The organism is Paenibacillus albiflavus (assembly GCF_004344915.1).
In the GTDB taxonomy this organism is placed as follows: Bacteria; Bacillota; Bacilli; order Paenibacillales; family NBRC-103111; genus Paenibacillus_AM; species Paenibacillus_AM albiflavus.
The window spans coordinates 1-57,671 of sequence record NZ_SKFG01000010.1 but is presented as its reverse complement, the minus strand read 5'-3'; the positions used below and the strand labels follow the sequence as shown (position 1 = coordinate 57,671).

48 protein-coding genes and 1 other annotated feature (1 of these 49 running past the window's edge) are annotated in these 57,671 nt (G+C 44.7%); of the genes, 45 read left to right on the top strand and 3 right to left on the bottom strand.

All coding sequences use genetic code 11. The features are described from left to right. From E0485_RS11310 to leuS, 12 genes are all read left to right on the top strand, one after another. Positions 1-344 carry the end of a DUF58 domain-containing protein gene (locus E0485_RS11310; RefSeq protein ID WP_165921153.1) on the top strand. 916 nt of this gene lie to the left of the window's left edge, so 344 of the gene's 1,260 nt are visible here — the last part of the coding sequence; the start codon falls outside the window, past its left edge; it ends in the stop codon at positions 342-344. Continuing rightward, positions 337-2,586 carry a transglutaminase domain-containing protein gene (locus tag E0485_RS11305; protein WP_132418153.1) on the top strand — a complete coding sequence of 750 codons (2,250 nt, stop codon included), beginning with the start codon at positions 337-339 and terminating at the stop codon, positions 2,584-2,586. Before E0485_RS11310 ends, E0485_RS11305 begins: the two co-directional genes overlap by 8 nt. A gap of 230 nt (positions 2,587-2,816) precedes the next feature. Beyond that, on the top strand, positions 2,817-3,323 hold the full coding sequence (locus E0485_RS11300; RefSeq protein ID WP_132418152.1) for a YqeG family HAD IIIA-type phosphatase: 507 nt from the start codon (positions 2,817-2,819) through the stop codon (positions 3,321-3,323). 21 nt (positions 3,324-3,344) lie between these two features. After that, complete coding sequence (gene yqeH / locus E0485_RS11295; RefSeq protein ID WP_132418151.1) at positions 3,345-4,463, top strand: ribosome biogenesis GTPase YqeH; 1,119 nt, start codon at positions 3,345-3,347, stop codon at positions 4,461-4,463. Between the two features lie 37 nt (positions 4,464-4,500). Continuing rightward, positions 4,501-5,376 carry a shikimate dehydrogenase gene (locus E0485_RS11290; RefSeq protein WP_132418150.1) on the top strand — a complete coding sequence of 292 codons (876 nt, stop codon included), beginning with the start codon at positions 4,501-4,503 and terminating at the stop codon, positions 5,374-5,376. A 226-nt stretch (positions 5,377-5,602) separates the two neighbouring features. Then, positions 5,603-5,893: a ribosome assembly RNA-binding protein YhbY gene (yhbY, locus tag E0485_RS11285; protein ID WP_132418149.1), complete on the top strand. Its 291-nt coding sequence runs from the start codon at positions 5,603-5,605 to the stop codon at positions 5,891-5,893. 80 nt (positions 5,894-5,973) lie between these two features. Beyond that, positions 5,974-6,561 carry a nicotinate-nucleotide adenylyltransferase gene (locus tag E0485_RS11280; RefSeq protein WP_132418148.1) on the top strand — a complete coding sequence of 196 codons (588 nt, stop codon included), beginning with the start codon at positions 5,974-5,976 and terminating at the stop codon, positions 6,559-6,561. Further along, complete coding sequence (gene yqeK / locus E0485_RS11275; protein WP_132418147.1) at positions 6,551-7,138, top strand: bis(5'-nucleosyl)-tetraphosphatase (symmetrical) YqeK; 588 nt, start codon at positions 6,551-6,553, stop codon at positions 7,136-7,138. The genes E0485_RS11280 and yqeK overlap by 11 nt, the downstream gene beginning before the upstream one ends. Beyond that, positions 7,135-7,482: a ribosome silencing factor gene (rsfS, locus tag E0485_RS11270; RefSeq protein WP_132418146.1), complete on the top strand. Its 348-nt coding sequence runs from the start codon at positions 7,135-7,137 to the stop codon at positions 7,480-7,482. Before yqeK ends, rsfS begins: the two co-directional genes overlap by 4 nt. A gap of 314 nt (positions 7,483-7,796) precedes the next feature. Beyond that, positions 7,797-8,669, top strand: a complete 873-nt coding sequence (locus tag E0485_RS11265) for a CvfB family protein (protein ID WP_235857548.1) — start codon at positions 7,797-7,799, stop codon at positions 8,667-8,669. A 30-nt stretch (positions 8,670-8,699) separates the two neighbouring features. Beyond that, positions 8,700-9,455, top strand: a complete 756-nt coding sequence (locus E0485_RS11260) for a class I SAM-dependent DNA methyltransferase (protein ID WP_132418145.1) — start codon at positions 8,700-8,702, stop codon at positions 9,453-9,455. Positions 9,456-9,504: 49 nt separating this feature from the next. Further along, positions 9,505-9,736 (top strand) — a binding site (T-box leader). 74 nt (positions 9,737-9,810) lie between these two features. Beyond that, the gene (gene leuS / locus E0485_RS11255; protein WP_132418144.1) at positions 9,811-12,255 is read left to right on the top strand and encodes a leucine--tRNA ligase; all 2,445 of its coding nucleotides are present in this window, start codon (positions 9,811-9,813) and stop codon (positions 12,253-12,255) included. Position 12,256: 1 nt separating this feature from the next. Here leuS and comER read toward each other — a convergent pair whose 3' ends face one another. Continuing rightward, positions 12,257-13,072 (bottom strand): late competence protein ComER, encoded by an 816-nt coding sequence (gene comER, locus E0485_RS11250; RefSeq protein ID WP_132418357.1) that lies wholly within the window; start codon positions 13,070-13,072, stop codon positions 12,257-12,259. A gap of 96 nt (positions 13,073-13,168) precedes the next feature. On the opposite strand from comER, the gene E0485_RS11245 reads away from it, so the two are divergent. From E0485_RS11245 to serS, 7 genes are all read left to right on the top strand, one after another. Beyond that, positions 13,169-13,777, top strand: a complete 609-nt coding sequence (locus tag E0485_RS11245; RefSeq protein ID WP_165921152.1) for a ComEA family DNA-binding protein — start codon at positions 13,169-13,171, stop codon at positions 13,775-13,777. Between the two features lie 292 nt (positions 13,778-14,069). Then, positions 14,070-14,585 carry a deoxycytidylate deaminase gene (locus tag E0485_RS11240; RefSeq protein ID WP_132418142.1) on the top strand — a complete coding sequence of 172 codons (516 nt, stop codon included), beginning with the start codon at positions 14,070-14,072 and terminating at the stop codon, positions 14,583-14,585. A gap of 125 nt (positions 14,586-14,710) precedes the next feature. Then, positions 14,711-17,224: a DNA internalization-related competence protein ComEC/Rec2 gene (locus tag E0485_RS11235; protein WP_132418141.1), complete on the top strand. Its 2,514-nt coding sequence runs from the start codon at positions 14,711-14,713 to the stop codon at positions 17,222-17,224. 150 nt (positions 17,225-17,374) lie between these two features. Continuing rightward, positions 17,375-17,920, top strand: coding sequence for an RNA polymerase sigma factor (locus E0485_RS11230; protein ID WP_132418140.1), 546 nt, complete (start codon positions 17,375-17,377; stop codon positions 17,918-17,920). Next, positions 17,920-19,041 carry an anti-sigma factor family protein gene (locus tag E0485_RS11225; protein WP_132418139.1) on the top strand — a complete coding sequence of 374 codons (1,122 nt, stop codon included), beginning with the start codon at positions 17,920-17,922 and terminating at the stop codon, positions 19,039-19,041. The genes E0485_RS11230 and E0485_RS11225 overlap by 1 nt, the downstream gene beginning before the upstream one ends. Before the next feature lie 255 nt (positions 19,042-19,296). Then, on the top strand, positions 19,297-20,328 hold the full coding sequence (holA, locus tag E0485_RS11220; RefSeq protein ID WP_132418138.1) for a DNA polymerase III subunit delta: 1,032 nt from the start codon (positions 19,297-19,299) through the stop codon (positions 20,326-20,328). 333 nt (positions 20,329-20,661) lie between these two features. After that, the gene (gene serS / locus E0485_RS11215) at positions 20,662-21,939 is read left to right on the top strand and encodes a serine--tRNA ligase (RefSeq protein WP_132418137.1); all 1,278 of its coding nucleotides are present in this window, start codon (positions 20,662-20,664) and stop codon (positions 21,937-21,939) included. Positions 21,940-22,021: 82 nt separating this feature from the next. Here serS and rpsT read toward each other — a convergent pair whose 3' ends face one another. Further along, on the bottom strand, positions 22,022-22,288 hold the full coding sequence (rpsT, locus tag E0485_RS11210) for a 30S ribosomal protein S20 (protein WP_132418136.1): 267 nt from the start codon (positions 22,286-22,288) through the stop codon (positions 22,022-22,024). A gap of 195 nt (positions 22,289-22,483) precedes the next feature. On the opposite strand from rpsT, the gene gpr reads away from it, so the two are divergent. The 20 genes from gpr to E0485_RS11110 all read left to right on the top strand — a co-directional run bounded on the left by gpr (position 22,484) and on the right by E0485_RS11110 (position 42,171). Next, positions 22,484-23,479: a GPR endopeptidase gene (gene gpr / locus E0485_RS11205; protein WP_132418135.1), complete on the top strand. Its 996-nt coding sequence runs from the start codon at positions 22,484-22,486 to the stop codon at positions 23,477-23,479. Positions 23,480-23,617: 138 nt separating this feature from the next. Next, the gene (spoIIP, locus tag E0485_RS11200) at positions 23,618-24,829 is read left to right on the top strand and encodes a stage II sporulation protein P (RefSeq protein ID WP_132418134.1); all 1,212 of its coding nucleotides are present in this window, start codon (positions 23,618-23,620) and stop codon (positions 24,827-24,829) included. Between the two features lie 54 nt (positions 24,830-24,883). Continuing rightward, a complete protein-coding gene (locus tag E0485_RS11195; RefSeq protein WP_132418133.1) occupies positions 24,884-25,264 on the top strand; it encodes a hypothetical protein in 381 nt (126 codons plus the stop codon). 81 nt (positions 25,265-25,345) lie between these two features. Beyond that, positions 25,346-27,160, top strand: coding sequence for a translation elongation factor 4 (gene lepA, locus E0485_RS11190; RefSeq protein ID WP_132418132.1), 1,815 nt, complete (start codon positions 25,346-25,348; stop codon positions 27,158-27,160). Between the two features lie 116 nt (positions 27,161-27,276). Then, a complete protein-coding gene (locus tag E0485_RS11185; RefSeq protein WP_132418131.1) occupies positions 27,277-27,942 on the top strand; it encodes a PDDEXK family nuclease in 666 nt (221 codons plus the stop codon). Between the two features lie 427 nt (positions 27,943-28,369). Next, the gene (locus tag E0485_RS11180) at positions 28,370-28,564 is read left to right on the top strand and encodes a YwbE family protein (RefSeq protein WP_132418130.1); all 195 of its coding nucleotides are present in this window, start codon (positions 28,370-28,372) and stop codon (positions 28,562-28,564) included. Continuing rightward, positions 28,561-29,712, top strand: coding sequence for a radical SAM family heme chaperone HemW (hemW, locus tag E0485_RS11175; protein WP_132418129.1), 1,152 nt, complete (start codon positions 28,561-28,563; stop codon positions 29,710-29,712). The genes E0485_RS11180 and hemW overlap by 4 nt, the downstream gene beginning before the upstream one ends. A 188-nt stretch (positions 29,713-29,900) precedes the next feature. Continuing rightward, on the top strand, positions 29,901-30,383 hold the full coding sequence (locus E0485_RS11170) for an N-acetyltransferase (protein ID WP_132418128.1): 483 nt from the start codon (positions 29,901-29,903) through the stop codon (positions 30,381-30,383). A gap of 139 nt (positions 30,384-30,522) precedes the next feature. After that, a complete protein-coding gene (gene hrcA, locus E0485_RS11165; RefSeq protein WP_132418127.1) occupies positions 30,523-31,551 on the top strand; it encodes a heat-inducible transcriptional repressor HrcA in 1,029 nt (342 codons plus the stop codon). 85 nt (positions 31,552-31,636) lie between these two features. After that, positions 31,637-32,209, top strand: coding sequence for a nucleotide exchange factor GrpE (gene grpE, locus E0485_RS11160; protein WP_235857533.1), 573 nt, complete (start codon positions 31,637-31,639; stop codon positions 32,207-32,209). A 77-nt stretch (positions 32,210-32,286) separates the two neighbouring features. Next, positions 32,287-34,128, top strand: a complete 1,842-nt coding sequence (gene dnaK, locus E0485_RS11155; protein ID WP_132418126.1) for a molecular chaperone DnaK — start codon at positions 32,287-32,289, stop codon at positions 34,126-34,128. Positions 34,129-34,245: 117 nt separating this feature from the next. Further along, positions 34,246-35,364, top strand: a complete 1,119-nt coding sequence (gene dnaJ / locus E0485_RS11150) for a molecular chaperone DnaJ (RefSeq protein ID WP_132418125.1) — start codon at positions 34,246-34,248, stop codon at positions 35,362-35,364. Between the two features lie 61 nt (positions 35,365-35,425). Further along, the gene (locus tag E0485_RS11145) at positions 35,426-35,596 is read left to right on the top strand and encodes a YfhD family protein (protein WP_132418355.1); all 171 of its coding nucleotides are present in this window, start codon (positions 35,426-35,428) and stop codon (positions 35,594-35,596) included. A 150-nt stretch (positions 35,597-35,746) separates the two neighbouring features. Then, the gene (locus E0485_RS11140; RefSeq protein ID WP_132418124.1) at positions 35,747-36,448 is read left to right on the top strand and encodes an ABC transporter ATP-binding protein; all 702 of its coding nucleotides are present in this window, start codon (positions 35,747-35,749) and stop codon (positions 36,446-36,448) included. 3 nt (positions 36,449-36,451) lie between these two features. Further along, positions 36,452-37,666, top strand: a complete 1,215-nt coding sequence (locus tag E0485_RS11135) for an ABC transporter permease (RefSeq protein WP_132418123.1) — start codon at positions 36,452-36,454, stop codon at positions 37,664-37,666. 92 nt (positions 37,667-37,758) lie between these two features. Next, on the top strand, positions 37,759-38,727 hold the full coding sequence (prmA, locus tag E0485_RS11130; protein ID WP_132418122.1) for a 50S ribosomal protein L11 methyltransferase: 969 nt from the start codon (positions 37,759-37,761) through the stop codon (positions 38,725-38,727). Between the two features lie 11 nt (positions 38,728-38,738). Further along, the gene (locus tag E0485_RS11125; RefSeq protein ID WP_328591306.1) at positions 38,739-39,410 is read left to right on the top strand and encodes a site-2 protease family protein; all 672 of its coding nucleotides are present in this window, start codon (positions 38,739-38,741) and stop codon (positions 39,408-39,410) included. A gap of 111 nt (positions 39,411-39,521) precedes the next feature. After that, a complete protein-coding gene (locus E0485_RS11120) occupies positions 39,522-40,280 on the top strand; it encodes a 16S rRNA (uracil(1498)-N(3))-methyltransferase (protein WP_132418121.1) in 759 nt (252 codons plus the stop codon). Next, positions 40,273-41,616 (top strand): tRNA (N(6)-L-threonylcarbamoyladenosine(37)-C(2))-methylthiotransferase MtaB, encoded by a 1,344-nt coding sequence (gene mtaB / locus E0485_RS11115; protein WP_132418120.1) that lies wholly within the window; start codon positions 40,273-40,275, stop codon positions 41,614-41,616. Before E0485_RS11120 ends, mtaB begins: the two co-directional genes overlap by 8 nt. Positions 41,617-41,739: 123 nt before the next feature. Further along, positions 41,740-42,171, top strand: coding sequence for an NUDIX hydrolase (locus E0485_RS11110; protein WP_132418119.1), 432 nt, complete (start codon positions 41,740-41,742; stop codon positions 42,169-42,171). 14 nt (positions 42,172-42,185) lie between these two features. Here the strand turns inward: E0485_RS11110 and E0485_RS11105 are convergent, their stop codons facing one another. After that, a complete protein-coding gene (locus tag E0485_RS11105; protein ID WP_132418118.1) occupies positions 42,186-43,166 on the bottom strand; it encodes a Na/Pi cotransporter family protein in 981 nt (326 codons plus the stop codon). 94 nt (positions 43,167-43,260) lie between these two features. Between E0485_RS11105 and E0485_RS11100 the strand changes: the two genes are divergently transcribed. The 6 genes from E0485_RS11100 to E0485_RS11075 all read left to right on the top strand — a co-directional run. After that, entirely contained in the window at positions 43,261-44,631 is a 1,371-nt protein-coding gene (locus E0485_RS11100; RefSeq protein ID WP_132418117.1) for a class I SAM-dependent rRNA methyltransferase, read from the top strand. A 207-nt stretch (positions 44,632-44,838) separates the two neighbouring features. Further along, complete coding sequence (locus E0485_RS11095) at positions 44,839-45,921, top strand: S-layer homology domain-containing protein (protein ID WP_132418116.1); 1,083 nt, start codon at positions 44,839-44,841, stop codon at positions 45,919-45,921. 283 nt (positions 45,922-46,204) lie between these two features. Next, a complete protein-coding gene (addB, locus tag E0485_RS11090) occupies positions 46,205-49,780 on the top strand; it encodes a helicase-exonuclease AddAB subunit AddB (protein WP_132418115.1) in 3,576 nt (1,191 codons plus the stop codon). Positions 49,781-49,795: 15 nt separating this feature from the next. Further along, positions 49,796-53,725 (top strand): helicase-exonuclease AddAB subunit AddA, encoded by a 3,930-nt coding sequence (gene addA, locus E0485_RS11085; protein ID WP_132418114.1) that lies wholly within the window; start codon positions 49,796-49,798, stop codon positions 53,723-53,725. A gap of 21 nt (positions 53,726-53,746) precedes the next feature. Beyond that, complete coding sequence (locus tag E0485_RS11080; RefSeq protein ID WP_132418113.1) at positions 53,747-54,979, top strand: exonuclease SbcCD subunit D; 1,233 nt, start codon at positions 53,747-53,749, stop codon at positions 54,977-54,979. Beyond that, positions 54,976-57,671, top strand: a 2,696-nt coding sequence (locus E0485_RS11075; RefSeq protein WP_132418112.1) for an AAA family ATPase, incomplete at its 3' end; no start/stop codon positions are given. The genes E0485_RS11080 and E0485_RS11075, both read left to right, overlap by 4 nt.

Sequence of the window (57,671 nt, the reverse complement as noted above, 5' to 3'; positions counted from 1 at the left end):
ATTTTGAAGAAATGATGACGCATTTAGTAGATGTTGAGCCAGATGGCCTATATTCTTTGGAGCATTCATTGACCGCTTTAGGTAATCAATTTATTGGCGGGAGTTTCTTCATCTTTATTTCACCCAAAGCTGGTGCTGAAATGGCGAAGTGTATCAGCTGGGTCAAAAGAAATGGAATGAAGGGCTGTCATATGCTCGTAGAGCCTCAAGGTTCATCTACGGTACTTAAAGCTAAAAATCAAGAATGGATTGAATACCTTTATGCTGAGGGCATGATGGGTTATGCAATTTCGGAGTTATCCAAGCTTCCAATGATACTGGAAGGGGCGAAAATGCATGGCTAACAAACGCCAAGGACCGATTACCTGGTTCATCACGCAAGAGTTTCTACAGCGCGCTATGGCAATATGCATGGGAATCTTCTTGCTGCAGTATGTAAACTGGATGATGAAAGAAGCGGTTGTATGGGAAGAAACGACAGCAAACCTTATAAAGTACACGTTATTTGGAATTGGAGCAACCTATTTTATACCTAAAATTCCGATTGTACTTCGCGGAGCCATCCAAGTCGTCGTTATCATCGTAATAACAGGCATCTATCTAGACTACAAATTTATTCCTATAACGGCTTGGAAGTGGTCGGAGTTCCTTCCGTTTATTGATGGCAATATGCTGCAATTAATGCCCTATCTTTGGTTTACTTTAGGTGCAGGACTTGTATATGTGATCAGCATATGGGGAATGTCGAAGAAATTATGGATGTACATTGGTATTATGGGCAGCATTATTGCCTTCTGCATACGCGACTCCTTCTCGAATTTATCGTTGTGGAAAGAAATAGCGGTTGTGCTATTCTGCAGTACAATGATCGTCATTATAACGAATTTGGTTCGGATTCAAAAACATTCACCAGATGCGTGGCGCAAGCTGTCTCAGCGTCCATTTCCGATTCTGATTCCAGTCGTATTAATCGCTGTCATTTTCTATTCAATCGTACAATATACACCTTCTATTCGCCCGATCCTGACAGACCCTTATACAGCTTGGAAAAATTATAATGGCGAGCAGGTTATGAAGTTTACGACGAATGAGGGTGGTTCCTTGCCTGCTAATCCAGACAATCATGCAGAATCTGGCTATAGTCGTAGTGATGAATCGCTAGGTGGAGGTTTTAAATATAATTATCGGACTGTCATGAAGGTAACATCTAGCCAGCGCAGTTATTGGCGGGGGGAAACCAGAAGTGTTTATACAGGTTCAGGCTGGGAGAAAGATCCGAAAGAGCAAGATAATCGGATAGCCGTCAAACCATGGGAAGCAATTCAGCCGGATCCAAGAGTAGATACATCCAAAGCTAGTATAAATTCGATTCCCTATACAGTTACGATGTTGTCCGATGAAGCCTATCCCGTATTATTTGGCCCGAATCGAATTCAGCAGCTGCAAGAAATTACCGGCAAGGACGGTCAGAACAATCCAAGTATAATAAGCAAAATAACCTGGACACCGAACGATGCCGTTATGAATTTTAAAGGAAACTCAAGCTATCCAACCACTTATACGATGGTCTCTCAAGTTCCCGTCATTGATGTGAATGAGCTGCGAAAAGTGAAAATCGAGGATGTTTCTGCTGAGTTATGGCAGGATTATTTGCAAATACCAGAAACAATGCCGGTTCGTATTAAGGAGTTAGCTCAGAAGATAACACAAAACTCTGCTACACCATATGACAAGGTAAAGAATATTGAAAGATTCCTAGCGGGTAATTTTGTTTATAATACGGAGCCAGCTAAAGGAACTAGCGAGGATTTTGTGGATCAGTTTCTATTTGAGGTGAAAGAAGGCTATTGCGATTACTATTCCACTGCAATGGTCATGCTTACTCGATCAATTGGTATGCCGGCCAGATGGGTTAAAGGCTTTGCAACAGGCACTTCTCTCCTTGAGGAGATGTTGGAGAAAGGTGGATACCGCGGAGCTGCTCCACGATTAAGCAATTCAGCCGATGAATTTACGGTACGAAATGCAGATGCACATTCATGGGCGGAAGTGTATTTCCCTGGATGGGGATGGGTGCCATTCGAACCGACGTCTGGATTTACAATGCCAACTGTATTAGTTAATAATGTGAATGAACCTATTCCAACACCACCAGTCGCAAATGTGGATGCACCAGTGGATGCGACAGATGCTGGATGGAACTGGAGAATGTGGACATTTATTTTCGGGATTGTCCTTCTTGTTGGATTAGTAACGTTTCTTGTAATCAAGTTTATGCCATGGAGAAATGCAATGAATCTGGTTAGACGTACACGTTATTCAGGCAACTATAATCAGATGGTTGTTCATGATGTGTACCGATTATTGCAATATGCAAAACGTAAAGGCTTTGAACGGGAAAGCAATGAAACGACGCTTCGCGAAACATTGACTCGCTGGATGCAGACAAGTGTATGGTTGGAACGAGAACTAACCACGCTTCTTATTTTGTATGAACGCGCTCATTACAGTGGCACTATGTTAACAGAAGCAGAGTGGTTTGAAGCACTTAGAACGATTCGAAAGTTACGAATTGCCATGAAATAGAAAAAGAGAAGCCTTTGAGATCACGATGCTTGTGATTTCAGAGGCTTCTTAGCTAATCAGAAAGTATAAGTCTTCACATACTTCCTCAGATTAACCTTATGAAACGCTCCCGTCCCCAACGGCGTAGCCGTTTCCTCTTGGCTTAAGTTGTGTAGAATTTATTAAGTATGGTATAGTTCCCTATAGAATAGGTGAATGTAATCGGAACTTAATTAATTGGAGTTGAAACAATGCTAAAGCGATTTGAGCCGAAACTGTCGGTTCGGACAGTATATGACATTGATTTAGTCAAATTATGGGAACAAGGATACCGTGGAATCATTACGGATCTTGATAATACACTCGTCGGGGCGAAAGAGCCTTTAGCTACCCCAGAGCTAATAAGCTGGCTGGAGAGTGTTAAAGAAATGGGATTCCGTGTTGTGATTGTATCGAATAACAATCATGGAAGAGTTTCTGCATTTGCCGATCCGCTACATATTCCTTTCATTCATGCTGCTCGTAAACCAACAAGAACGCCATTTAATAAAGCGCTAACTGTCTTGAAGACAGCACCAAACAACACGATAGTTATTGGTGACCAGTTGATGACAGATGTTCTAGGTGGTAATCGAATGGGTTTATATACGATTCTTGTTCGTCCGATTGCAATCAAGGATGAAGGGATTGCGACGAAAATGATCAATCGTCCACTAGAGAAGCTAACACTTAAGCTATCTAGAAATAAACGACAATAAGAAACTACCACAGGAGGGTCTATGCATACAGAAGAAGAAATTATGCATTGTGCGGGATGCGGTGTGAAATTACAGGTGGATGATTCAGGCAAGCTCGGGTTCGTGCCTACAGAGGCATTTCTTAAAGAACCAATCATCTGTCAGCGCTGCTTCCGTATTAAACATTATAATGAAGCAAGTTCAATTACTTTGAACCAGGATGATTTCCTCAAGCTGCTTAGTCACGTAGGTAATACGAAAGCACTTGTTGTTAACATCGTGGATTTATTTGATTTTGAAGGTAGTATGATTTCAAGCTTGCAGCGGTTCGTAGGTAATAACCCTGTGATCCTCGTTGTTAACAAAATTGATTTGCTGCCAAAGGTAACAAATTATAATAAGATTATCAATTGGGTTCAGAAGCAAGCCAAACAATGGGGACTTAAAACGGTTGATGTTGTTCTTTGCTCGGCGAAGAAGAATATGGGCTTTGAACGTGTGATCAATAGTATTGCAGAGCATCGCGGACACCATGATGTATATGTTGTCGGGGCGACGAATGTAGGTAAATCAACGTTAATTAATCGATTAATTTCGGATTTCAGTGATTTGGAAGCTGAATTAACAACATCGCATTATCCAGGAACTACCCTTGATATCGTCAAAATTCCGCTTGATGACGGCAAGTCCATTATTGATACGCCAGGAATCGTATATAATCATCGTCTTACGGAGTTAGTTACTCGTAAAGATTTACCGAAGATCATGCCAAGCAATGCTATTAAACCGATGGTTTATCAGCTTAATGATGGACAAACCTTGTTCTTCGGTGCAATGGCACGTATGGATTTTAATCGTGGAGAGCGCCAGTCCTTTACATGTTATACATCGAATGCGATCAAAATTCATCGGACGAAGCTGGAGAAGGCGGATGAGCTTTATGCTGAGCATAAAGGCACACTTCTTGCACCGCCAGTACTGGATGATATCGATAAACTGCCTCCGTTTGCGAAGCATTCCTTCACGATCCCAAGGGGTAAGCAGCAGGATGTTGTGATCTCAGGTCTTGGCTGGATTAAGGTTAACAGTAACGCAGGAGCAGAAATAACGATTCACGCTCCTAAGGGTATTAAGGTTGTTGTCAGAGATAGCTTGATTTAAGAGTGTTAACTCTGCAGAGTTACATGGGGGAATCTGAATGGGTAAGCAGCTGAACCAGCAAGGGATCAATAGCGATACCGTCCTGTATGGGGTGCTGGGTGATCCGATTCGTCATTCCCGTTCGCCAATCATGATTGGGAGAGCATTTCGGGAGATGGGAATCAATGCCGCATATGCGGCATTTCGTGTTGAGCCGCAGGATTTGTCTGCGGCGGTGCAAGGCATTCGCGCACTCGGGCTTGGCGGCGCGAATGTAACGATACCGCATAAGATCGAAGTTATGCGGTATTTGGATGAGATCGATGAGGGAGCCCGCGTCGCTGGTGCTGTGAACACCATTGTGAACAAGGGCGGTCGCCTCATCGGCTATAACACCGACGGGATCGGGTATGTCCGATCCCTGAAGAACGAGACGGGCGCGAGCCTTGCAGGCGCCCGAGTGTTGATGCTCGGCGCGGGCGGTGCCGCGCGCGGAGTCGCTTATGCGCTTGCCCGCGAGGGCGTCTCGCGCATCTACATCGCCAACCGCACGCTAGAACGTGCGGTTGAACTCGCCGATCTGATCGGCGAGTATACATCCGCGGTAGGACTCAGAACTGCGGATGTCGGGGACATTATGCGAGAGGTAGACATCGTCGTGAACACGACTTCCGTCGGCATGTCGCCTAATGTGGACGAAACCCCACTGCCTGCGGAGCTTCTCCATAATCGTTTGATTGTCAGCGATCTAATCTATAATCCGCAGGAAACAAGACTGCTTCGCGAGGCCGCACTCGCAGGCGCAACAGCACATGGCGGTCTTGGCATGTTCATTTACCAAGGCGCATATGCTTTTGAGTTATGGACAGGGCAGCCTGCCCCAACCGACGCAATGCGCGAGGTCGTGCTGGAGTCATTTAATCAAACAATTTAATGATTAGCCTTTGAGAAACGAGCTTAAAAAGCGAAAGGAACGGAATCGTTCTGGAGAAGCGATAGCGGTCGCCTTTGTAGCCGAATTTCCACCTTTAAATGGTTAAACTAATCAGGAAATTTGGATACAACAGCGATCGGAAGAATGATCCGTACCTGCAGCGGATTGTAGCTCAGATCAACAGCTAATCATTCTAAAACAGAAAGCAGAATAGAGGGAACTTAAGATGTTAACAGGCAAGCAAAAAAGATTTTTACGCGCAGAAGCGCATCATTTAACGCCCATTTTTCAAGTAGGTAAAGGCGGCGTAAATGATCATTTAATTCAACACGTCGTTGAAGCAATTGAGACTCGTGAATTGATCAAAGTATCGATTCTAAACAACAATTCCGATGATCGCGACGAAGTTGCTGCTGCAATTGCTGAAGGAGCGGGAGCGGAGCTTGTTCAAGTAATTGGCAAAACCATTGTATTGTATAAGGAATCCAAAGACCACAAACGGATTGAATTGCCGTAAATAGCGATATTTTCACAGCGCGCAAAAAGGATCTACGGACAAACTAAGCTACACAAGGGGACAGCAGAAGGTGGTGACTTATGCGGATTGGAATCATGGGCGGGACATTTGATCCGATTCATTTGGGTCATTTAATCGCGGCAGAAAGCGTTCGGACGAGTTGTGAGCTTGACGAGGTATGGTTTATGCCAACCTTTGTGCCCCCACATAAATCGAATGCACCAAAGGCAACGCCAGAAGAACGTCTCGAAATGGTGCGGCTGGCAGTGGAGGACAATCCGTTTTTTCACCCATTTGATTACGAGTTACGTAAAGGCGGCGTCTCCTACAGTATAGAAACGATGACGGAATTAAGGGTGAAGTATCCAGATCACGAATTTTATTACATTATCGGCGGAGATATGGTGCAGTTTTTGCCTAAATGGGTTCGGATTGAAGAAATGGTGCAATTCGTCCAGTTCATAGGCCTAAATAGACCTGGATATACAGTTGATTTATCGGAGCTTCCTCCTTTAATCGCTAAGGCTGTAACGATGACTGAAATGCCATCTTTTCATATTTCATCAACTTATATACGTGAAAGATGTCTGGAAGGACTGTCGATTCGGTATTGTGTGCCAAAGGCTGTAGAAGCTTATATCAGGGAGAGAAAGCTATATGAATCATAAGGACATGGTAATCAAGGTACAGCAGCAGATGCCAGCCAAACGCTGGAATCATACGCTCGGTGTCATGCAAACAGCTGAGAAGCTCGCTTTGCGATTTGGCGCGGATGTGAATAAAGCTCTGATTGCAGCTACGCTGCATGACATGTGCAAGCATTGGCCGGTCGAGCAGCAGGCTGAAGCGATTCGTGAGAGCGGAGAATGGCTTGATATTCTGGACTATGATAAGCAGTTGTGGCATGCGCATGCTGGTGCGTATGTAGCCGCTAGAGACTGTGAAGTTACAGATCCAGAAATTCTGGATGCCATTCGCTACCATACATCTGGACGTGAACATATGACACTGCTTGATAAAGTGGTCTGCTTGGCGGATTATATTGAACCCGGACGTGATTTTCCCGGCGTTGTTCACATGCGTGAGCTTGCGGAACACAGCTTGGAGGAAGCGTTGATTGCTGGATTTGATGGAACAATTCAATTTTTAATAGAGAAAAAGCAAATTATTTATCCATTAACCGTATTAACACGCAATGATCTTATAAAGGAAATCAAGCTAAAACAGCAGGAGGTAATAGAATGAGCCTTACACCAAATGCCATTATGAAATTAATTGTTGATGCAGTTCAAGATAAGAAAGCTTACGATGTCGTAACACTTGATGTATCTGAGGTTTCATTAATTGCTGATTATTTTATTATTTGTCATGGTAATTCAGAAACACAAGTGCAAGCAATCGCGGCAGAAGCGCGTAAACGAGCACATGAGCATCAAGTTCACGTTAGAGGTCTTGAAGGAACAGATACACTTCGCTGGGTGCTGCTTGATTTAGGCGATGTTGTGCTGCATGTTTTCCATCGGGATGATCGGGAATACTACAATATTGAGCGGATTTGGTCTGATGCCAAATTAGTGGAGCATATATGAGAAAAGACAATGATAATTCACAAGGGTTCAGTGATCGCCATATGAAAGATCGGAGACCTGATGGCTTTGGTCCTTCAAGAAACGGGAATGGCAGTCGTGATCGCGATAGATCAGGTACATCCAGTCCTAGATCATTAAATGCAGAGTTCAAAAGCAATCGTAATCGCTCTTATGACAATTCAGAAAGATCGAATTCAAGATCGAATTCCGATTCGTATGGTAGAAGGGATAGCTATGATCGTCGTAATCAAGAGCGTGATCGTGATCGTGATCGGAATGAGCAATCGGCTGAAAACAGCTTTCAAGCTGGTACGATCATTACGCTTGAAGTCGCACGTGAAGTGCCGCCTAATGGCTATTTCTTAAGCAATGGTGTGCAGGATGTGCTGCTGCATTATAGCGAAGTGGTTGGTACAATCAAGCCAGGCGATCATGTCGATGTGTTTATTTATCATGATACGTATGATAGGATGATGGCGACAATGAAGCAACCGCTGTTACAGCTTGGTGATCTTGCAAAGCTGGAAGTCGTTGATATTCATCCACGACTTGGTGTTTTCCTCGAAATGGGACTAGGGCGTAACTTATTACTCCCTATTCGCGAGCTGCCTGAGAAAAAGGAGCTTCGTCCTGAGATCGGCGATCATGTATTTGTTACAATGAATACAGACAAGTCAGGTCGATTGATCGCTCGTGCTGCACGTGAAGAGGAACTTTCTGCACGTTGTATTCGCGCACCTGAGTCTTGGAAAAATAATTGGGTTGAAGCTACAGTATACAAACCACTGCAAATGGGTACTTTTGTCGTATGCGATGCTGGTGTCATTGGTTTTGGGATAATCGGGCTTATTCCAGCTGCAGAACGCGTAAAGCCGCTTCGCTTGGGAGAACGGGTTAAAGTGAGAATTGCGTTCGTTCGAGAAGAGGATGGACGTGTGAATTTAGCGATGAGACAACTTAAGCAGGTCGGAAGAGTTGAAGATGCAGATATTATTCTGAAGCTGTTGCAAGAACGTCCTGACGGAGGAATGCCTTATTCGGATTCAACGCCTGCCGATATTATTCAAACTCGATTCGGGCTAAGTAAATCTGCCTTTAAACGTGCGCTTGGCAAGCTGATGAAAGAAGGGTTAATCGAGCAGCGTGAGAATTGGACTTATTTAGTGAATAAAACGAAGCAAGAATAGTTCAGTTAATTTATAAGGTGGAGAGAGCCCGTGGCATACGAACAATTTGCCTATGCTTATGATCGGCTGATGTCCGAAATGCCTTATTCAGATTGGGTCAAGTGGACTGAAGACCGTTATCGCGATTATGGTCTAGCTCCTAAAACAGCAATTGATTTGGGCTGTGGCACAGGTGCAATAACGATTCCTTTGGCTAAGTCTGGTATGAAAGTGTATGGGTTAGACCTATCTGACGATATGCTAGCCATTGCACACGACAAGTCAGAAGGAGTAAAGCTGCCAGCAGGGGCTAGTCTCATGTGGATGCAAGGTGATCTGCGCAATTGGGAGCTGCCGGAGTCAGTCGATCTAGTTGTTTCATTCTGTGATTGCATGAATTACCTTCTGGAAGAAGCAGATATTGAAGCAGCATTTGAACAAGTCTATCACGGACTTGCAAGGAATGGATTATTTCTGTTTGATGTTCATGCGCCAGCAGTATTTCGAAGCTATGCGGAAGAACAGCCTTTTGTCTTGGATGAAGAGGATGTTTCTTATATATGGACTAGTGAGCTGGATGAGGAACGGATGGAGATTGAGCATAACCTCTCGATTTTTGTGCAGCAAACAAATGGCGCATATCACAAAATTGAAGAACAACATGTTCAGCGAGCTTATGAGATTGCCTGGCTGCATGATCTACTTGTACAAGTAGGGTTCTCAGAAATCAGGATAATGGCTGATTTTACGAACGAGTCGCCGAATGATGAATCGATGCGAATCTTTTTTGCAGCACGTAAAATGTAGGCTTGACAGGTTGCATGAGGATTACATATAATCATAAGAAATTGTATTATAATGGGCTGTGATGAGGAATAGTAGCAGGTAATCGTATTTATTAGAGAGTTGGCGGTTGGTGCAAGCCAATAGACGATCCATGTGAACTCGCCTTGGAGCTTGAGGGTGAATGCTGTAACAGCATAGCCTGATCGTTTATCCCGCGTTAAGGGAGTCAAAGTGAACACTGGCAAAGCATGCCTTGTGTTAACTAGGGTGGTACCACGGGAATCTAACCTCTCGTCCCTAGCGATAAGCTAGCGGGCGGGAGGTTTTTTGGTTTTTAATTGCGAATGAAATGACTGCTTGTAGGAGGAATAAAAACATGAACAGAGAACAGCATGGCTATAATCCGATTGAATCGGAACCCAAATGGCAAAAACATTGGGATGACAATAAGACATTTAAAGTATTGGATGACGACAGCAAACCAAAATTTTATGCGCTAGATATGTTTCCATATCCATCTGGAGCAGGACTTCACGTAGGTCATCCAGAGGGTTATACAGCAAATGATATCATTTCACGATACAAGCGTATGCGTGGATATAACGTACTTCATCCAATGGGTTGGGATGCGTTTGGTTTGCCTGCAGAGCAGTACGCGATTCAAACTGGTGGGCATCCGCGCGATATTACGGTTAAGAATGTGAATACATTCCGTCGCCAAGTGAAATCGCTTGGTTTCTCCTATGACTGGGATCGTGAGATTTCAACGACTGATCCTGAATATTACAAATGGACACAATGGATTTTTATCCAGTTGTATAATAAAGGACTTGCGTTTGTAGATGAAGTGCCTGTGAACTGGTGTCCAGCATTAGGTACTGTACTTGCGAATGAGGAAGTTATCGATGGTCTTAGTGAACGCGGTGGGCACCCAGTTATTCGTAAACCTATGCGTCAATGGGTACTCAAAATTACGGCGTATGCTGAGCGTTTGCTTGAGGACCTTGAAGAGTTGGATTGGCCTGAAAGCATTAAGGATATGCAGCGCAATTGGATCGGTAAATCCAAGGGTGCAGAAGTCAGATTTGCAATTGATGGATTTGCTGGAGATGAGCTAGTTGTATTCACAACAAGGCCAGATACCTTATTCGGTGCTACCTACTGTGTACTTGCTCCTGAGCACGAGCTTGTTGCTAAGATCACAACAACGGAGCAAGCAGAAGCAGTTAAGCAGTATCAAGAGAAAGCTTCTCATAAGAGCGATCTTGAGCGTACTGACCTTGCTAAGGAGAAAACAGGGGTATTCACTGGCGCATATGCCGTTAACCCTGTGAATGGTGCAAAGATGCCGATCTGGATTGCAGATTATGTGCTTGCAGGTTATGGTACAGGTGCAATTATGGCTGTCCCAGGTCATGATGAGCGAGACTGGGAATTTGCAAAGCAATTTGGTATCGAGATCATCGAAGTTGTTCAAGGCGGAGACGTTACGAAGGAAGCTTACGCTGGAGATGGCGAGCATGTGAACTCGGGTCTGCTTAACGGTCTTCATAATGAAGAAGCGATCGCGAAGATGATTCAGTGGTTAGAACAAGAAGGTATAGGTATGGGTAAAGTTACCTACCGCTTACGTGATTGGTTATTCTCTCGTCAACGCTATTGGGGTGAGCCTATTCCTATTCTTCATCTAGAAGATGGCACCATGAAGCCAGTGCCTGTGGATCAACTGCCGCTGATTTTACCAGAAGTTGATTCCATTACGCCATCAGGAACAGGTGAATCACCGCTTGCGAACGTATCTGAGTGGGTGAATACCATTGATCCTGAGACAGGAATGAAAGCACGCCGTGAGACAAACACAATGCCTCAGTGGGCAGGAAGCTGCTGGTACTACCTGCGCTATATCGATCCACATAACGATGAAGCATTATGCTCACCTGAGCTGCAGAAGAAATGGTTGCCAGTTGACCTTTACATTGGTGGGGTAGAGCATGCAGTGCTTCACTTGCTATATGCACGTTTCTGGCACAAAGTGCTTTATGATCTAGGGGTTGTTGCAACCAAAGAACCGTTCCACAGGCTAGTTAATCAAGGGATGATCCTTGGTGAGAACATGGAGAAAATGAGTAAATCCCGCGGCAACGTTGTTAACCCAGACGATATTGTGAATGAATATGGTGGAGATACGCTTCGTCTATATGAAATGTTCATGGGTCCTCTTGAAGCAACGAAGCCTTGGAATACCAATGGTGTAGAAGGAGCTTATCGCTTCTTGGCTCGTATCTGGCGTCTATTTGTGGATGAGTCCACAGGCAAGCTTAATGCCAAGATTGTGAATGATGAGCATGCAGGCGGAGAGGCGTTCAAGCGTGTATGGCACCGTACGATCAAAAAAATAACCGAAGACATTGAAACTCTACGGTTTAACACAGCGATTTCTCAAATGATGATTTTTGTTAATGAAGCCTATAAGACTGAGCAGCTACCAATCCAGGCGATGAGACATTTTGTTCAGATGCTATCTCCAATTGTTCCTCATATTGCTGAAGAGCTATGGGAGAAACTTGGCGGTACAGAGTCGATTACTTATGAAGCTTGGCCTACGTATGAAGAAGCGTACACCGTTGACAACGAAGTAGAGATCGTCGTTCAAGTTAATGGTAAAATCATTGAACGTGTCATGATCGCTGCGGATACGAATGAAGAAGCTATGCAAGAGCTTGCTCATAACTTGGATAAAGTGAAAGAAGCAACTGCTGGCAAAACAGTTCGTAAAGTGATTGTTGTCAAAGGCAAGCTCGTTAACATCGTAGCAAATTAATTTAAAATAAGGATTTCACCTTAGCTAATTCTTCCTCGTATTTAGCGTGAGTGGTATGAACGAGCTCGATGAACATTCCGTCCAGCTCGTTCTCCATCATGCTTAATCCTTCAGCTGTAATACCTCCAGGTACAGACACTTTTTGCTGTAGTGTGGTCGGATCCATTCCGCCAGAAGTAAGCAGCATACCCGTTCCATATAGCATTTCAGATGCAAGTTCAGTCGCTAGCTCTCTTGAAATACCTGTTTTCAGAATGGCAGCATCAATAAATTTTTGCAGGAAAAAAGCCATAAACGCTGGCCCACAGCTCGATATATCTGAACATATTCTCGTATATGCCTCATCTACTCTTAACGGCTTGGAAATATAAGCAAGCAAGTCTTCAATTACTCGCACATCCTCTTCCAGCATTCGTTCACTATACATACACAAGGTCGCACCACTTCGTACATAGTTCGTTATACTTGGGATTACTTTTGCAATTTTACATGGCAGCCATTCTTCCAGATGTTCAATCAATACGGCTGATGTAATGGAGACGATAATTTGGGAATCGAGTGAGATTGTCCGAATCTCGTCGATTACATTTTTATATTCCTTCGGTTTTACACATAGAAAGATAAGATCACATTTAAGCATAACCTCAATGTTGGATTTTGCCACTTCGAGGCCTGTATGTTTATCAGCTAGCTGTTTAGCTTTATCAATCGTACGGTTGCTTATGACCATATCTGTAGGTAATAGCGCACCCGAATGAATGAACGCATCGATCAAGATGCTGCCCATACTACCCGTTCCGATGAATCCTATTTTCATCATGATCGCCTCCTGCTTCAGGAACATTCATTAATGTATATGAAAGAGAGGATGCCATCATGCTTTATAAAAATGGAATAATTAGGAGGAATGTCTTTGTTACGAATAAACAACAGGCTGGTTCTCTATCTGATCATGACAGGAGTGATTTTGGGACTTGTTGTCCTATTGATGGTCATTTTTAGCCGAACAACACCAATTGGGGGGAATATTACGCTTCTTAACGAATCGATGGAACAATTGCTCAGTGAGCAGTCTAATGTTAAAAATGGAGGGGGAAACTCGAAACAGGCGGCTTCAACCTCCACATCGAGCGCTACGCCTGATCCAGCGGCAAGCGCGTCATCCAATTCATCAGTTAATGAGACTGCTGCATCTGAGGCCAGTCCAGGTGAGACGGCTGGAGCGAATTCAGGTGGCAACTCCTTACCTGGCGCGGCGCCAGCTCCTGCAGAAAATGTAGGCTCAAAGTCAAGCAGCACCACTAACATGGACTCGGACAAAGTAGATTTGAACACGGCGTCAGCAGAACAGTTAGTTACACTCCCGGGTATAGGTCCGAGCAAAGCAAAGGAAATTATTAAGTACCGCGAGAAGAAGTCAGGATTCAGTTCTATCGAAGATTTAATGAATGTGAAAGGGATTGGACCCAAAATTTTCGAGAAGCTGCGTTCAAGTGTCTATGTATCCTCATCCTCCAAATAACCTTATGCTTTCAACCTACAGCTAAATATGAGAGAATAAATAAGGCTCAGAACAATAATCAGTGCTAGACAAAATAGCGAATGGAGCGGAGAGGACGGATCGTTCTGGAGAAGCGTTAGCGTTCGCCTTTGTCAGCGAATTTCTACCCTCTAATGGCTTATCAGATCAAGAAATTTGGTGACAACAGCGATCGTAAGAATGATCCGTCCTCGCAGCGGCACTACCAGATGTTAAAAACTAATCTTAGTGTTGAGCCATTAATTAAGATACGAGATAGGATAGGTGATAAGTTATGACAGCTCGCAAGAATTGGGACACATATTTCATGGATATTGCCTATATGGCAGCCACACGTTCACAATGCAATAGAAGGCGTGTAGGGGCTGTTCTCGTCAAAGGGAAGAAACTGCTTGGTACCGCTTATAATGGAGCGCCGATGGGGGTGCCAGATTGTACGGAAGCAGGATGTATGCTCGTAGAGGAATATGAGGTACATATCACAGAGGATGGCACAGAACAGATGAATCGCAAGCAGCGCTGCATTCGCACGATCCATGCCGAGCAGAATCTGCTGCTATTCACAGACAGAGATGATCGAGAAGGTTCTGTTGTTTATGTAACTGATCAGCCTTGTTGGACATGTGCGAACATGCTTGCCAACTCAGGCGTCATCGAGATCGTGTATCATCGCGGTTATCCGAAAGATAGCGACAAGGTAACGAATCTGATGAGCATGCGCGGGATAAAGTTCAGACAAATTACTGCCTATGAACCACCAGTAGGCACTGTTATGGATGTTACGAATTAATCATTACGATGAATATAGTATGTGAGGAAGCACCTCGTTTACGACCTTGCCAGTGATTGGCGGCTCGTAAGCGAGGTGTTTTTTGTTTGTCGCTTGGGAGTAAGAATAGGGGAGGAGTAATAGGTATGAATCTGGTATGGATTGCTGCTGCTTGGGTATTGGGATATGGCATTCAGATTTATTTGCAGCTAAGCTGGTTCAATTACATTACTTCAGCTATAGCAGCCTTATGTATAGTTCTTGTATATATTCTTCGAATACCGAAACGATCGATAATAGGTCTTGTTCTAGTAGTTATTGTTGCAATGGGTTACTATCAGGCAAATGATAAGGCGAATACATCCGATATGGAGCAGTTAGCTATAATTAACGGCTGGATCGATCAAGAGGTTGTTGTGCAAGGGATGATTGCCTCACCCGTTGCGGTTGATGGGGATCGCGTTTCCTTTGTTCTCCAGGTAGAGCATCTATTACCTGCTGCTGGCGAAGGCATGCAGACATTAAGTGAGAAGATGCAAATCTCACTGAAATTGCAGAAGCAATCTGAGCAGGACGTTGCCCGCGGCTGGCAACGCGGGGATAGCTTAACGCTGAAGGCGACTTTGGAGCGCCCTTCAGCGGCACGCAACTTCGGCGGTTTCGATTACCGCCGATACTTGCACGAGCAGCGTATTCACTTGCTGCTCTCAGCCAAAGGAATCGACACCGCGAAGCAGGAGTCGATTCCTTGGCAGCTGCGCCCCGTCCAGCTGCTGCGCTGGACGGATGAGCTTCGCGATGCGCTATCATCGCGCATCGATCGGGTCTTTCCTGCGGATTACGCCCCATTCATGAAAGGCATTCTCATCGGCATGAGAGATGAGATGGACCCTGAGCTCTTCGATCAGTTCTCCGCGCTCGGGCTTACACACATTATCGCCATCAGTGGTCTTCATGTGACGGTTTTTATCGGCGCTTTGATGTGGATCATGAAGCGCCTAAGACTGACTCGCGAGACCTATTTGCTCGTCTCCATGTGCTTGTTGCCCTTGTACGTTCTGCTGACAGGTGCCTCTCCATCCGTTATCCGTGCTGGAGCAATGGCTATGATTGCATTATGGGCAACTCGCCAAAGATGGGGCAAAGATACGTTGTATATCCTTTGTCTGGTTGCTATAGGCTTACTTGTATGGGAGCCTTACTATATTCACAATATATCGTTCCAACTCTCTTTTATCGTAACGGCTGGCTTGATTTGGGGTGTTCCTCGCGTTAACGAATTGCTGCCAACGATGAAACCCTGGATAACAAGTTCAATATCCGTCAATCTTGTCTCTACGTTAGTTTCCTTTCCATTATCCATTTACTATTTTAACCAATTTTCATTATTGTCGCCTATTGCGAATATGCTGCTTATCCCCGTTTTCTCGATGATTGTATATCCAGTTGGTCTATTAGCCCTGCTAGTTGACTTTATTTGGGTAACAGCAGGTCAATGGATTGGAGAAGTGGTTGGCTGGGTAAATGCGGGCTGCTTCTTTGTGATGGATTTTATGCAAGTTTGGAAGGGGCAATTAATATGGCCTTCACCGAATCTGATGTGGATAGGCATTTACTTTGGACTGCTCATGCTGATTTATATTTTTGCTCAGGCAATCCGAACCTACAGTAGAGGTTTAGATCCTGGAGTTGCTGTACTGACGGTTGGCAGGGCTAATCATTATGTCTTATTAGCCAAATGTGGCGCTGCACTAGCTCTGCTCTGTTTTGCCATGTTGCTGTATGTGGGATATACACCTGACAGATGGAGCAGTTATGGTTCTGTGCAATTTATTGATGTTGGGCAGGGGGATGCGATTCTAATACGTACGCCTTCAGGTAAGCACATCATGGTCGATGGAGGAGGAACTGTGCGATTTACGAAGGAAGGAGATGGGTGGCGAGCACGCAATGATCCGTATGAGGTTGGTCGTAAGCTTGTCGTCCCTCTGCTCAAGAAGCGTGGTGTTCATCAAATCGATCTGCTCATTCTGACTCATCAGGATGAAGATCATAGTGGAGGGCTCAAAGCGATCATTAATCAGATCCCTGTACGCAGCTTTTTGTTCAATGGGACTTTAAAGCAGAATGCGAGCAACACAGCTTTATTTGGCAATGTACTTAACAAGCAAATCCCTATGCTTGCTGCTAGTAAAGGTCAACAATATGTAATAGATGATAAAACAAAGATTCATATTCTATTACCCGACATGCCAACAACAGGCATACGAATGGAGAAAAACCAGAATAATAGCTCCGTCGTTTTCTTGCTAGAGATGGACGGAATGCATTTTCTTTTTACAGGGGATATGGAAGCACCTTCAGAAAAAGAATTGCTTGCGGATGTCGCTTTGCCCAAGGTAGCAATCGATGTTCTTAAAGTTGCCCATCATGGGTCTAAAACTTCTACTTCACCTGAATGGCTCAAATGGTGGCAACCTCAGGTAGGAGTTATTTCGGTTGGGGTTAATAATATATATAAACATCCATCTGCGACAACTTTAGAGAAGCTTGAGGCAGCGAATACGCAAATTTTGCGCACTGATTTATATGGAGAAATACAGAGCATCGTTAAACATGGTACAATAGAGTGGAAAGCCAAACTAATTAGTAATAATTAGCAAAAAAGGGCGAACTGCTCATATTTTTTTGTGGTTTATCGTTTTTTTTGCTATCCTACAAAAGGAAAGATACATAAATTAATTTAACTTAGCAACCTTTTAGAAGGAAAGTCCGTCTATAAGGATAACGGGAGAGGGGGAGAGTCCCTAGTGGTTGCGGCGGAATTAGTAAGAGCGGCACAATCAGGAGATCGTGAGGCTCTTATAACCCTGTTGCGAGATATCGAAACTCATGTCTACCGTACTGCTTATTATGTGCTGAATAATGAGCAGGATGCACTCGATGCTACACAGGAAGCACTTATACGTATTTATACCAAGATCGGCTCATATGAGGAGAAAGCGCTTTTTAAAACCTGGGTACAGCGTATTGTGACCAACATTTGTATCGACAAGTTTCGTAAAAATAAACCGACTATTTCCATCGAAGAAAGTGATCCCTACTTAACTTACAACCAGGATGTGGAAGAAGAGGTTATGACGATGTACTTAGCAAAAGACGTTCGAGAAGCTATAGATAAGCTCCCAGAGCATCATCGTACTGTGATTGTACTCCGATATTTGCAGGATTTTTCCTATAACGAAATTGCTGAAAGCCTAGGCCTGCCGCTTAATACGGTCAAATCGTATTTATTCAGGGCAAGGCAGCAACTTCAAAGTCTTCTGCAAGAATATCAGAAAGGAGGTGTTCGGTAATGAATTGTAAGCTAATGATAGAGCTGATGCAGAGGTACGTTGACCATGATTTAACAGAGGAAGAAGAGCTTCAGTTGGTGACTCATGTTCGTACATGCGGACAATGTGCTTCAACGTTTAAGAAGCTTAAGCTCCTATCTGCTGAACTGGAACAGCTGCCAGAAGTAAAGCCTAGATACAGTGTCGTTGATACGATATTGCCTAAGTTAGCGGAGATCGATCGTCAGCAGCAGAGTGAACGTGAAGAAAGTGCTGCTATCGTTCATACAGATTCTGCTGATCAGCCTTACAATAATACGCGAACACGTCGTTTCTTTACGAATATATCGTGGAAAGTTACTGGTTCAGTTGCGATTGCAGCATGCGCTGTCATGTTCTTCATTATGAATGGCAGCACACCGTCGTTCAATCCAGAAACAGTTAATAGTCTTTCAGCTCCTGTAAGCGATGCTGCAGAGCCACCTGTTACAGATACGACTAGTAACCAAGCTTCTAGCCCAATGTCAACAAGAGGTCAAGAATCAGCGACTGATTCACCTTCAGCGGTTGAAGACAAGCTAGATAAGCCATCGACCAGGACTAACCCAGATGATGGACTAGTGCCGGCTCCAAGCCCCAAAGAACCTGAGGTATCTGCTCTTACGCATCAAAGTAAGAACACGCAGACAGACAAGAGATCAGCTGTCAATGAAACGCCAAAGGAACAAGGTTCTCATGGCGGAATAGAACCATCCGATGCTTCAAATGGGGGGAGCGAGCAATCGATCGACTCTTTGGAGTCAGGTACTTACGAAGGCTTGAGTGAGGACTCCGGAACTAAAGGTCTTATTGGTCATCAGATGACCTTTAAGGTGACTGGTGAGAATTATTTGGCCAACCGCGATCTAAGAACAGCGAATGCAGAGTATGTCGCTGAAGTGAAGGACGGCAAATTAACGATTTCGACAGCAGCGAAGAATGAGCTTGTATTTACCTCGCTTCGCCAGTGGTCTGATACCGAAGAGATTAGCTCGATTGTATGGGTTGAGAACAATCGCTTATATTATGAAGTGATCGACAATCAGAAAGTACATGGATATGTGATTGATGTTGTACTCAAAACAGAACAATTAATTAAATAAGCACCAAATAGAGTGTTCTGCATATGTTGTAACAAAGACACGGTTAAGATAACCGTGTGAAGCATTACTATCGCTATGTATAAGGTTTCTAGAGCCTTATACAAGTGTTTAAATAGATGCTTCTTTGAACAACATCGGTATCCAGTTTGCGGAGCTCCAAACGCATGAGGGGTCTACGGCTTACCTATTGATTAGGTTTTGACGTAGTCCCCTTTGCGTTGGTAAGATAGAGCTGATAAGGAGTGAAAAAATCCTATGGATTACCGCAAGGCAGCTAAAGATGTGGGAGCAGGTCATCTACTTCCGCTATATGTTTGTTATGGACAAGAGAAATATTTGATGCAGCAATTCATTGATTACGTAGCTGATCAATTAATTGAACCTGAGTATAAAGAGTTTGCGATCAGTAAATTTGATCTCAAAGAAACGAGCATAGAAGCTGTGATCGAAGATGCAGAGACACCTCCATTCATGGTGCCGCATAAGCTGATTTTTGCTCATAATGCCTTGTTTCTGACAGGGGCCAAAGACACAGGCAAAGCTGACCATGATTTAGATAAGCTGGTGGAGTATTTAAAAGCTCCTGCTGAATATTCGGTCATTATTTTCACAGTTGATGCTGAGAAGCTGGATGAGCGCAAGACCATCGTCAAGAAGATTAAAGCGCTGGATGCCCTGGTGCCTTTTCCACTGCTTGGGCCAGAGGAATTGCATACTTGGGTTGTTAAAGCAGCGACTAAAGCAGGCTTCACATTCGAAGCAGGTGCAGTTGAACAGTTGATTATGAACATTGGTGCTAATCTCCAGCAATTATCTACTGAAATTGAGAAGCTGTCCTTATATTTGCAGAATAGCGGTACGGCGACGATTGAATTAATCGATAAGCTTGTAGCGCGTAGCAGTGAACAAAGTGTTTTTATGCTTGTAGAAGAAGTAGCCAAGCTTCGGATTGAACGAGCATTTTTGTTGCTTGAAGAGCTGCTTAAGCACAAAGAAGAGCCGATTAAAATAATGATGCTGATCGCAAGACAGTTCCGTATTATGCTGCAGGTGAAGGAATTAACGAAACAAGGCTATTCACAAAGTCAGATTGCCTCACAGATCGGACTACATCCTTATGCAGTCAAGATCGCAGAAGGACAAGCTCGTTCTTTTGAAGCAGGCTATTTGACTACGATAATCGCGATGCTTGCTGATCTTGACTATCAAATGAAAAGTGGGCAAATCGATAAGGTGCTAGGATTGGAGTTATTCTTAATGAAGCTTGCCGAAGGTCAGCAACGTTAAGACATCGAAGCATGTTAAGAGCTAATTTCTATTGGTGTGAATTAACAGGTTGTATTCTTATGTTAGATGTCATATAATAAATTTCAACAATTACACATCGACATTATGCTAATGAAGAGCATCCAACTCGGAAGTATCTACGACCAGAACTTACTTAAGTTCCCTAAGTAGAACGGGATCTACCCGTTACAGTAGAACCAAAGTGGGCTAAGCATTCTATTGCTTCAGCCAAATTGGGTGGCACCGCGAGACTAATAAGCGCTCCTCGTCCCAACAGACGAAGGGCGCTTTTTGTGTTTTTATGGTTTCATATTCGAAAGGGGTAGATAGAAGATGTTGGATGTAAATTATATTCGTGAGCATATTGAAGAGTTGCGGAAAGTAGCTCAGCTTAAAGGAATTCAGGTTAATCTAGATCGGTGGATCGAATTGGATCAAGCACGTAGGAGCCTACGGATACAGGTAGAGAGCCTTCGCAAAGCGCGTAATGACTATTCGGCACAAATAGCGGGATATGTTCAACAGGCGAAGCAAGAGCTCGCGAATGAGACGAAGGAAGCGGTAAGGACGGTTAATGCAGAACTTGGGGATCTAGAAGTGAAGTTGCGCGCAATGGATGAAGAATTTGACCAGATCATGCAATTGATTCCGAATCGAATTTCGGCAGATACGCCTATGGGGCAATCGGATGCTGATAATGTAGAAATAAGAAAACATGGAGACATTCCCGTTTTTGATTATGAACCGCTTGATCATATTGCGCTTGGTGAGAAGCATCAGTTATTCGATCTAGCCCGGGGAGTCAAAGTAGCCGGTATGCGGAATTATTTCTTGAAGGGCTGGGGATTACACCTGCATCGTGCGGTACAGCAGCTTGCCATTGACCTATTGGTGCCTCGTGGTTATCAAATGCTGGACGTACCCGTCATAGTACGCGAAGATGCATTAGTGAATACAGGTTTCTTCCCACTCGGAAAGGATCAGGCGTTCGAAATTCAAGATGAAGGCAAGTATTTGGTTGGAACATCAGAGGCTCCGCTAGTTGCTTATTACTCGGATGAAATTATCGATGTAGAGGAGCCTATCAGATTAGCCGGTGTATCAAATTGTTTCCGCAGTGAGATTGGATCGGCTGGACGAGATGTACGGGGATTATATCGTGTGCATCAATTTGCTAAGGTCGAACAGGTCGTTCTGTGCAAAAATGATGAAGTTGTATCGGATCGCATCTTGCAGGAAATGACGCAGAATGCAGAGGATATTCTCCAGCTGCTTGAGCTTCCTTATCGGGTTGTAGCTGTATGTACGGGGGACTTAAGTCAGAAGAATTATAAGCAGTATGATATCGAAACGTGGATGCCTAGCAGAGGGGCGTATGGCGAGACGCATTCGGCGTCGAATGTCCTTGATTTCCAAGCTAGACGCTCGAACATTCGTTATCGCGATGAAGAGGGTAAGCTTCAATATTGCTGCACGCTCAATAATACAGCTGTAGCTACTCCGCGCATATTAATTCCATTATTAGAAAACCATCAGCGTGAGGATGGCTCGATCAATATTCCGAAGGCACTTCGCCCTTATCTATATGGGATATCGGAAATTAGGATATAAGGATATGACCCGATTCAATAGTATATAATACGAAAAAAGTCTGGACCAATTGGTCCAGACTTTGCTAATTTGTAATCTAAAATTACGCTTGTAGTGCGTTAAGCTTTTTAGCTAGACGCGATTTCTTGCGGTTAGCGGCATTTTTATGGATTAAACCTTTGGAAGCTGCTTTATCCAGTTTCTTAGAAGCAAGAATAAGAGCTTCTTTGGCGGAATCTACGTTATTCGTAGCTACAGTTGTTTCAAAAGCTTTAACTGCTGTACGTAGTGCAGACTTCTGGGATGCATTGCGCAGACGGCGCTTATCGCTAACCTTCACGCGTTTAATAGCGGATTTAATGTTTGGCAAGACGTTCACCTCCTACTTCGATACACATCGATCAACGTTACGAATGTTGACAACTTTGAACATTTTATCACGGCACGCTATAAAAATCAAGCATGTACCTATTAGAAATAACGAGGAATTGAATGGAGTTTGTGCATAAGCGGTTAGCTTTTATCCCACAATAATCAAGAATGTTACGGTAAAAGAGGGAATGATATGGACTTAAGCATGTATGCGGTAAGAACAGACCTAGCCTTAGAAGCAAGGGATTCGGTTAGTGAAGAACGAGGTAGCGCAATTCCGGGGGTTCATTCAGACGTGTCTGAGGATGAAGGAATCAAGGTAACCAAAATTGATATTCTAACTCCCGAAGGTGCTGCTGCATTAGGTAAAATGCCTGGCAAATATATCACGCTTGAAGTTCCAGAGTTAAGAGGCAAGGATTCAGACTTGCAGGATCGAGTCGCGACCAAATTTGCCCAGGAGTTTGAGCGTTTCTTAACGGAGTTGGGCATTTCCAAAATGGCAAAGGTGCTTGTGGTCGGGCTTGGCAACTGGAATGTAACACCTGATGCGCTAGGCCCGCTAGTTGTGGAGAACTTACTTGTGACAAGACATTTTTTTGAATTGATGCCTGATCAAGTTAGCCCCGGTTATCGTCCTGTAAGTGGTGTAGCACCAGGAGTGCTCGGGATTACAGGTATTGAGAGCAGTGAAATTGTACAAGGGATTGTAGAGAAGTCGAAGCCTGATCTCCTCATCGCTATTGATGCGCTTGCTTCTAGGGCACTTGAACGAGTGAACACGACGATTCAAATCGCTGACATTGGAATCCATCCAGGGTCAGGAATCGGCAATAAGCGCAAAGGTTTAACGAAAGAAATTTTAGGAATACCTGTTATTGCAATCGGTGTACCAACTGTCGTCTATGCGTCCACAATCGTGAACAACAGCATTGACATGATGAAGAGTCATTTTGGCAAAAGTACGAACAACCAGGGGAAAATTCTTGGGATGCTCGATACGTTGCAGGAGAATGAGCGTTTATCTCTGGTCAAAGAGGTCCTTGAACCGCTTGGACATGATTTGCTCGTTACGCCGAAGGAAGTCGATGAGTTTATTGAGGATATCGCGAACATCATTGCCAGTGGATTGAACGCTGCCTTGCATGAAGCGATTGATGTCAATAATGTTGCAGCCTATACACATTGATCTCAAGACGAGCACTTGCTCAGCGTTTAGGAAAGCGCGGGCAAGTGCTTTTTACTATTAAAATCAGTTCTATTAAATTGAATATTCTCATAGATTAATAATAAATAGATTGGTAGACGGTTATAGGAGGGTATTCATATGAAAAGAACAGCGGTAACCCTAAATTTAAATAGTATGCGCAAAACATTAGAGAGTGCAGGTTCCTTCGGGAAACTCATGCTCATTGGCTCTATTAGTACATTGCTTGTGATCGTCATAGTCAGCTTAAGCAGTATGCTGCAAAGTAAATCGGACACCCCATCGGTTAATTCATTCAAAGGACTTGCAGCAGCGGTATCTAATCAATTCTTCGTCGATATGTTAGGGATGGAAGTGCCTGGATTGAAGCAAGACTCGATGGATTTTACTTTTTCTGCTAAAAACATCTTGTATTTTATGGTGCGATTTTTGACTGATTTGAATCCCGAGAATCCTCAGTCTGCGCTTACACATGAAATTCCAGGGCTAAGTACGGGTCAGACCACTGTATTACGTCCCGGTAAAGTAGATAATCCGAGTGATCCTTTGCATATAACACCGCCAGCGAGTGTATTTGAAGGTGCGGGTGTGGCTGCTGAAGGTATTCAGCGGGATGCGGATGAAAAAGCTAAGCCGATTCCTGCGCCAATCGACAAACCTTCCGAAGGTAATAAATCCGCTCTAAGCCAAAAGATTGCTTTTATCTATCAATCACATAGTACCGAATCCTTCTTGCCAGAGCTCAAGGACAAAGGAATTACAGATCCGAATCTAGCATATAGTTCTAAGGTTAATATTATGCAAGTTGGTCAGCGGTTAGCTGAAAGCTTGCAGAACAAGGGTGTTGAATCGCTTCATTCCACTGCAAACTATCCTAGCATTATTCAAAATTTCAATAATAGTTATTCTTATAAATATTCGATGCGTACCTTACAGGAAGTGACAGCAATTAATAGCGATTTGCAATATTATTTTGATATCCACCGTGATTCTTCATCACGTAAGAAGACTACTATCACGATCAACGGGAAGGATTATGCGCAGCTCTATTTTATCATCGGTACGGCTAATCCAAATTGGAAGAAAAATGAAGCATTCGCTAATCAGATTCATGAGATATTGGAAAAGGGCACCCCAGGCTTGTCCAAAGGGATTTATGCCAAGACTGAAAAAGAAGGCAATGGTGTCTACAATCAGACGATTTCACCTCATGCGATTCTGATCGAAGTAGGTGGACCTTACAATACGCTTGAAGAATGCTATCGTACCGTTGATTTGCTTAGCTCCGCCATTTCAGAAGTGATTCTCAAAGCGCAGAAGGTGAATGGATAAGTTGGCTGCTGCACGCGCACGCTGCCATGCAATAAATTTAGGAGTGTGGATGTAATGAGTCGGATGGGTAAATTTTATCTTAAAATTGGACTCGCCATCATATTTACCGTGTTCTGTATACTATTCGGTCTAAGTCTTGCTTCCAGTGGCGTCCAGCAGGTATATGGTCCGATGAACAAAGAACAGATCGTGAAGGATGCAGCAGCTAAGAAGAAGCAACAAGAGGACGAACTCGCCGCACAGAAGCGAAAAGAATCGACCGAGATGAAGGCGAAGGAAGAGAAGCTTTCCTATGAACAAATCCAGAAGATGCGGAATCAGACTGAACAGACATCCTTGTTCGGAAGCATCGGGAATAGTATCGGAAATATGCTCAAAAAGGTCGCACAGCTCATCGTCTCACTTTTTTCAGGACTATTTGATATATTTGTATGAAGCTTGTTTAAAGGTAAACATTGAAGCCTTTTCCACCAACTGTTATAATGATGCTTATTGTATTGATAGTGGGGGTAAGGCATGACGGATATTCAAGCTAGACAGAAGCAAATTCGCAACTTCTCAATTATCGCCCATATTGACCATGGGAAATCGACGTTGGCGGATCGGATATTGGAATATACAGGGACATTGTCCTCTCGTGAAATGCAGGAGCAAGTGCTCGATCAGATGGATCTTGAGCGTGAACGTGGAATTACGATTAAACTGCAAGCGGTAAGACTTGATTATCGCGCAGATGATGGACAAGAATATATTTTGAATTTAATTGATACACCGGGGCATGTCGACTTCACGTATGAGGTATCCAGAAGTCTTGCAGCATGTGAAGGCGCTCTCCTTGTCGTAGATGCTGCGCAAGGAATTGAAGCACAGACGATGGCTAACGTGTATCTTGCTCTTGATAATAACCTTGAGATTCTTCCAGTTATTAACAAGATCGATTTGCCAAGTGCAGATCCAGAACGTGTTAAGCATGAGATCGAGGATGTTATCGGACTAGATGCATCCGAAGCTGTTCTTGCATCTGCTAAAGCGGGGATCGGAATTAAAGAAATTATCGAGCAAGTATGCGCGAAGGTACCGCCGCCAACTGGTGACCACACCAAGCCGCTTAAAGCGCTTATTTTCGACTCTCATTATGATCCGTATAAAGGTGTAATTGTTTACGTGCGTGTAGTAGATGGTTCTATTCGTGCGGGTTCCAAAATCAAATTCATGGCGACGAACAAAACGTTTGAAGTTATTGAGGTTGGTGCATTCAAGCCGCGGATGACGATTATTGATGAGCTGAACGTTGGTGACGTTGGCTTCATCGTTGCAGGGATCAAGAATGTAGGGGATACGCGCGTCGGGGATACTGTAACAACAGTTGTGAACCCTGCTGCTGAACCATTGCCAGGATATCGTCGCATTAATCCGATGGTATTTTGCGGTCTATATCCGATTGAAACGACCGATTACAATGATCTTCGTGAAGCGCTTGAGAAGCTTGAGCTTAACGATGCTTCCTTAACGTATGAGCCTGAGACTTCTACTGCTTTAGGCTTCGGTTTCCGTTGCGGATTCCTTGGACTTCTGCATATGGAAATCATTCAGGAGCGGATTGAACGTGAGTTTAATATTCCGCTGATTACGACTGCGCCAAGCGTTATATATCGGGTTACTTTAACGAATGGTGAAGTCATTGATATTGACAATCCATCCAACTATCCCGAACAGCAACGAATCGATTTCGTTGAAGAGCCTTATGTGAAAGCAAAGGTTATCGTGCCTAACGATTATGTAGGAGCGATTATGGAGCTTTGTCAAAATAAACGCGGCGAATTCGAAAACATGGAATATTTGGATACGAATCGCGTAACACTGACCTACAACATCCCGTTGTCCGAGATTGTGTATGATTTCTTCGATCAGTTAAAATCCAGCACGAAGGGGTATGCTTCATTCGACTATGAATTGTCGGGCTATCGCAAATCGAATCTTGTGAAGATGGATATTCTGCTTAATAATGAACAGGTCGATGCGCTGTCCTTTATCGTGCATCGTGATCGTGCCTATAACCGCGGACGCATCATTTGTGAGAAGCTTCGTGAGCTCATCCCAAGGCAAATGTTCGAGGTACCTATCCAAGCTGCTATCGGGCAGAAGATCGTCTCCCGTGAGACCGTTAAAGCGATGCGCAAGAACGTACTTGCCAAGTGCTACGGCGGTGACATCTCCCGTAAGCGTAAGCTGCTAGAGAAGCAGAAGGAAGGTAAGAAACGGATGAAGCAAGTCGGCTCCGTTGAAGTGCCGCAAGAAGCGTTCATGGCTGTATTGAAGATTGATGAGTAGTTAATAAACGAATATATTCATGCAGTGACGAAGAACGTCCCTTAGCAAAGCAAGTGTGCTGAGGGGCGTTTTTGTGTTTTTGTTTCCGTAATCATTTGATGGGAGGAAGTGTTGAGATGAGTTTTGAAGCAGCACATTGCGCATTAATTGAAGACCATTTAAGCAGAAGATCAGGTGAACGCAAGGGCAGGTTGGAGAGGGGGCATGCACATGCAGAAAGATTACTCCTCCACAATGTATGGTGGCCGCTTTTTGGTAGCTTCGAGCAGTTGCACCCTGAGTACGAAGTATACGACTGGAATCGTAAATCGGTGTTTCTTGATTTTGCTTTCTTACCTTCGTTTGGTCGGATAGGTATCGAGTGTGATGGTTACCAGTCCCATGTCCGGGATTTGGATCGTGAAGGGTTTAGCTATTCGTTGAAAAGAGATGCATTCCTTACGGGGCTCGGATGGAAGATGATCCATTTCTCTTACGATGATGTAAAAGAGCGTCCTGAGGTATGCCGAATGCTGCTGCAGATGGTGATAGGACCTCATTTGATGCAAGAGCATAAACTAACTCCCGCTCGAGTTATTGAGAAAGAGGTGCTGCGACTAGCTTGGCAGCTAGGCAAACCAATACGACCAATCGATGTATCGAGCGCAATGGACGTGAACCATCGTACAGCCTGCAAATGGCTGCGTTCTTTAGTCGATAAAGGATGGCTCCGACCAATTCCTACTGCTCGTGGTGTATTGTATTATGAGGTTGAACTGAGAACATTGCAGCATTTGGTGTAGTTATTCTAGGTAGAAGGATGGATTTGTGCTGAGCAGTTAATTGGTGGTTTTTGAATGTATTTTATACATTCAAAATCGCCCACAATGCCGATTTCTGAGTTTTGCCTGCATTTCGTGCAGGCAAAAGTAACTGGTGGGGCTAGTTTTGCAATAACGATGAGTTTTGAATGTACGTTATGCAGCCAAAAGTTAATTTTGAGCAGAAACTGCGATTTTGACTGTATGTTTTACATTCAAAGCTAGGGTCAAGGTTCGGTTCGGTGTCACATTTCACCAAATGAGAAGGTTACTCCTTATCTGAGCTTGAGCTCAACTGATCAGCCAGCCCCCTCTTAAAACAAAATTTCGATTTTGCTGCGTTTTATAGTAGAATGAACTGTGGGTGTAAATCAAATGACACTACCACCCATTTAGACGGAGGCGAAATATGAACGGGCAGCAGCGCAAGGACGTGACTCCGGGAATCGAAGTCGATATCGTGCTCAAGAATGATCAGCGAACAGGTAAACTGACTCGCGGCATAGTGAAAGACATACTAACAAACTCACCGAATCATCCGCATGGAATCAAAGTGCGACTAACGGATGGTCAGGTAGGAAGAGTAAAGGAAATTATTAAATGACTTATTTAAATGCGGCGCCACAAGCCGTTTATATTCATATCCCATTTTGCACAAATAAATGCTATTATTGCGATTTTAACTCGGTTGTACTCAAAGGGCAGCCCGTAGATGCTTATTTAGAAGCGCTTGAGCGGGAGATGGAGCTTACGGTGACCAAGCTTCCACCTGAGACAATCAAGACTATATTTGTTGGTGGCGGTACGCCGACGACGTTATTGCCAGAGCAAATGCGTAAATTTCTGAAGCTTGTACGGACCTATTTTCCAAATCAAAGCTCGGATATTGAATTTAGTATGGAAGCGAATCCGGGGACTACGGACGAGGCGAAGCTTGCAGTCATGAAGGAAGGTGGCGTTAACCGACTTTCATTCGGGGTGCAATCGTTCAATAACGAACTGCTTGAGCGAATAGGAAGGATTCATCATACAGATGATGTATATCGAAGTATTGAAAATGCGCGTAAGGTTGGATTTGATAATATTTCGATTGATCTCATGTTTGGTTTGCCGAAGCAGACGCTTGATATGATGGATGCAACGCTGGATGCAGCCTTGAAGCTGGATTTAAAGCATTACTCGATCTATTCCCTAAAGGTAGAAGAGAATACATTATTTTATAAACTATTTAATAAGAATCAACTGCCGCTTCCTGATGAAGAGGAAGAACTGCAAATGTATCTGCTTATTATGCGCAGGCTTCAAGAAGCTGGTTATGAGCAGTATGAGATTTCAAATTTTGCAAAGCCGGGCTATTCTTCCAAACATAATATTACCTACTGGAAAAATGAGCCGTATTACGGGATAGGCGCTGGTGCTCATGGCTACGCGAATCATATGCGACATGTGAATATCAAAGGGGTCAATCCCTATATCGAAGGAACGAAGGCAGGATTGCCTCTACTAGAACAACATGAGGTTAGCAAGCAGGAAGCGATGGAAGACTTCATGATGGTTGGCTTACGGATGCTTTGCGGAGTGAAGAATGCTGATTTTAGAGCACAATTTGACCTTTCAATTACAGACGTATTTGGACCTATCGTTGATAAGCTTGTTACGCAAGAGCTGCTTATCTATGAAGATGACGTATATCGTTTATCGGATAAAGGCTTGTTATTTGGCAACGATGTGTTTGGTTCATTTCTATCTTAAAATCCTATATATTCAAGAAACCTGTTCTGAATTGGACAGGTTTCTTCTTGTTCAAAAAGAATCCACAAATTATTTTCAGAAAAGATTCATTATTTGCTCTTGTATAAACATGCGATAATATTGTATATTTATTCGTAAATCCTTTTTAATAGGTTAATTACGGAGCTAGATATAAGGTGGGTTCAGTCATGGTGATAGAAATTATTTGCCGCAATGCAGTTGAAACGGATGTAGAAGCATTATTTGCACTTATAGATCGTTATGCACAGCAAGGAATCATGCTATATCGATCCAAGGAAGCATTACGCAATCAAATCAATAGTTTTGTAGTAGCAGAGACGAATGAGCATGAGCTAATCGGTTGTGGGTCGTTGACGCAATTAGGACCTGATTTAGTAGAAATTCGCTCCCTTGGCATATCGGATGGATACAAAGGTCAGGGGATTGGAACAAAGCTCGTTGATGCGCTTGTGGAGAATGCAAGAGAACAGCGTATTGTTAAAGTAATGGCCTTAACGTATGAGGTTGCTTTTTTCTTGAAAAATGGGTTCCGAATTGAACCGAAGGAAATATTCCCAGAGAAAGTTTGGACGGACTGCGTCAATTGCAAGAAGCAATTCTGCTGCGATGAAATTGCGGTTCTTAAGCGACTAGATATCGAAGCGAGTTAGCCATAATGGAAACTGTCGCTTTGTAAGACGGCATTGGCGTTAATACTTGACAACAGACCTTCGGGTCTGTTATTTTTTATTTATGAGTTAGCACTCACTTGAGATGAGTGCTAACGATTAGATGATTGGAGGTATCACTATGCTGACGGAACGCCAACGAACGATTCTTAGTGCGATTATAGATGATTATATCCGCTCTGCAGAGCCGATTGGTTCGCGCAGCATTTCCAAGCGCGGTAATGTCGGCTTCAGCCCAGCGACAATTCGGAATGAGATGTCCGATTTGGAAGAGATGGGTTTTTTGGAACAGCCACATACATCCGCGGGTCGGATCCCGTCACATAGAGGATATCGTTATTATGTGGATCATCTCATTGAGCAGGGTTCTTTGAATCCGAATGAGCTTGATTTGATGAAGATGTATTTTTCTAATAAAATTCAACAAATGGAAGATGTGATCGGTCATGTAGCTACTGTTCTATCGTCGCTCACGAACTATACATCGATTGTATTAGGGCCTGAGGTCTTTGGAACAACGCTTAAGTCCGTGCAGATCGTTCCTCTTACGGATACGACCGCGGTTGCACTCATCGTGACGAACACAGGGCATGTGGAGAATCGGACATTCACTTTGCCTCAAGGTATGTCTATGTCCGATACCCAGAAAGTCGTTAACTTACTGAATGACCGTTTGGCGAATGTAAGTTTAAAGCAATTTAAGTCTAAGTTATTCAATGAGGTTGCGAATGAGCTTTCCAGATATACTTCTAGCTATGAAGAACTTCTATCTATGATTGAAGGTGTTCTGTTAAGCGACGAGAAGGATCGAATATTCATAAGCGGCTCGACTAACATGTTGACACAGCCTGAATTTAAAGATGTTGACAAGGTAAAGAATATACTTGATTTACTTGCTGAGACTCCTACGCTAATTAGGCTTATTACCAGTTCGCCTGAAGGATTGCAGGTTCGGATCGGTGCCGAGAACCCAGTTCAAGCGATAACGGATTGTTCTTTAATTACGGCGACCTATTCGATTGATGATCAACTGATTGGTACAGTCGGTATTTTGGGGCCAACGCGTATGGAATATGGTAAGGTTATTCGATTGCTTGATTACATGTCCAAGAATTTAGAAATTTCTTTGGCCAAATGGTACAAAACTTGATTTATGCTAAACATGCCTTTTATTAGAGACGGCTTAGCCCGTTCTCTTAACATAGGATTGATTATAAACAGGAGGTGATCTTTGAGTGAGTAAGAAAGCCAAACAAGAATCAGCAGAAGCGGCTATGAACCCAGAGATAGAAGAGAATGAATTGGTATCGGAAGTTCAAGAGGAGACGGAGAACGTAGCCTCTACATATACAGCGGGAGCTGAAGAACTTGAACAACTGAAAAATCAAGCCGAAGAGAATTATCAACGTTATCTTCGTACACAGGCTGATTTTGATAATTTCCGCCGTCGTGCACGTCAGGAGAAGGAAGAACTTGCCAAATATGCTTCGCAGAAGCTAGTTGAGAATCTTGTGCCGATCATTGATAATTTTGATCGCGCTATTCAGTCTTCCAAAGAAACGCAAGATTTTGAAGGTCTAGCTAAAGGAATCGATATGGTGTTCCGTCAATTTGAAGGCGTACTTCAATCTGAAGGCGTCAAGTCAATTGAGAGCGTAGGCCAGCCGTTTAATCCTGAATTCCACCAGGCGATTATGCAAGTGGAATCTGATGAGCATGAAGAAGGAATCGTAGTTGAAGAATTGCAAAAAGGGTATATGTTAAATGACAGAGTCATTCGCCCAGCAATGGTTAAAGTGAGTATGTAATGGATGAAGAGACGCGTTGTCTATTGTGACGAACAGCGTTTGAACTTAGAAAAGGAATCTTAAGGAGGAAAAGAGAAATGAGCAAAGTAATTGGTATTGACCTTGGAACAACAAATTCATGCGTAGCGGTAATGGAAGGCGGCGAGGCTGTCGTTATTCCAAATCCAGAAGGAAATCGTACAACACCTTCCGTAGTAGGCTTTAAGAAAGATGGCGAGCGTATCGTAGGTGAAACTGCGAAGCGCCAAGCAATTACGAACACAGATCGTACGATTATGTCCATTAAGAGACATATGGGGACAAACCACAAAGAAACAATTGATGGCAACTCCTACACACCACAAGAAATTTCGGCTATTATTTTACAAAAACTAAAAGCTGACGCAGAAGCATACCTTGGGTCAACTGTTACACAGGCTGTTATTACAGTTCCAGCTTATTTCAATGACTCCCAACGCCAAGCAACGAAAGATGCTGGTAAGATTGCAGGTCTTGAAGTGCTTCGTATCGTGAACGAACCAACGGCTGCAGCTCTTGCATATGGTATGGAAAAAACAGAAGACCACACCATTCTTGTATTTGACCTTGGTGGTGGTACATTCGATGTATCCATCCTTGAACTTGGCGATGGCTTCTTCGAAGTAAAAGCTACATCCGGTGATAATCATCTTGGTGGTGATGATTTTGACCAAGTGATCATCGATCACCTCGTTGCTGAATTCAAAAAAGATCAAGGCATTGACCTTAGCAAAGATAAGGCTGCAGTTCAACGTCTAAAAGATGCAGCTGAGAAAGCAAAGAAAGAACTTTCCGGGGTATTAACAACAACCGTATCACTTCCATTTATTACTGTTGCTGATGGCGTACCTCAACACTTGGAAATGAACCTGACTCGTGCTAAATTTGAAGAGTTGTCCGCTGGACTTGTAGAGCGTACACTTGGACCAACTCGCCAAGCATTAAGTGATGCGGGTCTTACTTCAAGCGATATCGATCGTATCGTGCTTGTGGGTGGATCAACTCGTATTCCTGCTGTAGTAGATGCGATCAAGAAACTAACTGGCAAAGAGCCTCATAAAGGCGTTAACCCAGACGAAGTTGTCGCACTTGGTGCCGCTGTGCAAGCAGGTGTCTTAACTGGTGATGTTAAAGACGTAGTTCTTCTTGACGTAACACCATTATCACTTGGTATTGAAACTGCTGGCGGCGTGTTTACGAAGATGATTGACCGCAACACAACGATCCCAACAAGCAAATCACAAGTATATTCCACTTATGCAGATAATCAAACTAGCGTAGAAATTCACGTGTTGCAAGGTGAGCGCCAAATGGCTGCTGGCAATAAAACACTTGGACGCTTTATGCTTGGAGATATTCCTCCAGCACCACGCGGCATTCCGCAAATCGAAGTAACATTCGATATCGATGCCAACGGTATCGTGAACGTATCTGCACTTGATAAAGGTACAGGCAAGAGCCAAAAAATCACGATCACTTCTTCATCAGGCTTATCAGATGCAGAGATTGATCAAATGATGAAAGATGCAGAACTGCATGCAGAAGAAGACCGTAAGCGTAAAGAGCTAGTAGAAGCTCGCAACAATGCAGATCAGCTTGTATATACAGTTGATAAAACAATTAAAGATCTAGGCGACAAAGTAGACCAAGGTGAAATCGATAAAGCGAATGCTGCTAAAGAGAAAGTAACGAAGGCGCTTGAAGGCGACGATGTAGAAGCTATCAAGTCTGCTACAGAAGAGTTGACAGAAGTTGTTCAACAGTTATCTGTTAAGCTATATGAGCAAGCTGCTGCGGCGCAAGGTGCTGCTGAGGGTGCAGAACCTGCTGGTGATGGCGACAAGAAACGCGACAATGTTGTAGACGCTGACTATGAAGTTGTAGATGAAGATAAGAAGTAAGAACAGGTAAGTTAAGGTTAAATAGTCAAAGCCTGCCCGCTGGGCGGCTTTGACTTTCATTTGTATGGGACGGTGCAACCGTTTCTCTTGTTATTAAGTCATTATGGGAGTGAAACAATGAGTAAACGCGATTACTACGAGGTTTTGGGTGTCAGTAAGGATGCATCACCTGAGGAACTGAAAAAAGCATACCGTAAGCTTGCTCGCCAATATCATCCTGACGTGAATAAAGCTTCCGATGCGGAAGATAAGTTCAAGGAAGCTAAAGAAGCCTATGATGTTCTAGGTGATGATCAAAAGCGTGCAACCTATGACCAATATGGGCATGTTGATCCGAACCAAGGAATGGGCGGCGGATTCAATGGTGGCGATTTCGGTGGCTTTGGTGATATATTCGACATGTTCTTTGGCGGTGGCGGCGGTAGACGCAATCCGAATGCTCCACAGCGCGGGAACGATTTACAATACACGATGACGATCGAGTTCAAAGAAGCCGTATTTGGCAAGGAGCTGGACATCACGATTCCACGTACAGAGAATTGTGATACTTGCAGCGGATCAGGGGCTAAACCTGGTACGAAGCCTGATACTTGTTCAGTATGTCATGGCACGGGTCAACAAGAAGTCGCACAAAATACTCCGTTTGGCCGTGTTGTGAATCGTCGTGCATGCTCTGCATGTGGCGGAGCAGGTAAAATTATTAAACACAAATGTACGAATTGTAACGGTGCGGGTAAAGTGAAGAAACAACGTACGATTCACATTAAAATACCAGCAGGCGTTGACGATGGAGCGCAGCTTCGCGTAAGCGGTGAAGGTGAGAGCGGTACTCGCGGAGGACCTTCGGGCGATCTGTATGTCGTTATTCGCGTGAAATCGCATGAATTCTTTGAGCGTGAAGGCGATGATATTTATTGTGAAGTACCACTGACCTTTGCACAGGTGGCATTAGGTGATGAAATTGAAATCCCTACGCTTACTGAGAAGGTGAAGCTAAAGATTCCTGCTGGAACGCAAACAGGAACATACTTCCGTCTCAAGGGCAAAGGTGTTCCGCATCTGCGCGGTTATGGTCAAGGTGATCAGCATGTGAAAGTAACGGTTGTTACACCGACGAATATGACAGATGAGCAGAAGAGCTTGCTACGTCAGCTCGCTTCACTTAATGGGGAGAATACCCATGAGCAGCAAGGCTCTATGTTCGCTAGATTTAAGAAGGCGCTATTCGGTGAATAATGCCCATACTAACGGCTCATAATATTCCTGTTAAAGATACCTTATACAGGAGGAATACATGATGCCAAATAGTCAAAGTGACAACAATGTATCCTTTGGTCAATCTGAGGCAAGCAAGCTGCCAACAGGACGCAATGAGGATGTGGAATTCTCATCAGACATAGCGGATGCAGAAGATTTGGAAGCTGTCCTAAGAGCAAAAGCTGCAGATGAAAGACAAGAGGAGTCGTAAAAGATTAGCAAATCTGCCTCCAGTGCCACGTATTGAGATGTGGTACTGGAGGTTTTTTTGCTTTCTTAACATCCAAAACTTGTTTCTTCTTGTGATATGATACGTATAGATATAATAGATTATATTTTTACAAGAGAATGGATGATGGGGATGGAAAATGTACTAGAAGTCAAGATTGAGGAAGCTGGATATGATCAAACAGAAGCCAAAATTAGAAACATCTCTTTTGCCTTACAATCGGGACAGCTTTTAGGATTAATTGGCCCTAACGGTGCTGGTAAGAGCACAACAATCAAGAGTATATTAGGTCTTCTTCCTGCAGTTAAAGGCGAAATCACATTTGCGAATGACAAACCCAAGTTTGCCTACATACCTGAACATCCGATTCTTTACGATGAATTAACGCTGTGGGAGCATTTGCGTTTAGCTGCTTCAGTATATGAAATGGAAGAGAAGCACGCCACCATGAGAGCAGAAAGCTTATTAGAGAAGTTTAAGTTAACGGAAGTTAAGCATCATCTGCCAGGCAGCTTTTCGAAGGGAATGCAGCAGAAGGTGATGTTAATCATTGGCTTTCTGAATCAACCGGACGTTTATATTGTGGACGAGCCGTTCATCGGTCTCGATCCGATTGCAACGAAGGATCTACTTGCGATGTTGGAAGAGGAGAAGCAGAGAGGTGCAGGAATTCTCATGTCAACACATGTACTGGATACAGCAGAACGCATTTGCGATAAATTCCTATTGCTATCTGCTGGTTCAGTAGTTGCAGATGGAACACTTGCTGAAATTCAGGAACGCTCCGGACAGCCAGGCGCTTCCTTATTCGATTGCTTCCATCAGTTGGTGTAGCCTATGAATCCTAGTAGACTTTTTAGAAGCCGAGTTGCCGCTAATTTCAAATATCAATTACGAACGATCAGCATGGTTATCGATTGGACGGTTGCTTTATACATCGTCATTCCTGCAATTGTCGTGGGAGCAATTTTCTATTCAGGCTTTTGGACAGAGCTGCCGATATGGATGTCTTATATTCCTTATCTGCTGGTTGCTGCCGTTATCTATTATGTTGGCGTCATGGGAGTGTTCCGTTATTTTATTCAAGCAGGTGACCAGTTATTTGTGATTTATCATCGTAAATGGCTGGATGCGCAAATTCGTTATGGATTTGTTTATTCACTGGTAATTAAACTTCTGCACAATATCTTGATAATAGGCATTTTGGCTCCACTCTTGGTTAAACAGTTTCAGATGTCCATCTTTGATATGATAGGTTTAAGTTTGTTCACGACCTTGTATGGCTTCATGCTGATCATGCTTAAAAATCGAATTATGCATCGCTGGGTGGGCTGGAGACAAAATATCATCCGATATCTTGTTACAAGTGTGGGCTTAATCTTGTATCTGGCTATTGCTCATTTCAATCTTCAATATCCATTCCTGGCCTACGGTCTGGTTATTCTGTTAATTCTGTCAATAAATGGATTATTACGTAGCCGACTAGCACAAGGTGGCATATATATTATGGATATTGAACTTGAATACAAAGCGAAGACTAGATTGCTATCCCTCATTATGAAGGATGATGAAGCATTCAAGGTGCCTTCAAGACGAAAGAGACCCTTGCTGTTTCGCCATTCACAGCGGCTGTTTCGTAAGCAAACCCCTCAGCATGGCGTCGCGGAATTTATGATCAAGAGCTTCTACCGCAACAGTTCACAAATGACATCTTATATCCAGCTTACGTTCTTTACGCTAAGTGGACTCTTTCTGGCACCCGTGATATCGAAATGGATTCTATGGTTATTTGCAGCTTTTATGTTAGGAATGTGGACTAAAATGACAAATAGACATATACTGACGTCTGATTTCATGAATTTGTTTCGAGTTGATACAGGGGTTCAGATCAAGTCGGTTGCAATTGCGTCTATGTGGATGGCATTGCCCGCTTTCCTGCTCATGAGCATCTGTCTAGGATTTATGCTATATGGTTGGATTGGCATTCCGATTATGTTGATTGTGGCACCGATCCTTTGCAAATTCGTAAGTGCAACCTTGTCCAGCTTTTAAAACAGAATAAGACCCAATTTTACCCGTACGCATTCATATAGTACAATAGAAATCAGTTTAGCTAGAGATGAAGACAATTGGGGGCCATACAGATGAAATTCCATGAACTAACGATTCATACAACAGAAGAAGCGATTGAAATGATTTCAAACTTTTACCATGAGCTTGGCGCTGGAGGCGTTGCGATCGAGGAATCGGGTACGCTGGATAAAGAACGTGATACGACATATGGCAAATTGTACGACCAGCCACTCAATGACATACCTGAGGGTAGAGCCGTTATTCAAGGGTATTTTGATGAAACGATGGATATGGACGTTATCATGGCAGAGCTGAAGGAACGAGTAACTGAATTAGCAGACTATGGCATTGATACAGGCCAGCCAACATATGAACTAAGGTTAGTCGATGAGGATGATTGGGCAACTGCGTGGAAGCAGTATTTTAAACCGATTCGCGTATCGGACCGTCTAACGATTAAACCGACATGGGAAGAATACAATCCGTCTGAAAATGAAATTATCATTGAGCTTGATCCTGGCATGGCGTTTGGCACAGGCACTCATTCAACAACTTCACTTTGTCTCCAAATGCTAGAGAAGCATATGCAAGGTGGCGAAGATGTGATTGATGTGGGAACAGGCTCTGGCGTACTTGCGATTGCAGCCGCTAAGCTCGGTGCGCGTCAAGTGCTAGCTGTAGATTTGGACCCGGTAGCGATTCAGAGTGCGAACGAGAATACGGTACAGAATCGATTGGAAGCCCATATCAATGTTAAGCTTAGCGACCTACTAGGTGTGCTCAAAGAAAGCGAAACAGGTGGAGAGCTGAACGTTCAGATCCCTGTGAAGATCGTAGTTGCCAATATTTTAGCTGAGATCATTCTGCTGTTCGTACAAGATGTATACGATGTATTGCAATCAGGCGGCATTTATATTGCTTCAGGTATTATTACAGCCAAAGAAGAGCTTGTAGAGCAGGCACTGCTAGATGTGAACTTTGAAATAGTCGAGAAAAGCTACGATGGAGATTGGGTTGCTTTCGTAGCAAGAAAGAGATAGGTGATTGAATATTGAGTAGCTTTTTGGCTTTTCCAGTTGAGTTTATCCCTTTTGTATTATTAGTGCTGATGATTTCTTTATCCGTGCATGAATTTGCGCATGCTTATTCGGCAGATAAGTTCGGTGATCCGACCCCTAGAAGCATGGGACGTGTAACGCTTAACCCCATGCGTCATTTGGATGTTTTTGGTACACTTTTATTCGTAGTCGTTGGATTTGGTTGGGCTAAGCCTGTGCTTGTGAATCCTTCTAAGTTTCGTAAACCGAGGCTGATGAATGCGATTGTGTCCGTACTTGGACCCATTTCCAATCTTATATTAGGCTTTATTGGCATGGTTATTTTGTATGTCATGCTGAATACAGGTGTGATGAATAGCTGGTCTAAGGGTGCATCTGATGCAGTCATGGTGTTCCTGACGCTGTTTTACAACCTGAATATCCTTTTATTTATCTTAAATTTAATTCCGATCCCTCCGCTTGACGGATATCGGATTCTGGAGAGCATTCTACCTCCACGTATTATGGCAAAAATAAGACCATATGAGCAGTGGACCGTGTACATTCTGCTATTACTTGTCTTTATTCCACCACTTTACAAAGTGACTTTAGGTCCAATCTTTAGCTTAACGATACCGATCACCCATATGTTTGAGATGATCATAAGAGCAATTTTTCCCTTTTAGTTAAAGAGATGGATAGGTAGCTTTTCGTGGTTAAAAGTTGTAAGATGTTAGGGGCAAGTTCGAGATTTAGATGCTAAGCTTGATATAGTTCTGATAGAAATTGGTGAAAAAATGCAACGATATTTTATAGCTTCCAATCAATTTGGCGACCATAAAGTTACGATTACAGGTGACGATGCTCATCATCTTATCCGTGTTATGCGTGCAGAGATCGGTGATGAATGTATCTGTAGCGATGGAATAAGTAAAGAGGCGTTAGTGAAAATTACTGCAATCGATAAAGTGATTGTTGAAGCAGAGATTACCCAGCATCTTTCGATGACAGCTGAGCCTGCTGTTCAAGTCTGGGTTGCGCAATCCTTACCTAAGGCTGATAAAATGGAGCTTGTTATTCAAAAAGGTACGGAGATCGGGGCAACGGGATTTATTCCGTTCATCTCTGAGCGAACCGTTGTGCAGTATGATGCGAAGAAAGAAGCAAAGCGTGCGGAACGCTGGAATAAGATTGCGAAGGAAGCTGCCGAACAAGCACATCGCAATCGAATTCCTGCTATAGAATCGGTTCACAGCTGGAAACAGCTGCTAGCTTCTCTAAATGAATTCGATGCGGTATGGATTTGTTATGAGCAGGAAGGCGAACTCGGTTTTCGATCATTAGTACGCACTGCACTAGCGAATCAAGCAACCAAAGTATTATTGATCGTTGGACCAGAGGGGGGCTTTACAGCAGAAGAAGTACAGGCTGTTACTACTGCTGGAGGCAAATCCATATCCTTAGGACAAAGAATATTACGCACGGAGACGGCAGCGATGGTTGGACTAACGTGCATTCTATATGAATCTGGAGAAATGGGGGACAGTCATGAGTAAGATCGCATTCCACACACTAGGCTGCAAAGTGAATTTTTATGATACAGAAGCCATTTGGCAAATGTTTAAGAACGAAGGGTATGAACAGACAGATTTTGAACAAACGGCGGATGTATATGTCATTAATACATGTACAGTTACGAATACAGGCGATAAAAAAAGTCGTCAAATGATTCGCCGTGCCATTCGTCGCAATCCAGATGCGATTATCGCAGTTACAGGCTGCTATGCGCAAACTTCACCGGCTGAAATTCTAGCGATCCCTGGGGTCGATCTCGTGATTGGAACACAGGATCGCGATAAAATTGTACATTACGTGAATGAGATTCAAGCACAAAGACAGCCGATTAATGCGGTGCGCAACATTATGAAAACGCGCCAATTTGAAGAACTGGATGTGCCTGATTTTGCGGATCGTACACGTGCTTTTCTGAAGATTCAAGAGGGCTGCAACAATTTCTGTACCTTCTGTATTATTCCTTGGTCAAGAGGGCTAATGCGTTCTCGTGAGCCTGAAAGTGTTATTAAGCAAGCACGTATGCTTGTTGACGCAGGATACCAAGAAATTGTATTAACAGGGATTCATACAGGTGGCTACGGCGAGGATATTGAGAACTACTCGCTGGCTAAGCTGCTATGGGATCTGGATAAGGTCGAAGGCTTAAAGCGCATTCGTATTTCTTCGATTGAAGCTAGTCAGATTACCGATGAAGTGCTTGAAGTGCTTGGAGCTTCTGATAAAATGTGCCGTCACCTGCATATTCCATTGCAAGCAGGTCATGATGCTGTTTTGAAGCGTATGCGTCGTAAATATACGACAGCTGAATTTGCGAACAAAATTCAGCGTATTCGCGAGGCTCTTCCAGATGTCGGCATTACGACAGATATCATCGTTGGTTTCCCAGGAGAAACGGATGAGATGTTCGAAGAAGGTCTTAAGTTTATGGAAGAAGTGCAGTTCTCGGAAATGCATGTATTCCCGTATTCTAAGCGCACAGGTACGCCAGCAGCGCGTATGGAGGATCAAGTCGATGAAGAATTGAAGAACGCGCGTGTTCATCAAGTAATCGATCTATCTGAACGTATGCAGCTTGAATATGCGGAGCGATTTGTAGGCCAAGTGTTCGATGTTATTCCTGAGTTCACGACCAAAGGCGTTTCAGAATCTGGCAACTTAATTGGCTACTCCGATAATTATTTGCACTTGGCATTCCAGGGTAGCGCTGATCTAGCAGGCAAGTTGTGCCGTGTTAAAATGCTGGAAGCTGGTGTTAATGAATGTAAAGGCGAGCTGCTCGAAGTGATCGAGCAAGCGCCAATGGCTGTAAATATGTAACACATTATTGAGCATATGAGGATTTCATGACGCTTGCAGCGAAGTGAAATCCTTTCTTTGGTATTCTAAGGACAGTGAAACCGTTTCTTCTTAGTGATATAGCTATAGAGAGGATTGAGGCAAATGAAGGAAATTTCAGCAGGAGGCGTCGTCTATAACAGAGTCAATGGAAAGCTGCAAATCCAAATGATTCGTGACCGTTATCAGAAAATGACGCTAGCTAAAGGTAAAATGGAGCCTGGCGAAACGATCGAGCAGACGGCTTTGCGCGAAATTGAAGAAGAGACAGGCATTGTAGGACGCATAATCAAACACTTGGAAGATGTCAAGTATGAGTACACTCATCCTAGTGCTGGACCCGTGGATAAAGAAGTTAGCTATTATCTAGTTGAAGCCGTATCAGGCAGCTTGCAGCCACAAGTGGAGGAGATCAACCAAGTTGAATGGCTGACTCCAGAGGAAGCTTGGCAGCAGCAGCTTCAATCCGGTTATCGGAATAATGATTCCGTTCTTCGCCAAGGGCTGCTTGAACTGGGAGTAGAAGTTACCGATTAATTAAGTATAATAAACTACTTGGCTTGTAGTGGCGGATGCTTGATTCGTCGTATAAACGGTAGGTAGCATATGGGCAAGGCAAGCAGGGAGCATGCAACGTTGAAAATCGTCTGCGAACGCGCGATTTGCATGGCGGGCAGTTCGCTGAACCAAGCGGAGATCTGTGTGAGTTCCGTGATAAATGGAAGGAACAACAGCACGCCGCCAAAGTTAAGCGCGATGTGCGCCCATGCGACGAAGGTGGCAGCGCGCGTACCGCCGATGGAGGCGAGCCAGGCGGTGACGCAGGTGCCGATATTGGCGCCAAGCGTCACGGCTACGCCAAGCTCAGGCGAGAGGCTGCCTGAGGCGGCGAGCCCCATCGCGAGCGCGATCACCGCTGCGGAGGAGTGAATGAGCGCCGTCACGACGACACCGGCGATGACCGCCCACAGCAGGCCGCTGCCCGAGCGCTCGGCAAACCATGCAAACAGGCCCCGCGCCTCAAGGGCGGGTCCGATGCGTTGCATGGTTTGGATGCCGAGCAGCACGAGGGCGAAGCCTGCTGCAGAGGCAGAGCCGCAGCGCGCATGGTGCAGCCAACCGCCTGCGCGCTGCGCTGCGTTAGGCTCGCTGACGAGCAGCGTCGCCAGCCAGATGCTCGCCGCTCCAAGCAGCAGCGGCATGCCGATTCGCCCAAGGCTCGCACCGATCAGCTCGGTCGTCAGGCACGTACCGATGTTCGAGCCGAGGATAATTCCGAGTGTTTGCGAGAATCGCAGCACACCTGCATTGACAAAGCCGATCGTGATCACGGTGATCGCTGATGAGCTTTGCATAAGCGCGGTGAGCGCAGTACCTGCAACCATACCGCGTAGGGGTGTCTTGGTCAGGCGCTCCAACCATTTATTCAGAGATGGACCTGCCCATGCGTGCATTGCAAGCTCCATCATTTTCATCCCTAATAAGAATAAGGCAAGTCCAAACAGAATTGGAACGATAATCGCGTTAAACATGTTTAAACTCCTTTATCATTCGATTTGGTTTCTACTTGTACATTTATATGATTAAGCTTAGACAAGCATAACTAAACAATGAAGGAGATGCTCTATGCCAGAAGTATATTTACATAAAACGCGTAAGCGCAGACTAGAGGGCAGTCACCCTTGGATCTATGCATCCGAGATCGAACGTGTAGAAGGAAATCCTGAGCCGGGTGCGATGGTGTCTGTTCATAATCATGTTGGGATGTATTTAGCATCGGGCTACTATAATGCCAAATCCCAAATCACCGTACGGATAATGGGATATGAACCAATCGAAGATACGGATACCGCATTTTTCGTTGAGAGGTTTCAGCGCTGTCAGGCACATCGTGTGAGATTTGTAGCGGGTGAGAGCTCCTATCGTGTTGTTTTTGGTGAGGCGGATTTCCTACCTGGCCTCATCGTAGATAAGTTCGAAAATATTCTGGTCGTACAGATTCTCACACTTGGTATGGATGTTAGACGTCAGCAAATCGTTGACGCACTTGTGGAAGTATTTCAACCACAGGGAATTTATGAGCGCAGCGATGTGAGCATCCGTAAATTAGAAGGTCTTGAGGAAGTAAAGGGTGAGCTGTACGGAGATTGTCCGCAGCATGTGCAAGTTCTTGAGAATGGACTTAAGCTTGAGGTGGATATTATCGAGGGACAGAAGACAGGTTATTTCTTCGATCAACGGGAGAACCGCGCTGCGATAGAACCGCTAATGAAAGGCTGGGGGAAGCGCAGTGGCATTAACCTGCAAGAAGTGGATGCAGAGAATGGTGAGCGGCAGCTTCTTCCTGTAAATGCAAATGGCAAAGTCGTTACCTTCCCATTATGGGATGGTGCAACCGTGCTTGAATGCTTCTCGCACACTGGTTCTTTCACTTTAAATGCGTGCAAATATGGTGCCAAAAAGGTGACTTGCCTCGATATATCTGAGCATGCGATAGAGAGTGCAAGATGCAATGTTGAGCTTAATGGATTCGAGGATCGCGTGGAATTTGTAGTAGCTGATGCATTTGAGTATTTGCGTGAACAGGTCAAGGGTGTAGAGGAACGCAAACGTCGTGCGGATTCTGGCAGCGGTAAGATCGACACATCCAAGCCAATAGCCAGCAGCGGTCGATCATGGGATGTTGTTATCCTTGACCCACCAGCTTTTGCAAAGACGAGAGGCGCAGTCGAAGGTGCCTGTCGCGGATACAAGGATATTAATCTTCAGGGGATGAAGCTGGTGAATGAAGGCGGCTATTTGGTGACGGCTAGCTGTTCTTATCACATGAAGCCTGAGTTGTTCCTCGAAACGATTCATGCAGCTGCAACAGATGCACGTAAAGTCCTTAGACTCATTGATTTTCGAGCAGCAGGTAAAGATCATCCACGCATCTTAGGTGTTGATGAGGGCAACTACTTGAAGTTTGCGATTTTTGAAGTGCGAAGTAGAGATTAATAGAAGCTGGTCATGAAATGAAGGATTGCTCTATAAGCTTGTTTAAGCTTAGGAGCAGTCCTTTTTTGTATGCATTTAACATCAATAAACTGCTTTGAAATTGTAATTTTATATGGTAAATACCATTTATTTGTATATAGACTTTATTTATACATTTGATTAAAATGACCTATTGTCACCACATACAACCGAGAGGGGAACTAGATAATGAAGAAATGGTTACTAGGCGCAGTTGCTACTGTTGCAATCGTAGCAAGTATTCCGACAGCGGCATTCGCAGCTGAAGATACAGCAACAGCGGATAAGCTTGCAGCATATTATGCAGAGGATAGCTTGAATCACTGGGCAACAGCGGATTTGCATGATTTTATGCAAGGCGATATTTTGGCTGGTTATGAAAAGGACGGAGTTGTATCCGTGAAGCCAAACGGTGAGATTACGAGAGCTGAGTTCGTCGCAATCGTGCTTCGTGCGGCTGATGTGAAAACTGAAGCTAGCGATGTCAAGTTCACTGACGTTAAGAAAGGCGACTGGTTCTACGATTCCGTGGCAACAGCTAGCGCGCAAGGACTTATTTTTGGTGTAGGCGATAATCGCTTCGCTCCAAATGAGAAAATTACTCGCGCTGAGATTTCCGCTATTTTAAATCGTTTCTTCAAGGAAACTATCGACTTCACAGGTGAAGCGAAACAGTTCAATGATATTAAAGGACATTGGGCACAGCCTGATATTGAGAACATCAGCAAAGCAGACATCGTTGCAGGTTACAATAACAGCTTCAAACCGAACGACAATGCAACAAGAGCAGAAGCGAGCAGCATGATTCGTCGTGCATTGCACAAAGAAGTAAAGGCAGCCCCTGAGGAAAAAGATCTGATTGCTGTGACTGAAGGCTTCCATAAAGCGTCTATCGATCTACTTGCAGCTCAAAAGTTTGATGAACTGAAAGAACTGACTGATGCGAAAACAACAGGCTTCGCTCATGAAATGGGTCTATTTTCGATCGATGTTATGAAGTCCATGCTGAAAGAACTGGCTGAGGTATCCGAAGCGAAGGTAGAATTGAACGTTTCTGGCGATGCGGCTTACAAAGTTATCTTTGCGTCCGACCGTTATGCTGCAGTTGAGGTCAGTGGTCAAATGATGGAAACGAAAGTTACGATCGAAGATGAGTCCAAGTCAGAATCCTCATCCGTTGATGAAACATACTTGCTGCGCAAAGTAAACGGAGAATGGACAATTTACGGTGGGAATGATAGCTACAAAAAGTTTGTGGAACTAATGACTTAACACCAGAAGTAACACCAGAAGTAACACCAGAAGTAACACCTGAAGTTACTGAACAGAAGTAATTACTACCAAAAGGACACTGGACATCTAGTTCAGTGTCTCTTTGCGTTTAAAAGTGGAGACCGATAGATCTTGTTTAATCAAGTGATATCGTTTTTTTTGCAATTAAAATTTTGTAGTATAATTGAATTACATAGAACTTAAATTTTTCCAATTGCTTATGCGATAAATGACGTATGTTAAGATAGAGGTTACTTACTTATGAGGAAGGGAAGTCTGCCAAATGTCGGTCAAGTTTATCATTGGACGAGCTGGGAGCGGTAAAACGCGCTATTGCTTGGATGAAATACGTGAGCTGCTTCGGGAAGAGCCAGATGGCAGTCCGCTTGTTTTGCTCGTTCCACAGCAGGCAACACATCAAATGGAGCAAGAAATTGTATCTACTCCAGAACTTGGCGGGATGATTCGAGCACAGGCGCTTAGCTTCCATCGGTTAGCTCTTCGAGTGATGCAGGAAGAAGGCGGTACCGCTAGGGTACCAATTGATGAGATCGGAAAGCAATTATTGCTGCATCGTGTCCTGCATGAACGGCAGCATGATCTTGGATTCTTCAAAGGAACTTATCATCAACCGGGGATAAGAGAACGGATGGGAAAGTTGTTTACCGAGTGGAAACGCTATGCGATGCTGCCTGAGGTGCTGCAAGAACGCGTAGAAAATAGCCAAGAAGCCAAAACTTTCTCACCAGTTCTGGATCAGAAGATAAACGATTTAACGCTGGTTTATGGCGATTTTGAGAAGCGTTTAGCAGAGCAATACTTGGACGGTGAAGATATTCTGACGCTTATGACGGAGCAAATAGGCAGTTCAGAATGGTTGAAGTCAGCGCGTATATGGATTGACGGGTTCCATGGCTTTACACCACAGGAGATGGCTGTTGTGGAGCGATTAATGATCAGGTGCGAGCATGTGACGATTACTTTCACGCTTGATCGTTCTTATGATGCCAAAGATACCCTTGATGAGCTGGAGCTGTTTCATCCACCTGCAAGAACTATGCAGGAGTTGAGGAGAAGGCTTGCAGAAATCGGTCTGCCAGAAGGAACTGTCGTACAGTTATCGGATAAGGAGCAGCATCGATTCACCTCGAGTCCAATCCTCGGAGCACTTGAGAAGCATTATGGACAAGCAGGAAGCGGCAAACGATACGTTTATCGCACGGACAAGCAGACACGTATTTCGGGAGATGGCGACTTGCCATCTGATGAGCGTCACCAGCTGATTCTTGCAGCAGCAGCGAATCGAAGAGCAGAAGTGGATGGCGTATGTAGAGAAATGCTGAGGCTCGCACGTGAGGAAGGCATTAGATGGCGCGATATTGCGGTCATGGTTCGGAACATGGAGGATTATGGCGATCTGCTATCGACGGCTTTAACCGATTATGGCATTCCATTCTTTCTGGACCACAAAAGATCCGTGCTGCATCATCCGCTGATTGAATTCATCCGTTCAGCCGTTGAAGTAATTTTGCATAATTGGCATTATGATGCTGTGTTTCGCTGTGCCAAAACAGATTTTCTGCTTCCATGGGGAACGGATCAAGAAGAACGTGTACTCAGACGAGAAATCGATCTATTAGAAAATTATGTGCTTGCATTCGGGATCAAGGGCAGCAAGTGGACAAGTGATAAAGTGTGGACTTATCGGGAGCGTATGTCGCTTGATGGAGATGAGGCTGTCAATTCGGCAGAGGAAGCGCATCAGCAGCGCATCCTTAAAGCTCGTAGTTGGATTGCAGGACCTTTGGGGAAATTCGCAAATGAGATTAAGCAGGCTCAGAATGTTCAAGCACAAGTGCAAGCTCTTTATGAGTTTCTTGTGCTCGTACATGCGCCTGAACGTCTCGAATATTGGAGTGTACTATGCGCCGAGGAAGGAAAGCCTGAGAAATCCAAAGAGCATATGCAAATGTGGAATCGCGTTATGGATGTGCTCGATCAGCTAGTTGAAATGTTAGGCGACGAAACGTTATCTACGGATCTATTTGCTTCTTTGCTCGATACAGGATTTGAAAGCATTTCGATGGGGCTTGTTCCACCATCACTGGATGAGGTGCTCATTGGTACACCTGATCGGACGAGATCAGGAGCGGTGACACATGCATTTATTCTAGGTGTGAATGAAGGTGTGATCCCGCAGAGGCTAACAGAGGACGGGCTTCTCTCGGAACGAGAGCGAGAGATGCTTGTGCTGTCAGGTGTGAATATGGCGGAAAGTGCAAGAAGAAAGCTGTTGGATGAGCCATTCATTATATATAACGCACTTGCGACACCTAGTTCATGTTTATGGCTAAGTTATCCCCTTGCTGATGAAGAGGGGAAAGGACTGCTGCCATCCGAAATCATTAGACGTATTCGTCGAATGTTTCCTGATGTGCCTATGCGGCAAATTGCTGCAGAGCCAGCGTCAACGATGTCGGAAGACGAGCAATTGTCTTATATCGTGCATCCGAAACAAGCCTATGCTTATCTGAACGTTCAACTCAAGCGGGCTGTTTCCAATGAACCGATTTATGAGATGTGGTGGCATGTATATAACTGGCTGCATAGTCAAGAAGGCTGGCAGACCCAATTAAGTTCGTTAGTCAAGGCGCTGCAATTCGATAACCACGAGTCGGATATGAATTTCGAGATTAGCAGGGGCTTGTATGGCGATCATCTGCTAGCAAGTGTATCGAGGATGGAGCGATTTGCATCATGTCCGTTCTCCCATTTCGTTTCGCACGGTTTACGATTGAAGGAACGACGCATTTTTGCTTTAGAGGCTCCGGATATTGGGCAATTGTTCCATGCGGCACTAAGCGAATTTGCTCAAGGTTTAATGCGAGATGGGATGGATTGGGGACAACTATCGACCGATGATTGCAGGCTGCGTTCCGATCAGGTAGTAGAAGCGCTGATACCTAAGCTGCCTGGCGAAATTCTGCTCAGTACACAGCGCTATCGCCATGTTGCGCACAAGCTGCGTGATGTTATTGGTCGTGCGTCGATCATGCTGTCTGAGCATTCCAGACAAGGCGATTTTAAGCCATTAGCGACTGAACTTGATTTTGGACCTGATCAAACATTGCCATCGCTGCGTTTCCAGCTAGATAATGGGACAATTATGGAAATTATCGGTAGAATCGATCGCGTAGATCGCGCGGATACGGAAGATGGACCTGTCCTTAGAGTGATCGATTATAAGTCATCTTCAACGGCTTTAGATTTATCTGAGGTGTATTATGGCGTTTCGCTGCAAATGTTAACGTACCTCGATGTGGTCATAACGCATTCTGAGGAATGGTTAGGCTCCATTGCTAGACCAGCAGGTGTGCTTTACTTCCATGTGCATGACCCGATTCTCCTTAACAAGAATAAACCATCGCCTGAGAAAGCTGCGCAAGATTTGCGCAAGAGCTTTAAAATGAAGGGCTTATTAAATGCTGACTCAAACATTATCAGTTTAATGGATCGTTCGCTAAGTGACGGAACAGGTAAATCAGAATGGCTCCCTGTTGGTTATACGAAGGATGGAGGCTTCCGTAAGGATGCTTTCGTTGCGACGGATCTCGAGTGGAAGCAAATGCGAAAGTTCGTCCGAGGTCAAATCAAACGGATCGGTACGGGGATTACGGATGGACAAGTACAGATTAATCCGTATCGTATGGGTTACCAGACCGCATGCAGTCAATGCTCTTATAAAGCTGTATGTCAATTTGAACCCGGGTTTGCAGGTAACGGGTACCAATCATGGCGCAAATTAAATCGAGATGTCATTAACGCCGCATTCACGCATGCGGACGATAACGGGCTGTAGAGGGGAGCGGAAACGATGATAGAACAAACGAATCTAACGGGATCACTCCTCAAAACAGCCAAACCTGCGGATAGTACTTGGACAGACGAGCAATGGGATGCAATCAGCTTGCATGGGAACAACATGCTTGTTGCTGCGGCTGCAGGTTCAGGTAAAACAGCAGTGCTCGTCGAGCGGATCATTCGCCGTATTTCGGATGTTACTGTACCAGTCGATGTGGATCGATTGTTAGTGGCGACTTTTACCAAAGCAGCAGCGGCTGAAATGAAGGAAAGAATTAGGGAAGCCTTGCAGCAGAAGCTGGAAGAAGATCCTGAGTCCACTCATTTACGCAAACAGCTCGCGTTAATGGGACGAGCATCTGTGACGACGCTGCATTCCTTCTGTATGGAGATTATTCAGCGTTATTATACACTCATTGGACTTGATCCTGGCTTTCGAATCGCCAATGAGACAGAGAATGAGTTGTTGAAGCAGGAAACGCTTGAAATGATGCTTGAGGAGCATTATGAGCAGAGTGAAGAGAATTCGACATTCTGGCAATTAATCGAGAGCTTTGGCAATAATCGTGGGGATGGTCCGCTAATAGCTATTATTCTGCAACTTTATGAGTTGTCCCGAAGTCAGCCTTGGCCGGGCCACTGGCTGTTGCAAACAGCAGCTAAATTTAGTGTTGCGCAGAGTGCCCAGGATGAAGAACAACCGTTGTATTATTGGCAGCAGCGTTTGCTAGCCTCCATTAAATTGGAAATACAGGGAGCAGTTGATTTATTAGCTCAAGCGATTCGAATTGCAGAGCTGCCATTCGGACCTGAGCCTTATATGGAGACTTTGCGTGAAGAGTTGCGTGAAGTTGAAGATTTAGTGAGATATGCGGATCAATCATGGTCAGACCTGCATACTGCGATCGTATCGATTCCAAGCCGAAGACTTAAGGCATGTCGTGGAGATGGGTTCGACAGTGAGCTTAAAGATCAAGCATCTTCTCTGCGCAAGAAATCCAAGGAAATGATAGATAAGCTGCGTGTGGAATTGTTCGGGCGAACAGAAGCTGAGTTTATGGAAGAAATTCATAAGCTTGAGCCGATGATGCATTTGCTTGTTAAGCTCGTCATCCAGTTTGCAGATCGATTTGCAGAAGCTAAGTCTAGTAAGGGATTGCTTGATTTTGGCGATTTGGAGCATTATGCTTTAGCGATCTTGCGGCATGCAGATTCGACACCTGAGCGGGTGATTCCTTCACAGGCTGCGCTTGATTACCAGGAGCATTATGTTGAAGTGCTTGTCGACGAATATCAAGATACGAACAAGGTGCAGGAAGCGATCCTCGAGCTGATTTCATCTCAGACAACAGGTAATCGATTCATGGTGGGCGACGTTAAACAGAGTATCTATAAGTTCAGACTAGCTGACCCAGGGCTATTCATGGATAAATATAAGGCGTATTCTGCGGATGGCGCGGCAATCGGCCGCAAAATCGATTTGGCACGCAACTTCCGCTCAAGACAAGAAGTTGTGCAGGCGGTCAATTATATTTTCCGTCAAATATTGAATGAGCGTGTAGGGGAACTGGACTACAACGCTGATGCCGAATTGAAATTTGGTTCCAAGTATTATCCCGAGACAGCACAGGATTATGCTGCTGAAGTTATTCTAATTGATCGGTCAGGTACGGGTTCTGAGCAGTCAACTGATGCTGAAGAACTTGAGACGATGGATCAGACAAGCAGTGAAGACATACCTGAAAGTGAATCAGATGAACGAACAGAAGACGGTCTAATTGCCGAGATGGAAGAGCTGAAGGCCGCTCAGGCAGAGGCAAGAGCGATTGGACGGCAAATTGCTGAGCTGATGGGCAGAACAGGCCAACCACCTTTTGCTGTATACGATAAACGCTCGGGAGGAAGTAGACCTGTGGAATATCGGGATATCGTTATTCTGCTTCGGGCAACCTCGAGCTGGGCGCCCACTTTTGTAGAAGAGCTGCAGCGTCTCGGTATTCCAGCATATGCAGATTTAAGTACAGGTTATTTCTCCGCAACAGAAGTGAGCATGATCATGTCGCTCCTCAAAATTATCGATAATCCGTATCAGGATGTGCCACTTGCTGCTGTGCTTCGTTCACCTATTGTTGGCTTATCGGCGAACGAGCTGGCGCAAATTCGGATATTGGGCGGGATAAGAGGCAGTTATTTTGATGCACTTCGCAATGCTGCTGCAGCGGAGGAAGTCATTGATTCGGATACGGCTCAGCCTATCAATTCTGTTCTATTATTGAAAATAAATAAGTTTCTGGATGATCTACATGGATGGCGGACAGACGCCAGACAAGGCTCGCTTGCAGAGCTGATCTGGCAAATTTATCGTTCGACAGGTATTTATGATTACGTGGGCGGACTTCCTCAGGGTGAACAGCGTCAAGCGAATTTAAGAGCGCTGTATGACCGTGCTAGGCAGTATGAGAGTACATCGCTTCGTGGTCTGTTCCGCTTTTTACGCTTTATCGAACGGATGCAGCAGAGTGGTGGGGATTTGGGAACGGCAAGATCGCTTGGGGAAGGCGAAGATACAGTCAGATTAATGTCGATTCACAAAAGTAAAGGTCTAGAGTTCCCTATCGTATTCGTTGCTGGAATGGGTAAAGGATTCAACCAAACGGATGTTAGAGGATCATTCCTTGTTCATAAGGATATGGGCTTTGGACCACGCTTTGTTGAGACTGAGCTTAACGCGACTTATCCGACCTTGCCACAGCTCGCGATACGGAGGCAAATGAAGCAGGAAGCACTTGCTGAGGAGCTGCGAATTCTTTATGTCGCATTGACACGTGCTCGTGAGAAGTTGTATCTGGTCGGTGCTGTTAAAGATGCCAACAAACTGATTGCAAGTTGGGGGCGCCTAACAGAGCACAAGGCTTGGGGTTTGCCTGATTATGAGTTGATTCGCGCTTCAAACTATTTGGATTGGCTTGGTCCAGCGCTTATTCGTCATCGTCAAGCTGAAGAATGGCGTGTAATGGCAGGAGCTTCACCTGTAGAGGAGCTTAATGAGGTTGTAGCGGATCTCTCTAAATGGAGGTTCAAGGTTATAGCGAGCTCAGCATTGCAGGAGCAAGTCGAGATAACCGTGGAGACGATCTCAGAAGAAGAACGATTAGTCGCTGTTCGCGAGGGAAGACAAATCCAATTGCCTAATCAAGAAAAGTATCCAGATTTGATCCGAACATTAGAATGGCAGTATCCAAGCATAGGTGCCAGTCAAGTTTCAAGTAAAACGAGTGTATCCGAAATGAAGCGTTTGGCCGACAGGCAGAAGCTTATACTGGAACAAGCGGAGCCATTAGAACATGCCGTAGCTAGAAGCTCTGCTTTGCTGCGTAGACCTCGGTTTATGGAGGAGAAGAAGCTGATGCCAGCAGAGCGAGGAACTCTTTATCATGCTGTTATGCAGAATATCCCGCTTGGCAGCGTGCCGAGAGAAGAGATCATTGCAGCTACGGTTGATCGAATGATTGCTCGTGAGCTAATGACCAGTACTCAATCAAGTGCAATTGATCCAGCCGTCATTCATTCGTTCTTCGATACAGAGCTTGGGCGTAGATTGGCTGTTGCTCCTAAAGTACAGCGCGAGGTGCCGTTTTCTTATGGCCTTCGTGCGGGCGACGTTCATGAGAACCTAGACAAGCATACAGCGGACGATAAAATTCTGATCCAAGGGGTTATCGATTGTTTGTTTGAAGACGAGAAGGGGCTTGTTCTCATTGACTATAAAACAGATCGGGTCTATGGATTTACGAACGAGCAGTTAAAAGAGCGTTATATGACGCAGATCGATTTGTATACGAAGGCTGTAAGTCATATTTATCGTAGACCGATCGATGAACAATATGTGTTTTATTTTGACAATGCGCTGCTCATTCGGATGAATCGTGAGGAAGAAGATTAGGAAGAAGGGAGACTTGAGGCGATGCGCATTTTGCATACGGCTGATTGGCATTTAGGCCGATCATTAGAGGGGCGTTCTAGACTTGGGGAGCAAGCTGATTTCTTGCAGGAGCTTCAAGCTATTGTGCGTGATCAAGAAATCGATATGGTTCTTGTGGCAGGTGATATCTATGACTCTGTGAATCCGCCTGCTGCTGCAGAGGAAATGTTCTATGATAGCCTTGCGGAGCTTGCAGAAGGCGGCAAAAGACATGTTGTGGTCATCTCGGGCAATCATGATCATCCTGATCGTCTTGCTGCATCAGGTCCACTAGCTAAGAAACAAGGGATTACGCTGATCGGATTGCCTACTGCGAATCGGTATTCTTTCCAAATTCCACGAACCAACGAGCTTGCGAAATTATTCGCATTGCCTTATCCATCGGAAGCGCGTCTGCGTGAGCTGTTAATGAACGAAGGGGATGAAGCACAGCTTCGCAGTGCCTATTCGGATCGAGTTGCACAGCTGCTTAAGCAAGGGACGAGCGATTTTGGTAATGATTCGGTTAATCTGGTGATGAGTCACTTATATGCACTAGGAGGAGCAGAATCGGAATCTGAACGCCCTATTCAAGTTGGGGGAGCGTATACGGTTGACGTATCTGCGTTTGATGTGCCTGCGCAATATGCTGCGCTTGGACACTTGCATCGTCCGCAGATGCTTAAAGCTCCAATTCCTGTACGGTATTGCGGTTCTCCCCTTGCGTATTCATTCTCGGAAGCGGGTCAAGCGAAGTCGGTATCGATTGTTGAGTTGCAACCAGGTGAAGCTGTTCGTGAGGGTAAGCTTCGATTGGAAGAGATTTATTTAAGCAGTGGAAGACCGCTAGTGAGGTGGCAAGCGAAGGATGGCATTGCACAAATGTGGTCGTGGATTGAAGAAGGCAAGGATGTCAATGCTTGGATTGATGCAGAGGTCCATTTGTCGGAATCCTTATCGATGGAAGAAATTCAACGTTTACGCAAAGCACGAGACGGATTTGTGCATATCAGGCCAATCTATCCCGAGATGGAAGCGCAGCAAACCGAGATCCGCATGGGCACTATGTCGATGGACGAGCTGTTTCGACGTTTTTATAACAGGCAGACTGGAGGAGCAGAGCCTGAGCCGGAATTAACGCAATTGTTCCTGGAGCTTTTGAATGAAGGGGAAGAGGAGCAAGCAGATGAAGCTGGTGAGCCTGCCGTATCACAGTTTGGAGGTGGAGCTGTATGAAGCCGATAAACTTAAAGATGGCAGGTCTCCAAAGCTATCGGGAAGAGCAGGAGATCGATTTTACCAAGTTATGCGATGCAGGTGTTTTCGGTATTTTTGGACCGACGGGCAGCGGTAAATCGACGATACTCGATGCCATCACCCTTGCTTTGTTCGGCAGAGTGGAGCGGGCATCAGGTGGTACACAAGGCATTATGAATCAGGCGGAGAATAAGCTTAGCGTTGCTTTTACCTTTGAGCTGACAGGTGCGCATGGTACTTTGCGATATGCAATTGAACGGCAGTTCAAGCGGAATTCGGATGTATCTGTGAATAATACCGTATCTAGGCTGATTCAAATTAATGCTGATGATGAGAAAATCGTGCTGGCGGATAAAGCGAATGAAGTGACAGCGGAAGTACAGCAGATACTTGGTTTAAACATGGCAGACTTCACACGCGCTGTTGTATTGCCGCAAGGGAAGTTTGCTGAGTTCTTGCTGTTAGCGGGCAAAGAGCGTCGTGCCATGCTGCAAAGGTTGTTTCACTTGGAACGATACGGGGATCAGCTAAGCATAAAGGTGAATTCGAAGCTGAAGGCGACGGATTCTTTATTAACGGCAATCGTAGCAGAACAAGCAGGGCTGGGAGACGCTTCTGAGTCTGCGCTTGTGCAGGCAAGATCAGAGGCTGCTGAATGTAATCAATTAGCAGAGTCAGCGCGCAGCCTATTAACAGTTAAGCAGCAAGCGGTCGCAGCTTATAAAGAAGTGGTCGATTTGCAAATGGAATCGGATAAGCTGCATACGGAGCTTGCAGAAATAACCCAGCTTGAACAAGAAATCGCTGAATTAGAGTCACGTATAAAGCTTGCGGAACGTGCGGAGAGAGTGCGCCCTTATTTGGAAGAATGGGAATCCGCTGCCAGATTAGATCAAGAAAAACGCGAGAACTTCCAGCAGGCTGAGAAAGCGATTGAAAATTCTACAGAGAGGCTGAATCAGTCGCAGTCAGAATTCGATACTGCGCATCAAGCTTTGCAATCTGACGAAGAACGACTCATCACTCGAATTGAGATGCTGAAAGCCGCACTTGATTTACAGAAACAGATTGCAATGGAAGAAGCAGAGGCAAGTAAGCTTAAGGCACGTTCAGAACTGACGTTCGCAGAGCTTAAGCAAGCCGAACTGACACATAAACAAGCTGGTGAACGTAAAGAAAAGGCTTTGCTGCTGCAAGCGGATCTCCAGAACAAGTTAAAAGCTGCTTCTGTTTCGATTGAACAAAGGCAGAAGATTAAAGAAGGAACTGCCATTGCGAATGATATTAACGCCTCGCAGCGTCAATTGAAAGAGCTTGAGCAGGAAGCTGCTAGGAGTAAATCGGGATTAGCGACATGGAAAAATAAACGAACTCAGATGGATGGTCAGTTAACAGACCTCAGAGAGGAATATCGTGATTTAGCGTTCGCATTTGCTAACCTTAAAGAGCAGAATCTATTTATTGAGCGGAGTGCTCGAAGGTCAGAGCAGATTTTCGATCAGATTCTGCTTCAGCTTAAGCAGTTAAGAGATAAACATGAACGTGCAAGTCTAGCAGTTAGCTTGGCTAAGCAATTGCAATCGGGTGAAGCGTGTCCTGTTTGCGGTTCATGCGAGCATCCAGCATTAGCTGATCATTATTCAGACGTTCATGAGCAAGCAGAGCATGAGCTAGAACTTGCTTGGTCTGAACTGATGGAGCGATGTGAGCAATCGCTAAGTCATAGTCGTTCCTTGTTGATGGAGCATAAGGGAATATCCATTCGAACTTCAGCTTTGGAACAAACAATACAGGTATATGGTGCTGCCATTGAAGCAGAGGGACAAGGGCGGGAGAGTTACACAGAAATCGCAGCCGTAAGCGGGAAGCTAACATTGGCTGATGATAGCAGCGAACTGTCAGATCTCATTATAGATTCAACAATAGATGAAGCGCTTAGTACAGCTTTAACGTATTTAACTGAAAGTTACCATACCGAACTGAGTGCTCTCCAGCAGCTTCAATCCAGAATGAGGGAGAATGATGATCGGTTTCTGGAGCTGGAAACACTAGTTTCAAATCGCTCTAAGCAAGTCCGTGAGTTTGAACTTGAGTTGCGAGATTGTATTTCGCAGGAACGAATGCTGATCGAGCAACAGGTGATCTATGAGACGAAGCTTGGCGAGCTTACAGCACAGCTTGAATCTCATCAATCAGCGTGGGTAAAGCTATTTGGGCAAGAGGAGCTTTCCTCCCTGGAAATAGAAGCAGCCGCGCTGGAACAGCAAGATCGTACAGCGGATGAACTTCGTGAACGAATTGAGAAGAGCGGACCTATCCTTGAAGGGATGCAGGCAGAGCTTGAACGGCTTCGTCAGCAGGTGGAGCTGCTGCAGCGCGATCACCTGCTGCTGACTTCCCAGGCGAGCGGTGCAGCTGAGCGAGCTGCCGCGCAGCTTAAGACGCTACGCTCGCGGGTGGGAGATGAGCCTGTTGAAGGGCTCATCTCAGCGGCTACGGCAGCGCTAGGTGCGCTGCGCGAGCGGGTTCATGCGGCTCGCACGGCGCATGAAGACGCGCGAGCTGCTCATGCCGCTGCCGCGGAGCGGCGCAGCGCCGCTGCCGAAGGCGCAAGCGCGGCTGCACGCGCGCTGACGAGCGCTGAGCGCCGCTTGCGCGAGGCGCTCGAAGC

Coding starts and splice junctions, on each gene's coding strand:
- E0485_RS11305 (WP_132418153.1), top strand. CDS start 337: ATGGCTAACAAACGCCAAGGACCGATTACCTGGTTCATCACGCAAGAG.
- E0485_RS11300 (WP_132418152.1), top strand. CDS start 2,817: ATGCTAAAGCGATTTGAGCCGAAACTGTCGGTTCGGACAGTATATGAC.
- yqeH (WP_132418151.1), top strand. CDS start 3,345: ATGCATACAGAAGAAGAAATTATGCATTGTGCGGGATGCGGTGTGAAA.
- E0485_RS11290 (WP_132418150.1), top strand. CDS start 4,501: ATGGGTAAGCAGCTGAACCAGCAAGGGATCAATAGCGATACCGTCCTG.
- yhbY (WP_132418149.1), top strand. CDS start 5,603: ATGTTAACAGGCAAGCAAAAAAGATTTTTACGCGCAGAAGCGCATCAT.
- E0485_RS11280 (WP_132418148.1), top strand. CDS start 5,974: ATGCGGATTGGAATCATGGGCGGGACATTTGATCCGATTCATTTGGGT.
- yqeK (WP_132418147.1), top strand. CDS start 6,551: ATGAATCATAAGGACATGGTAATCAAGGTACAGCAGCAGATGCCAGCC.
- rsfS (WP_132418146.1), top strand. CDS start 7,135: ATGAGCCTTACACCAAATGCCATTATGAAATTAATTGTTGATGCAGTT.
- leuS (WP_132418144.1), top strand. CDS start 9,811: ATGAACAGAGAACAGCATGGCTATAATCCGATTGAATCGGAACCCAAA.
- comER (WP_132418357.1), bottom strand. CDS start 13,072: ATGAAAATAGGATTCATCGGAACGGGTAGTATGGGCAGCATCTTGATC.
- E0485_RS11240 (WP_132418142.1), top strand. CDS start 14,070: ATGACAGCTCGCAAGAATTGGGACACATATTTCATGGATATTGCCTAT.
- E0485_RS11235 (WP_132418141.1), top strand. CDS start 14,711: ATGAATCTGGTATGGATTGCTGCTGCTTGGGTATTGGGATATGGCATT.
- E0485_RS11225 (WP_132418139.1), top strand. CDS start 17,920: ATGAATTGTAAGCTAATGATAGAGCTGATGCAGAGGTACGTTGACCAT.
- holA (WP_132418138.1), top strand. CDS start 19,297: ATGGATTACCGCAAGGCAGCTAAAGATGTGGGAGCAGGTCATCTACTT.
- serS (WP_132418137.1), top strand. CDS start 20,662: ATGTTGGATGTAAATTATATTCGTGAGCATATTGAAGAGTTGCGGAAA.
- gpr (WP_132418135.1), top strand. CDS start 22,484: ATGGACTTAAGCATGTATGCGGTAAGAACAGACCTAGCCTTAGAAGCA.
- spoIIP (WP_132418134.1), top strand. CDS start 23,618: ATGAAAAGAACAGCGGTAACCCTAAATTTAAATAGTATGCGCAAAACA.
- E0485_RS11195 (WP_132418133.1), top strand. CDS start 24,884: ATGAGTCGGATGGGTAAATTTTATCTTAAAATTGGACTCGCCATCATA.
- lepA (WP_132418132.1), top strand. CDS start 25,346: ATGACGGATATTCAAGCTAGACAGAAGCAAATTCGCAACTTCTCAATT.
- E0485_RS11185 (WP_132418131.1), top strand. CDS start 27,277: ATGAGTTTTGAAGCAGCACATTGCGCATTAATTGAAGACCATTTAAGC.
- E0485_RS11180 (WP_132418130.1), top strand. CDS start 28,370: ATGAACGGGCAGCAGCGCAAGGACGTGACTCCGGGAATCGAAGTCGAT.
- hemW (WP_132418129.1), top strand. CDS start 28,561: ATGACTTATTTAAATGCGGCGCCACAAGCCGTTTATATTCATATCCCA.
- E0485_RS11170 (WP_132418128.1), top strand. CDS start 29,901: ATGGTGATAGAAATTATTTGCCGCAATGCAGTTGAAACGGATGTAGAA.
- hrcA (WP_132418127.1), top strand. CDS start 30,523: ATGCTGACGGAACGCCAACGAACGATTCTTAGTGCGATTATAGATGAT.
- dnaK (WP_132418126.1), top strand. CDS start 32,287: ATGAGCAAAGTAATTGGTATTGACCTTGGAACAACAAATTCATGCGTA.
- dnaJ (WP_132418125.1), top strand. CDS start 34,246: ATGAGTAAACGCGATTACTACGAGGTTTTGGGTGTCAGTAAGGATGCA.
- E0485_RS11145 (WP_132418355.1), top strand. CDS start 35,426: ATGCCAAATAGTCAAAGTGACAACAATGTATCCTTTGGTCAATCTGAG.
- E0485_RS11140 (WP_132418124.1), top strand. CDS start 35,747: ATGGAAAATGTACTAGAAGTCAAGATTGAGGAAGCTGGATATGATCAA.
- E0485_RS11135 (WP_132418123.1), top strand. CDS start 36,452: ATGAATCCTAGTAGACTTTTTAGAAGCCGAGTTGCCGCTAATTTCAAA.
- prmA (WP_132418122.1), top strand. CDS start 37,759: ATGAAATTCCATGAACTAACGATTCATACAACAGAAGAAGCGATTGAA.
- E0485_RS11120 (WP_132418121.1), top strand. CDS start 39,522: ATGCAACGATATTTTATAGCTTCCAATCAATTTGGCGACCATAAAGTT.
- mtaB (WP_132418120.1), top strand. CDS start 40,273: ATGAGTAAGATCGCATTCCACACACTAGGCTGCAAAGTGAATTTTTAT.
- E0485_RS11110 (WP_132418119.1), top strand. CDS start 41,740: ATGAAGGAAATTTCAGCAGGAGGCGTCGTCTATAACAGAGTCAATGGA.
- E0485_RS11105 (WP_132418118.1), bottom strand. CDS start 43,166: ATGTTTAACGCGATTATCGTTCCAATTCTGTTTGGACTTGCCTTATTC.
- E0485_RS11100 (WP_132418117.1), top strand. CDS start 43,261: ATGCCAGAAGTATATTTACATAAAACGCGTAAGCGCAGACTAGAGGGC.
- E0485_RS11095 (WP_132418116.1), top strand. CDS start 44,839: ATGAAGAAATGGTTACTAGGCGCAGTTGCTACTGTTGCAATCGTAGCA.
- addB (WP_132418115.1), top strand. CDS start 46,205: ATGTCGGTCAAGTTTATCATTGGACGAGCTGGGAGCGGTAAAACGCGC.
- addA (WP_132418114.1), top strand. CDS start 49,796: ATGATAGAACAAACGAATCTAACGGGATCACTCCTCAAAACAGCCAAA.
- E0485_RS11080 (WP_132418113.1), top strand. CDS start 53,747: ATGCGCATTTTGCATACGGCTGATTGGCATTTAGGCCGATCATTAGAG.